Source organism: uncultured Azohydromonas sp. (assembly GCF_937926365.1).
Lineage (GTDB): Bacteria > Pseudomonadota > Gammaproteobacteria > Burkholderiales > Burkholderiaceae_C > Azohydromonas.
The window spans coordinates 1-56,159 of the sequence record NZ_CALAOH010000211.1 but is presented as its reverse complement, the minus strand read 5'-3'; the positions used below and the strand labels follow the sequence as shown (position 1 = coordinate 56,159).

The window sequence follows — 56,159 nt, the reverse complement described above, 5'->3', positions numbered from 1 at the left end:
GACCTCGACGCCCTGGCTGGCGGCCCCGACGCCTCCAAGCTCGACCCGGCGGCCGGCATCCCGCTGGCCAAGACCGGCCACAAGGAAGCGCTGGGCAAGCTCTTCTTCCAGACCCAGCTGCTGGAAACCCGGCTGCCCCAGGGCCTGCCCCAGGGCAAGGCCGACAACCAGATCCTGGGCGTGGTGCAGTCGTTGCGGGAACAACAGCCGCAGCGCGAGGTCGTGCTGGTGTCCAAGGACATCAACATGCGCATCAAGGCCCGCGCGCTGGGCCTGCAGGCCGAGGACTACTTCAACGACAAGACGCTCGACGACGTCGATCTGCTCTACACCGGCGTGCTGCCGCTGCCGGCGGACTTCTGGGAGCGCCACGGCAAGACCATGGAGAGCTGGCAGCAAGGCGGCCACACGTACTACCGCATCAGCGGCCCGCTGGTGCCGGCGCTGCTGGTGAACCAGTTCGTGTATCTGGAGACGCCCGGCGCTGCACCGCTGTACGCGCGAGTGACCGAGATCACCGGCAAGAGCGCGGTGCTCAAGACGCTCAAGGAGTACACCCACCAGAAGAACGCCGTCTGGGGCGTCACGGCGCGCAACCGCGAGCAGAACTTCGCGCTGAACCTGCTCATGGACCCGGAGTGCGACTTCCTCACCCTCACTGGCACGGCGGGCACCGGCAAGACGCTGATGACGCTGGCCGCGGGCCTGTCACAGGTGCTCGATGACCGGCGCTACAGCGAGATCATCGTCACGCGCGTGACCGTGCCCGTGGGCGAAGACATCGGCTTCCTGCCCGGCACCGAGGAGGAAAAGATGGGGCCGTGGATGGGCGCGCTCGACGACAACCTGGAGGTGCTCGCGCGCAGCGACTCCAGCGCCGGCGAGTGGGGCCGTGCCGCCACCAACGAGCTCGTGCGCAGCAAGATCCGCATCAAGAGCCTGAACTTCATGCGCGGGCGCACTTTCCTCAACAAGTACGTGATCATCGATGAGGCCCAGAACCTCACGCCCAAGCAGATGAAGACGCTGATCACGCGCGCGGGCCCGGGCACCAAGATCGTCTGCCTGGGCAACCTGGCGCAGATCGACACGCCCTACCTCACCGAGGGCAGCTCCGGCCTGACCTACGCCGTGGACCGCTTCAAGGGCTGGCCCCACTCGGGCCACGTCATGCTCGCGCGCGGCGAGCGCTCGCGCCTGGCGGACTTCGCCTCCGAAGTGCTGTAGGGGCTGCCGCATTCGACCCGAAGGGCTGCGAAAGCAGCCCTTTTTCGTTGGCGTGCCTTTCCCGCGCCGGGACTACATTCCCGTCCCGATGAAGCTGCGTTTGAAGATCCTGCTGCTGGCCCTGCTGCCACTGGCCGCCGCGCTGTGCGGCGTGGCCTGGGCGGTGGTACACCAGCAGCGCGAGCTGCTGGAGCGAGAGCGCAGCGCCGTGCAGCGCACCTACATGGAGGCGCGCCGCGACGAACTGCGGCACTACGTGGACCTGGCGGTGAGCAACGTGCGGCCGCTGTACGAACGCACCGCCCACCAGGACGCCGCGCAACGCCAGGCCGCCACCGCGCAGGCGCTGGCGCTCATCGAGCAGCTGGACTACGGCACCGACGGCTACTTCTTCGTCTACGACCTGCAGGGCCGCGTGCTGATGCACTCGCGCCAGCCGGAGCTGGTGGGCCAGAACCTCTGGGAGCTGCGCGACCCCAAGGGCAACCCCACCATCCAGCGCCTGATCGCCCAGGCCCAGGCCGGCGGCGGCTACGTCGAGTACCTGTGGCGCCAGCCCTCCAGCGAGCGCATGGCGCCCAAGCTGGGCTACGTGGTCGCGCTGCCGCAGTGGAACTGGATGCTCGGCACGGGGCTGTACCTGGACAGCATCCAGGCCACGCTGGCGCAGCTCGAAGCCGAGGCGCGCGACAACGTCACGGGCACGCTGTGGCTGATCGGCGGCATCGCGCTGGTGGCGCTGCTGCTCATCAGCGCCAGCGGACTGGCCCTGAACCTCAGCGAGCAGCGCGCGGCCGAGCACAAGCTGCGCGCGCTGGCGCACCAGGTGGTGCGGCTGCAGGAGGAGGAGCGCGCGCACCTGGCGCGCGAGCTGCACGACGGGCTGAGCCAGCGTCTGGTGTCGATCAAGCTGCTGGTGGAGTCCGCCCAGCACGACACCCGCCCCGAGCTGCTGCGGCAGGCGGCACAGCGCCTGGGCGACAGCCTCAACGAGGTGCGGCGCATCTCGCACCGGCTGCGCCCCGCCCTGCTGGACACGCTGGGCCTGCCCGCGGCGCTGGCGCACCTGGCGCAGGAGCTGCACGAGAGCGGCGCGATGCAGGCCGGCGCCAGCGTGGAAGGCAAGCCGCGCGCGCTGCCGGAGGTGGTCAACACCGTGCTGTTCCGCGTGGCGCAGGAGGCGCTGACCAACGCCGCCAAGCACGCCGCGGCGCGGCACCTGGCGCTGACGCTGGAGTTCCCAGCCGAGGGCGGCGTGGCCATGCGCGTACTCGACGACGGCCGCGGCTTCGACACCGAGGCGGCACAGGCCGACCCCGGCGCCGGCATCGGCCTGCGCAACATGCGCGAGCGGCTGGCTTCCATCGGCGGCCGGCTGGACGTGCAGAGCCGCCCCGGCCACGGCACGCAGATCGAGGCCGTGATCGACGCACCGCAGCTCGCGCGGCTCGCCCGCGACAATTCCGCGCCATGAACACGCCGCCACCGCTGCGCATCCTCCTCGTTGACGACCACCCGCTCGTGCGAGAGGGCCTGCGCGCGCGGCTGCAGGCGGGGGGTGGCTACGAGATCACGGCCGAGGCCGGCAGCGCCGAGGCGGCGATGCAGGCGCTGCTGCGCGAGCAGCCCGATCTGGTGCTGATGGACGTGGGCCTCAAGGGCAGCGAGGCCAACGGCATCGAGCTGGCGGCGCAGATGATCCGGCGCTGCCCCGAACTGCGCGTGCTGATGTTCAGCATGTACGACAACCCCGAGTACGTGCAGCGCGCGCTGCAGGCCGGCGCGCGCGGCTACGTGCTCAAGGACGCCGCGGCGGATGAGCTGCTGGCCGCTATCGAAGCGGTGCGCTCCGGCGGCACCTTCCTCAGCCCCGGCGTGACGCGGCGCCTGTTCCGCGCCCAGGCTCCCAAACCCCTGCTCACCCCGCGCGAAAGCGAGATCCTCAGCGCCATGGCGCGCGGCGAAAGCAGCAAGCAGATCGCGCGGGGGCTGGACCTGTCGGTGCGCACGGTCGAGACGCATCGGCAGAACATCAAGCGCAAGCTGGAGCTCGACAGCCCGGCCGAGCTCATGCGCTATGCGCTGGAGCACGCGCGCAACCCCTGAGCCCTAGGGGTTGACCCCTAGGTGGCGCCACGCAGGCGCCGCCGGTGCGGGGACGGATGTGCGGGGGTGCCGCGACGCGGACCATGACGCCCCTGTCCATCAACCCGTTGCGCGTGAACGCACTCCCCGTGCCCGACGCGCAGGAGGAGACCGTCCATGTCCTTCATCCGTCGCCACCTCGCCTGGGCGGGCGTGGCCCTCCTGGGCGCGTCCGCGCTGGCCATCGTGGCCCTGTCGCGCGGCGAAGCCGTCAGTGCGCTGTGGGTCGTCGTCGCGGCCGTGTGCGTCTACCTCATCGGCTACCGCTACTACAGCCTGTTTCTCGCGCAACGGGTGCTGGGCCTGGACGCCACGCGCCAGACCCCGGCCTGGAAATACAACGACGGCCTGGACTTCGTGCCCACCAACAAGCACGTGCTCTACGGCCACCACTTCGCGGCCATCGCGGGCGCGGGCCCGCTGGTGGGCCCGGTGCTGGCGGCGCAGATGGGCTACCTGCCCGGGCTGCTGTGGCTCCTGGCCGGCGTGGTCTTCGCCGGCGCGGTGCAGGACTTCATCGTGCTGTTCATCTCCACGCGCCGCGACGGCCGCTCGCTGGGCGATCTGGTCAAGCAGGAGATGGGCACGGTGCCGGGGCTGATCGCGCTCTTCGGCGCCTTCATGATCATGATCATCATCCTGGCGGTGCTGGCGCTGATCGTGGTGAAGGCGCTGGCCGAGTCGCCCTGGGGCACCTTCACGGTGGCCGCCACCATCCCGGTGGCGCTGTTCATGGGCGTGTACCTGCGCTTCATCCGCCCCGGGCGCATCGGCGAGATCTCCGTCATCGGCTTCGTGCTGCTGATGGGCGCGATCCTCGGCGGCCAGTGGGTCCATGAGAGTCCCACCCTCGCGCCGCTGTTCACCTTCGACGGCAAGGCGCTGACGTGGATGCTGATCGGCTACGGCTTCGTGGCCGCCTCGATTCCCGTGTGGCTGCTGCTGGCGCCGCGCGACTACCTCTCCACCTTCCTGAAGATCGGCACCATCGCGGCGCTGGCGGTGGGCATCCTGATCGTGGCGCCCACGCTGCAGATGCCCAAGCTCACGCAGTTCGCCGCCGGCAACGGCCCGGTGTGGGCGGGCGACCTGTTCCCCTTCCTGTTCATCACCATCGCCTGCGGCGCCGTCTCCGGCTTCCACGCGCTGATCTCCTCGGGCACCACGCCCAAGATGCTGGAGAACGAGACCCACGCCCGCTACATCGGCTACGGCGGCATGCTGGCCGAGAGCTTCGTGGCGGTGATGGCGCTGGTGGCGGCCTCGTGCATCGAGCCCGGCGTGTACTTCGCGATGAACAGCCCGGCCGCGATGGTGGGCAAGACGCCCGAGGCCGTGGCGGCCACGCTGTCCACCTGGGGCTTCGTGGTCACGCCCGAGATGCTGGTGCAGACCGCCAAGGACGTGGGCGAGAACACCATCCTGGCACGCGCCGGCGGCGCGCCCACGCTGGCCGTGGGCATGGCGCACATCCTTCACCAGGTCGTGGGCGGCAAGGCGATGATGGCCTTCTGGTACCACTTCGCCATCCTGTTCGAGGCCCTCTTCATCCTCACCGCGGTGGACGCCGGCACGCGCGCCGGGCGCTTCATGCTGCAGGACTTGCTGGGCAGTTTCGTGCCCGCGCTCAAGCGCACCGAGTCGTTGCCCGCGAACCTGCTGGCCACGGGGCTGTGCGTGGCGGCCTGGGGCTACTTCCTGTACCAGGGCGTGGTCGATCCGCTGGGCGGCATCAACACGCTGTGGCCGCTGTTCGGCATCGCCAACCAGATGCTCGCGGCGGTGGCGCTGATGCTGGGCACGGTGGTGCTGTTCAAGATGAAGAAGGACCGCTATGCCTGGGTCACGATCCTGCCGACGCTGTGGCTGCTGCTGTGCACGCTGACGGCGGGCTGGCAAAAAATCTTCTCCGAGGACGTGCGCGTGGGCTTCCTGGCGCATGCGCGCAAGTACGCCGATGCGCTGGCGCAGGGGCAGGTGCTGGCGCCGGCCCGGAGCCTGGAGGCCATGGAGCGCGTGATCTTCAACGACCGGCTCGATGCCGCGCTGTGCGCGCTGTTCATGTTCGTGGTGCTGAGCGTCGGCGTGTACGGCGTGCGCAGCGTGCTGGCCGCGCGCTCCAGCCACGCGCCCACGGCGCGCGAGGTGGACTACGAGCGCCTGCCCGCCGATGCCAAGGCGGCCGCCCATGCCTGAGGCCAAAGCCCCGCAAGCCCTGGCCCGGCTGGGCCAGGCCGGCCGCTACTTCGCGCAGGGCCTGCGGCTGATGGTGGGGCTGCCGGACTACGGCGGCTACCTGGAGCACATGCGGCGCACCCACCCCGACCAGGAGCCCATGAGCTACGAGGCGTTCTTCCGCGAGCGGCAGCAGGCGCGGTATGGGTCGCGGGCGGGGAAGTGCTGCTGAGGTTGCAACTGCAACGACTCAAGAAAAAAGGGCCGCTTTCGCGGCCCTTTCCCCTCCTCCTGACGCCCTCTTGTTACTTCACGGTCACCAGGTCGCTGATCTGGCGAAGCGCGGCCGGGTCTTCCATCGTGGTCAGGTCGCCCGGGTCGCGCTGCTCGCACACGGCCTGGATGGCGCGGCGCAGCAGCTTGCCGGAGCGGGTCTTGGGCAGCACGCTCACGAAGCGCACGCGCGCCGGACGCGCCACGGCGCCGAGCTGCGCGTCCACCGTCTTCATGATCTCGCCCTCGAGCTGCGCCAGCTTGGCCTCGTCGCCCAGCGCCGAGGCGTCGCGCAGCACCGCGAAGGCCATGGCCACCTGGCCCTTGAGCTGGTCGGCCACGCCCACCACCGCCACTTCGGCCACGGCCGGGTGGCTGCAGATGCTCTCCTCGATCTCGCGCGTGCCCAGGCGGTGGCCGGCGACGTTGATCACGTCATCGGTGCGGCCCAGGATGAAGTAGTAGCCGTCCTTGTCGCGGATGCCCCAGTCGAAGGTGCTGTACAGCCAGCGCTCGGGCTTGCCGTCCAGCGCCGGTACCTTCTGCCAGTAGGTCTTGACGAAGCGGTCGTCGTCGCCCCACACCGTCTGCAGGCAGCCCGGGGGCAGCGGGCCCTCGACCACCACCACGCCCTTCTGGTCGGGGCCGGAGAGTTCCTCGCCCGTCAGCTGGTCGATCAGCTTGACGTCGTAGCCGTAGGTCGGCACGCCGGGGCTGCCGAACTTGCTGGGCTGCTTCTCCACGCCGTTGGCGATGGACAGGATTGGCCAGCCGGTCTCGGTCTGCCAGTAGTTGTCGATGATCGGGCAACCCAGCCCGTCGCTGATCCAGCGCGCGGTGGGCTCGTCCAGCGGCTCGCCGGCCAGGAACAGCGCCTTCAGCGTGGACAGGTCGTACTTCTTCAGCAGCGCCGGATCGTGCTTCTTGAGCACGCGGATGGCCGTCGGGGCGCTGAACATCACGGTGGCCTTGTACTTCTCGACCAGGCTCCACCACACGCCGGCGTCGGGCGCCGTCGGCAGGCCTTCGTACAGGATGGTGGTCATGCCACCGATCAGCGGGCCGTACACGATGTAGCTGTGGCCCACCACCCAGCCGATGTCGCTGGTGCACAGGAAGGTCTCGCCCGGCTTGCCCATGAAGATGTGCGGAATGCTCGCCGCCAGCGCCACGGTGTAGCCGCCGGTGTCGCGCTGCACGCCCTTGGGCTTGCCGGTGGTGCCGCTGGTGTAGAGGGTGTAGCTCGGGTGCGTGGCATCGACCCAGGTCACGGGCACCTGCACGTCCAGCACCTGCTCGCGCGCGGCGGCGTAGTCCACGTCACGGCCCTCGGTGCGCTCCATCGGCGCCAGGCCGCGGTCCACCAGCAACACCTTGGCCGGCTTGTGGCTGGACAGGCGCAGCGCCTCGTCCAGCAGCGGCTTGTAGGGAATGACCTTGCCGCCGCGCGAGCCGCCGTCGGCGCTGACCACCACCGTCGGGCTCGAATCCTCGATGCGGCTGGCCAGGCTGTGGCTGGCGAAGCCGCCGAACACCACCGAGTGGATCGCGCCCAGCCGCACCGCGGCCAGCATCGCGAACACCGCCTCCGGAATCATCGGCATGTACAGCAGCACCCGGTCGCCCTTCTTGACGCCCAGCGACTGCAGCACCGCCGCCATGCGCTGCACCTCGGCATGCAGCTCGCGGAAGCTGTACGCCTGCTCCTTGCCCACCTCGGTGGACACCCACACCAGCGCGTTCTGGTCCGGGCGGTCCTTGAGGTGGCGGTCCACCGCGTTGTGGCACAGGTTGGTCTCACCGCCGGGGAACCAGCGCACGAAGGGCGCGCGGCTGTAGTCGCAGACCTGATCGAAGGGCTTGTTCCACTCGATCAGCTTGGCCTGCTCGGCCCAGAAATCCTCGCGCTGCTGGATCGAGCGCTGGTGAAAGTCCGCATAGGTCATGCTCTGGCTCCTCTTTGGATGCGAAATAATGAATTCAAAATTTGGCGTGACGGCAGCGCCGGGCACCGCCTCGCGTCTTCAGTTGTTCAAGCGTTCAACCCTCGATGCGCACCACGATGCGGCCGCGCACCTTGCCCTCCATCAGCGCACGGGCACCATCGGGGGCCTGCGACAGCGGCAGCTCCTCGGTGATGCGGTCCAGCAGCGTGGTATCCAGGGACTCGAACACGCGCTGCCAAGCCGCCTCGCGCAGCGGGCGCGGCGCCCACACGCTGTCGATGCCGGCGAGCGTGACACCACGCAGGATGAAGGGCATCACCGTGCCCGGCAGGTCGCCGCCCTGCGCCAGCCCGCAGGCTGCCACGGTGCCGTGCCGCTTCGTTTGCGCCAGCGCATTGGCGAGCGTGTGGCTGCCCAGGGCGTCCACCACGCCGTCCCACAGTTCCTTCTGCAGCGGCTTGCCTGGCGCGGCCAGCGTGGCGCGGTCCTGCACCTCGGTCGCGCCCAGCTCGCGCAGGTAGTCGGCTTCCGCCGGCTTGCCGGTGAGCGCGGTGACGCGGTGGCCGGCGCGTGCCAGCAGCGCCAGCGCGATGCTGCCCACGCCACCGGTGGCGCCCGTCACCAGCACCTCGCTGCCGGGCTTCAGGCCATGCCGCTCCAGCGCCAGCACCGCCAGCGCCGCCGTGAAGCCGGCCGTACCCACCGCCATGGCGTGGCGGGCGCTGAAGCCCTCGGGCAGCTTGACCATCCCCTCGGGCGGCAGCACCGCCTGCTGCGCCAGGCAACCCCAGCGCACCTCGCCCACGTTGGCGCCGGTGCTCAGCACGCGGTCGCCCACCTTGAAGTCCGGATGCCGGCTCGCCAGCACCGTGCCCGCGCCGTCGATGCCCGGCACCATCGGGAAGCTGCGCACCACGGGCGAACGGTTGGTGATGGCCAGCCCGTCCTTGAAGTTCAGCGTCGAGTACTCGACGCCCACCAGCACTTCGCCGTCACCCGGCTCCAGCGCCGGCAACTCGCGCACCTCGGCGCTGAAACCGCTTTCGTCCTTCTGCAGGTACAGGGCCTTGAACAACATGGGGGCGTCTCCTGATGGCGACCGGTGGCCGGCGGCTCGTGTTCTGAGATGGGGATTGCATGCTGAAGCGCTGACGGCATGCTGACGCACCGCAAGGTGGGAAAAGGAAGCAGGAAACGCGAAAAAATCCATCCCCCACGCGTGGTAATCTCCGCGCCCGTGAAGAAAGCCCTGCCGTCCCTGCTGCTGTCTTGTTGCCTTCTCGCCACAGTCGGTGTGAAGGCGGCCCCGCCGGCCGACAGCCCGGCACCGGTTGCGCCCGCAGACGGCGTCACGCAATTGCTGATCGACCGCGGCCTGTTGCCTGCCAAGGCCATGCCGCTGGTGCAGAACATGCGGGACCGCGCCTCGGACCTGGTGCTTTCCGCCTTTGACTTCCTGGGCGTGCCCTACCGCCGCGGCGGCAACACGGCCGAGACGGGTTTCGACTGCAGCGGCTTCACGCGCCACGTGTTCGAACGGACGCTGGGCCTGGTGCTGCCGCGCCGCGCCGACGAGCAGGCCAAGGCCGACGGCCTGGAAAAGGTGGACCGCGAGGAGCTCAAGCCGGGCGACCTGGTGTTCTTCAACACGCTGCGCCGCACCTTCTCGCACGTGGGCATCTACGTCGGCGACGGCAAGTTCATCCATGCCCCGCGCACCGGCCAAGTGGTGCGCGTGGAAGACATGCGCGAGGCCTACTGGGCGCGCCGCTTCACGGGCGGGCGCCGCGTGCCCGGCGCCGACGGCACTCAGATGCTGCGCGGCGTGAACGCCCAGCCCACCCCCTGAGACGCACTGCGGCGCCGCACCGGTGCCGGGTGACGCAAACCCAACCTGCTTTAAATCCCTCCTTTGGAGGGAGCGGCACAATCAAGGGATGGCCGAACGAGCGATCCCCATAGCCGACCTGCGCTACGCCGCGGCGACGCCGCGCATTCCCGAGCAGCTCACGCCGCCCAGCGGGCTGCTGTCCGACCGCCTCGGCCGGCCGCTGCACGACCTGCGCATCTCCGTCACGGACCGCTGCAACTTCCGCTGCAGCTACTGCATGCCCAAGGAGATCTTCACCAACGACTACGGTTTCCTGCCGCAGTCGTCGCTGCTGAGCTTCGAGGAGATCACGCGGCTGGCGCGGATCTTCACCCTGCACGGCGTGCACAAGATCCGGCTCACCGGCGGCGAGCCGCTGCTGCGCAAGAACGTGGAGACCCTCGTCGGCATGCTGGCCGGACTGCGCACGCCCGATGGGCAACCGCTGGACCTCACGCTCACCACCAACGCCACGCTGCTGGCGCGCAAGGCGCAAGCGCTGAAGGACGCGGGTTTGAAACGCGTGACGGTGAGCCTGGACGCGCTGGACGACGCCGTGTTCCGCCGCATGAACGACGTGGACTTCCCCGTCGCCGAGGTGCTGGCCGGCATCGAGGAGGCGCGCCGGGTGGGACTGGGACCGATCAAGGTCAACATGGTCGTCAAGCGCGGCACCAACGACCACGAGATCGTGCCCATGGCGCGCTGGTTCAGGGAGCACTACGACGGCCAGGTGATCCTGCGCTTCATCGAGTTCATGGACGTCGGCAGCTCCAACGGCTGGCGCATGAACGACGTGCTCCCGTCGGCGCAGGTGCGCGAGCGCATCCACGAGGTGTTCCCGCTGGAACCGCTGGAGCCCAACGCCACGGGCGAGACGGCCGAGCGCTGGCGCTACCGGGACGGCGCGGGCGAGATCGGGCTGATCTCCAGCGTGACGCAGGCCTTCTGCGGCGACTGCAACCGCGCGCGGCTCTCGACCGAGGGCCGCCTCTATTTATGTCTGTTCGCCTCGCAGGGGCAGGACCTGCGCGCGCTGCTGCGCGGCGGCGCCAGCGACGAGGAGATTGCCGGCGCCATCGGGCTGATCTGGCAGAACCGGGACGACCGCTACTCCGAGCTGCGCGGCGCGCAACAGGCCGACGCGGGCAGCGGACGGCGCCGCGTCGAGATGCACTACATCGGCGGGTAATCCGCTCTCCAAACACATGATCGACCCTCAGGACATCACCGGCCTGGTCCTGGCCGGCGGACGCGGCAGCCGCATGGGCGGCGTGGACAAGGGACTGCAGACGCTGCAGGGCGTACCGCTGGCGCTGCACGCGCTGCTGCGGCTGCAGCCGCAGGTGGGCGCGACGCTGCTCAACGCCAACCGCAACCTCGCCGCCTATGAAAGCTTCGGCGTGCCGGTGTGGCCGGACGCCCTGCCCGACTTCCCGGGGCCGCTGGCCGGCTTCCTGGCCGGGCTGGAGCACTGCGAGACCGAGTGGCTGATCACGGTGCCCTGCGACACGCCGCGCTTTCCCGAGGACCTGGTGCGGCGCCTGGCCGACGCGGCCGAGGCGGCCGGTGCCGAGATCGCCATGCCCGTCACCGAGGAGGACGGGCAGCCGCAGGTGCAGCCGGTGTTCTGCCTGATGAAGGCCTCGCTGCTGGAGAGCCTGGTGCGCTTCACCGGCGAGGGCGGCCGCAAGATCGACCGCTGGGCCGCGCAGCACCGCCGCGTGGAGGTGCCCTTCGCCGACGCCGCGGCCTTCTTCAATGCCAACACGCTGGCCGAGCTGCGCCAGCTCGACGCCTGACCCATCCCGCACCGCGTTTCCGTTCGCCCTGCGCCTCGACTTCCCCTGCCCTGACTCCCGGTTCCGTTCGTCCTGATGCTTCGATACCTCAGCACAGGGCGCGCCTTTGGCGCGTCGAAGGATGAACGGCCCAGGCCGAGCGGCAGGCCAGCGCGAACGGTCCAAGAACTCAAAGACTTCGCACGAGGCCCATGCCCATGACCCACACCGCCCTCGCCGACATCGCTTCCTGCCTCAGCGGCTACGACCCCAACGCGCTGCCCGTGGTGCAGGCACAGGAGTTCATCAGCCGCATGGTTCCGCGCGTGCAGGCGGTGGAGAGCCTGGCGATCCGCTCCGCGCTGGGCCGGGTGCTGGCGCGGAACGTGATCTCTCCCATCGACGTACCGGCACACGACAACTCGGCCATGGACGGTTTCGCGCTGCGCAGCGCGGACATGGCCGCCGAGGGCGACACGCTGCTGGCCATCGCCGGGACCGGCCTGGCCGGCGCGCAGTTCGAGGGTGACGTGCCCGCCGGCCATTGCGTGCGCATCATGACCGGCGCCGTGATGCCGGCCGGGCTGGACACGGTGGTACCGCAGGAGTTCACCAAGCTGGTGGACGGCAAGGTGCTGCTGCCGGCCGGCGTGGTGCGCGCCGGCGACAACCGTCGCCTGGCGGGCGAGGACTTAAGACGCGGCGAGCCCGCGCTGCGTGCCGGCCGGGTGCTGCGCCCGGCGGACCTGGGGCTGCTGGCCTCGCTGGGCCAGGCCGAGGTGCCGGTGCGGCGGCGGCTGCGGGTGGCCTTCTTCTCCACCGGCGACGAGTTGCGCTCCATCGGCGAGCCGCTGGACGCCGGCTGCGTGTACGACAGCAACCGCTACACCATCTGGGCGATGCTGCAGCGCCTGGGGGTGGAGGCGATCGACATGGGCGTGGTGCGCGACGACCCGGCCGCGCTCGAGACGGCCTTCCGCGAGGCGGCGGCCTGTGCCGACGCGGTGATCACCTCGGGCGGCGTGAGCGTGGGCGAAGCGGACCACACCAAGGCGGTGATGAAGACGCTGGGCGAGGTGCTGTTCTGGAAGATCGCGATGCGCCCGGGACGGCCGATGGCGATCGGGCGCATCGGCGAGCCGGGGCGCGAGGCGGTGCTGTTCGGGCTGCCGGGCAACCCGGTGGCGGTGATGGTGACCTTCTATGCCTTCGTGCGCGAGGCGCTGCTGGCGATGTCGGGCGCGACGGCGGCGCCGCTGCCGCTGATCCGCGCCGCCAGCGCCACGCCGATCCGCAAGAAGGCCGGGCGCACGGAGTACCAGCGCGGCATCGTGGAACGCGGCGCCGACGGCCAATGGACTGTGCGCATCACCGGCAGCCAGGGCTCGGGCGTGCTGCGCAGCATGAGCGAGGCCAACGGGCTGATCGTGCTGGGGCACGAGCAGGGCAACGTGGCGGCAGGCGATTTGGTCGATGTGCTGCCCTTCGAGGGGCTGATCTGAGCCCTGCCCTGCGGGCCGCTTGATTCCCAACTTCATCCCGACCGTCAGCCAGGCCTGGTGGCTGCTGGCCGCGGCCATCGTGCTGGAGATCGCCGGCACCGTGTGCCTGCGCCTGAGCGAGGGCCTGACGCGCTGGCTACCCTCGGTATTGATCGTCGTCTTCTACGTGATGTCCTTCGGCATCAACAGTTTTGTCGTGCGCACGCTGGGGTTGAGCGTGGTTTATGCCGTGTGGTCCGGCGTGGGCACCGTTGCCATCGCCGCGATCGGTTTCTGGTGGTTCAAGGAGCCGGTGACGGCGTTGAAGCTGGGGAGTATTGGGTTGATCGTGGTAGGGGTCATTGGGCTGCATGCCAGCGTTCGAAGCTGAGTTCCCCAAACTTCGGAAATGCCGGGGTCAGGTCTTGCCTTCTACCCCCTGTAATGTCTTCACCAATAGCGACATAGGAACGGCCGCCATAACAACCGTAGATCCAAAATGACCCATCCGGCCACAAACCCGGAACCGGAATCGTGGAATGGGCAGACTGTTATTCATGCTTCATTCCGCATGAATATCGCGGAATGAAAACAGTGTAGGCAGCAGATTCCATGCATCCACCCTCGGAGGGTGGCGCAATTTGGAGGGGAGCTAGAATCCCGCCAATGACCGCCGGCATTGCGTTGACACGAATACCCCATCGCTCCATGCGGAAATTCAAATATTACCTGCTTCGGGCCTTCCTGGCCCTCGCCGGTCTCATGGCCGGCAGCACGCATGCGCAATACGGCAACCTGGGTTTTACTCAGCTGCCCCAGGTGGACGGCGGAAAAACTACGCTTTTCTATCCCACGCTGGCGGCGGAGTCTCCCGTGCGAAGGGGGTCCTTCGAGTTTTCCTGGGCGGCCGAGGCACCGCCCTCCTTCGGCAACGGCCGGTTGATCGTGATCTCGCACGGCTCCGGTGGATCGCCCTGGGTGCATATGGACCTGAGCCGGGTATTGGTGGGCCGGGGTTTCACCGTGGCCTTTCCCCAGCACCAGGGCGACAACGGCGTGGACGCCTCTAGTCCGGGCCCTGAAAGCTGGACCAAACGGCCGCTGGAAGTCAGCCGCGCCATCGACGCGGTGGCGTCCTACCCGCCGCTGTTCAATCTCGTGTCCACGGACAGGGTCGGCATATTCGGCGGCTCGGCAGGCGGACACACGGCGCTGTCGCTGGCCGGCGGCGCGTGGTCACCGGCCCGCTTTAAAGCCCATTGTGAAAAACACCTCCGGGAAGATTTCTCGTCCTGCGTCGGCTCCACCACCCTGCTTCGCAATGATGGTTTCGACGGCATCAAGCTCTGGCTGGCACGGCGAATCATCGCGTGGCGCTTTTCGGATGAAACTCCGCGGCGCCATACCGATCCGCGCATCCGGGCCGCCGTCGCCATGGTGCCTTTCGCCGCGGATTTCGATCCGGAGTCACTGGTCGAGCCCAAAATCCCGCTGGGGCTGATCCTTGCCAGCAAGGACCTCAGCCAGGTGCCGAAATTCCATGCGGAGGCCGTCGCGAAGCTTTGCGAGCCCCGCTGCGAAATTCTCATGCGGTTGCCCGAAGCAGGGCATGGCGCCATGCTGTCGCCCCTGCCGCCGCTGGCCCCGGGCAGCGTGGCGCATGTCTTATTGAGCGATCCCCCGGGTTTCAACCGCGCCGCGGTGATTCCCGCGGTTCACCAGGGCATCGCGGATTTCTTTGCACACCACCTGCTGCCGGAGCAGTGACCGGCTCGCGGCCGGGGCGCTCCGGAAAGCCGTGCCGCCGCGGCTCAGCGCATCACCTCGGCCGTCCCGCGGTTGGCGAGCTGATCGGCGCGCTCGTTGCCCGGGTCGCCGGAGTGGCCCTTGACCCAGTGCCAGCGCACTTCATGGCGCTGCGCCAGCTCGTCCAGGCGCTGCCACAGCTCCACGTTCTTCACCGGCTTCTTGTCGGCCGTGGTCCAGCCGCGCTTCTTCCAGCCGTGGATCCAGGTGGTGATGCCGTTGCGCACGTACTCGCTGTCGGTGTGCACATCCACACGGCAGCGCTTCTTGAGGATGGCCAGCGCCTCGATCACCGCCGTGAGCTCCATGCGGTTGTTGGTCGTCAGCCGCTCGCCACCCCATAACTCCTTCTCGTGCGTGCCGCTGCGCAGCCACGCGCCCCAGCCGCCGGGGCCCGGGTTGCCCTTGCAGGCGCCGTCCGTGTAGACGACCACGGCGGCGGATGCTGCCGCGGCCTCGTCACGGCTCAGGGCCGCCCCACTCGTTTCACTCAACTTCCAGTCCTTCCTTGTTCGCGACCACGGCAGGTGCCGCGCCGCTCTTGATGCGTTCGCGCCGGGCCAGTCCCACCAGCCGCATGCCGCGCACGCGCTTGACCGCCACCACCAGGTACACGGCGCCGAACACCGGCCACCAGCGGTCGCCGCGGTCTTCCATCCAGGCGAAGCGCCGCAGCCAGCGATGCGTCCACAGCGGCGGCACGAAGCAGCCGAAGCGTCCCGCCTCCACCTCGAAGCTCAACAGCCGCAGCCAATCACGCAGCCGCCAGTAGCCGATGGGCTCGCCCGCCTGCGGCAGGAACAGCGGCGCGCGCGAGCCCAGCCGCCGCCGCAGGCGCCCCACCCGCTGCCGCAACCCCCACAGGCTCAACGGGTTGAAGCCCAAGATCACCACCCGACCTTCCGGCACCAGCACGCGCTCGACCTCGCGCAGCGTGCGGTGCGGGTCGCTGGCGAGCTCCAGCGCGTGCGGGAGCACCACCAGGTCCAGGCTGGCGTTGGCAAACGGCAGGGCGTCGGATTCGCAATGCAGCGCCACCACCGCCGCGCGCGACCCGGCGCTGATGACGCTCGGCGACTCGTCGCTGGCACGCCAGCGGTGCGGCATGCGGTTCATGCGCAGCGCATCAAGCTCCGGCAACCCCAATTGAAGGGCATGGAAACCGAACAGATCCGGCACCGCCTGGTCCATGCATTGCTGCTCCCAGGCCAGCAGGTAGCGCCCGGGGGGCGTCGCCAGCCAGCGCCGCAAGGCTTCATGCTGCGATTGCGCACGCGATGCCAACGGGTTCAAACGTTCGGCATCCATGACGAACGTCTGCGCTGCCACAGGGTTTTCACTTGGGGAGCCTTCCTATAATCCGCCCGCCATGCGCTTGCTTGCCCTGCCCGCCTTCACCGACAACTACATCTGGATGCTGCACGACGGCGTGCGGGCGCTGGTGGTCGATCCGGGCGAGGCGGCGCCGGTGGAAGCCGCGCTGCAATCCCAGGGGCTGCAGCTCGCGGGCATTCTAGTGACCCACCATCACGGCGATCACGTCGGGGGCGTGGACGCGCTGCGGCCGCGGCTCGACGGCCCGGTGTTCGGGCCGGCGCGCGAGCGCATCCCGCAGCCCTTCACGCCGCTGCACGGCGGCGACCAGGCCTCGCTGCTGGGCCTGGAGTTCCAGGTCATCGACGTGCCCGGCCACACCGCCGGCCACATCGCCTACTTTCTCCCCGAGGGCGCACACGGTGCGCCCCTTCTTTTCTGCGGCGACACGCTCTTCTCCGCCGGCTGCGGCCGGCTGTTCGAAGGCAGCCCGGCGCAGATGCAGGCGTCGCTGGCGGCGCTTGCCGCGCTGCCGGGTGATACGCGCGTGTGCTGCGCCCACGAGTACACGCTGTCCAACCTCCGCTTTGCCGCCGCCGTGGAACCGCACAACCCCGCCATCGCGCAGCACCGCGCGTGGTGCGAAACCGAACGTGCACACGGCGGCATCACCCTGCCTTCCACGCTTGCGCTGGAGCGGCAGATCAACCCCTTCCTGCGCCTGTCGCAGCCGGACGTCGTCCGTGCCGCGCAGCAGCGCCGGCCAGGGACCCACGGCGACGTCGAGGTGCTGGCGGCGCTGCGCGAATGGAAGAACGGATTCCAATGAAAAAACTGCCGACTTCGCTGCCGCCGTGCTGGCGCACCCTGCTGTCCCTGGCCGCCGCCGCGGCGCTGAGCGCCTGTGCCACGGCGCCCATGCCCAGCGGGCCCGTGACGCCCGCCGACGTGGACGCCGCCCCGCCGGTGACGCCGGCCATGGCGCCCGATGTGACGGTGATGCCCGCGGTGACGGAAGCGGCCCCGGCGCCGGTGGCCGCACCGGTGGACCCGCTGCGCCCCGAGGAGTCGGTGGACCTCAACGCCGGCAGCGCGCGCATCGATCTGTGGTCGCGCGTGCGCTCGGGCTTCGCGGTGCCGGACCTGGACAACGACCACGTGCGCCGCGCCGAGCAGTGGTACTCCAGCCGGCCGGACTACGTGCAGCGCATGACCGAGCGCGGCGGGCGCTACCTCTATCACATCGTCGAGGAGGTGCAGCGCCGCGGCCTGCCCACCGAGCTGGCCCTGCTGCCCTTCATCGAGAGCGCCTTCAACCCGCAGGCGCTGTCCACGGCCAAGGCCTCGGGCATGTGGCAGTTCATGCCCGCCACGGGCCGCGACTTCGAGCTGCGCCAGAACATCTTCCGCGACGACCGCCGGGACGTGCTGGCCTCCACCCGCGCCGCGCTGGACTACCTCACGCGGCTGTACGGCATGTTCAACGACTGGCACCTGGCACTGGCGGCCTACAACTGGGGCGAGGGCAACGTGCAGCGTGCCGTGGCGCGCAACGCCAGGGCCGGGCTGCCGACGGACTACGAAAGCCTGCGCATGCCTGATGAGACGCGCTACTACGTCCCGAAGCTGCAGGCGGTGAAGAACATCGTGCTGCGCCCGGACGCCTTCGCGCTGTCGCTGCCGCCGCTGGAGAACCACCCGTATTTCCTGGGCGTGCCCATCCAGCGCGACATCGACGTGGCGCTGGCCGCGCGCCTGGCCGGGCTGACGCTGGAGGAGTTCAAGGCGCTCAACCCGCAGATGAACCAGCCCGTGATCCTGGCCGCGGGCACGCCGCAGGTGCTGCTGCCTTATGACAACGCCAGCATCTTCGTGGACAACCTTTCGCGCCACCGCGGCCAGCTCGCAAGCTGGACCGCCTGGGTCGTGCCGCGCAACATGCGCCCGGCCGACGCGGCCAAGGAGCTCGACATCTCCGAGGCGGAGCTGCGCGAGGCCAACCGCATCCCGCTGCGCATGCTGGTGAAGGCCGGCTCCACGCTGATCGTGCCGCGCACCGAGGAGCGCTCCCACGACGTGGCCGGCCACATCGCGCAGAACGCCTCCATCGCGCTGGCGCCGGACGTGCCGCCGCTGCAGCGCGTGGTGGTCAAAGCCGGCCGCAAGGGTGAGACCGTGGCTGCCATGGCGCGCCGCACGCGCACCTCCGTGGCGCAGCTCGCCGCCTGGAACAAGGTATCCGCCAAGGGCCGCTTCGCACCCGGCGCCAGCGTCGTGATGTACCTACCGGAGCGCGCGGCGCAGGTGGCGATGGCCTCGGTGGCGTCCGAGCCCGAAGCGTCGTCCAAACCCGCCGCCAGCGTCCGCGCCGCCAAGGCGAGGCCCACGCGCAGCGCCGCCCGTCCCGCTACCCGCCGCACCACCGTGGCAGCTCGCCGGGCTCCGACACGCAGCGTCGCGCGCGCGGCCGCGCCGGCCCCGCGCGCCGTCGTGGCCAGCCGCAACAACGGCAGCCTGAAGGTGGCGGAAGCCCGCGACAGCGTGCGCCGCTGAGCTACCGCCCCGTCCCGCCCGGACAGCCCGGGCCGGAGACCTCTACCACCAAAAAGCCGCCGCGGGGCACCCGTCCCGCGGCGGCTTTTTCCTGGGCGATTCCCTGGCGTGGGTCCGATCAATAGACGGTGGTGTGCTGCGGCAGCACGCCCAGCAGGCCGAGCAGGTCGTCCGTCGTGGCAGCGGCCGTGACAGCCAGCTGATCCAGCAGGAACTGGTCGTCCGCCTTGCCGCCCTTCACGCTGGCCGCGATGACCAGCACGTTGCCCTCGCGCCCGGCGGCGTTGAGATCGGCCCAGCGTGGCGCTGTGGCCGGTGACGATGGCGGTGCCGGCGATCTGGGTGCCGGCCACCACGGTTTCGCGGGCGGTGTAGGTCCAGGTCTCACCGACGTCCAGACGGCCGCCGCGGTTGGCGTCGCCGCCGACGAAGGTGAGCGCGGACAGGTGATCGTCCGAGACGCTGACCTTGTCCAGCGCCACGCTGCCGGTGTTCTTGAGCACGTAGGTGTAGACGGCCTGGCTGCCGGCCGGGATCAGTTGCGCCGCGAACAGGTTCTTGGTGGCCTCGTAGCTGCCGCTGGCGAAGGCCTGTTTCACCATCGCCAGCACCTGCGCGGGTGAGCAAGGAAGAAGAGGCGCTGCCCATGGCGGGCGGGGCGCATGCCGGCACCTCAGCGCCGGTCCACCAGGGCGTGGGCGATCGTGGAGAGGTCCACGTATTCGAGTTCGCTGCCCGCGGGGACGCCGCGCGCGAGCCGGGTGACCTGCAGCCCGCGCGCCTTGAGCGCCTGGGCCAGCACGTGCGCGGTGGCTTCGCCCTCGGCGGTGAAGCTGGTGGCCAGGATGACCTCCTGCACCTGCCCGTCGCCCGCGCGCTCCAGCAATTCGGCCGCGCCGATGTCGCGCGCGCCCACGCCGTCGAGCGGGCTCAACCGGCCCTTGAGCACGAAGTACAGGCCGCGGTAGCTGCGAGTGCGCTCCAGCGCCGCGAGGTCGGCCGGCCCCTCCACCACGCAGAGCTGGCGCGTGTCGCGCTCGGGATCCGCGCAGATGGCGCAGAGCTCGGTTTCGCTCAGGCCGTGGCAGCGGCGGCAGTGCCGCACGTGTTCGGCCGCGGCCCGCAATGCGTCGGCCAGGCGCAGCGCACTGGCGCGGTCATGCTGCAGCAGGTGGTAGGCCATGCGCTGGGCCGATTTCACGCCCACGCCGGGCAGGCGGCGCAGGGCGTCGATCAGCGCATCGAGGTGGCTGGGGGCCGGAGTGTCCAAGCCGGGTCGGCGAGCGGCCTCAGAACGGGAACTTCATTCCCGGCGGTAGCGGCATGCCGGCGGTGAGCTTGGACATCTTTTCCTGGCTCACGGTCTCAGCGCGGCGGATGGCGTCGTTGAAGGCCGCAGCGACCAGGTCTTCGAGCATGTCCTTGTCATCGGCCAGCAGGCTGGGGTCGATGGTCACGCGCTTGACGTCGTGCTTGCAGGTCATGGTGACCTTGACCAGGCCGGCGCCGGATTGGCCTTCGACCTCGATGTTGCCCAACTCGTCCTGGGCCTTCTTGAGGTTGTCCTGCATCGCCTGCGCCTGCTTCATCAGACCGGCCAGTTGTCCCTTCAACATCGTGATTTCCTTCGTGTGTCAGTTCGGTTTGATCGACCCCGGCACGATGCGTGCCGTGGGATAGCGCTGGAGCATCTGCTGCACCAGCGGGTCGTCGCGGATGATGCGCTCGGCCTGGCGCTGGCGGCGGTCGCGCTCGGCGTTCTCGCGCAGCGCGGGCGAATCCTGCGCCTTGCCGGCTTCCACCTCCAGGCGCAGGGCCGGATGCACCACCTCACGCAGCGCCGCCTGCAGCTTCTCGCACAGCGCGGGGTTGCGCAGCGACTCACGCTCCACGCGCAGCCGCCACAGCGGGGCATCGGCTTCGTCCGCCGCGACGAGCTCGGCTTGCATCGCCAGTTCGCGCACCAGCGCCACCAGGCGCACCTGCTGCACGACGGCGTACCAGCGCTCGCCCAGCGCGGTGGGCGCCAGCTCCGCCACCTCCTCGGCAGCGGCCGGCTGCGCCCTGGAAGCCGGGGCCGGCACCGGTTCACGCAGCATCGGCTCGGCCGGCTCCTCGGCCATGGGCGCGGCATCCGGCTGCCAGGACGAGGGCTCGTCCTCCCAAGGCGGCGCCTCGTCGTGCCAAGCCGGCGGTTCCTTCTGCATGTCCGGGGCGGCGGCAGGACGCGCGGCCGCGGCAGGCGGCTGAAGACGCGCCTCGACGGCAGCCCGTGGTTGCGGACGCACCGGCGGAGTGGTGGCCGGCGCCTCCCCCCGGACAGCGGCCGGCGGCAACATGCGCTCCGGACGCGCCGCGGCGGATACGGGCGCAGGCGCCGCCACCGGGGCACGCACCGGCGCAGCAGCCATGCTGGAAGGCCCAGGTGCCGCGGCCGGCGGTTGCGCAATGTCCGGCCGAGGCGCCGCGACGGAAACGGGTGTCGGCGGCCGGGCCGCCACCGGCGCCGCGGTCGTGGTGGATGTGGCGCTCGCGCCGCGTGTCCCTTCGGGCCTGGAAAGGGTTTGCGGCACGCCACCCGCCGACGGGAAGGCCAGCAGGCGCAGCAGCACCATCGTCAGCCCGGCGTACTCGTCGGGCGCCAGGCTCAGCTCGGCGCGGCCATGCAGCGCGATGCTGTAGAGCAGTTGCGTTTCGTCCGGCGGCATCAGGCCGGCGAGCTCGACGGCGCCGGCGATGTCGGGATCAGTCTCGTCCAGCGCGCCGGGCACCATCTGCGCCACGGCCATCTGCTGCAGCAGTGTGGCCATCTCTTCCAGCGTCGCCGCGGCCGAGAGCCCGCGCTCGCGCAGCGCCTGCACGCCCGAGAGCACCGCGGCGCCGTCGCGCAGCGCCAGCGCGCGCACGAGGGTGGCGGCATGGCCGCGGTCCACACTGCCGAGCATGGCGCGCACGGTTTCCTCGGCCAGCGCGCCGCCACCGTAGGCGATGGCCTGGTCGGTGAGCGAGAGCGCGTCGCGCATGGAGCCGCGCGCCGCGCGCGACAGCAGCCGCAGCGAGGGCGCGTCGAACGACACACCCTCGTTCTGCAGCACGTTGAGCAGGTGCTCGTGCACGGTCTCCGGCGCCATGGGCCGCAGGTTGAACTGCAGGCAGCGGCTGAGCACCGTGGGCAGCATCTTGTCCGGGTCGGTGGTGGCCAGGACGAACTTCAGGTACTCCGGCGGTTCCTCCAGCGTCTTGAGCAGCGCATTGAACGCGTCGCGCGTGAGCTGGTGCGCCTCGTCGATCATGAAAACCTTGAAGCGGCCGACGCTGGGCTTGTAGGCGGCACGCTCGATCAGGTCGCGGATCTCGTCGATGCTGCGGTTGCTGGCGGCATCGAGCTCGACGTAATCGATGTAGCGGTCAGCATCGATCTCGGTGCAGGCAGTGCACACGCCGCAGGGGTGCGAGGTGATGCCGCCCGTGCCATCGGGACCGGTGCAGTTGAGGCTCTTGGCGAGGATGCGCGAGACGGTGGTCTTGCCCACGCCGCGCGTGCCGGTGAAGAGATAGGCGTGATGCAGGCGCTGCTGCTGCAGCGCGTTGGTCAACGCCTGCACCACATGCGCCTGGCCGACCATTTGGTCGAAACTGCGCGGGCGGTATTTGCGGGCAAGGACCACGTAGGACATCCGGCGATTCTACGGGGCGCGCCAACCCCGCCCCGCGGCCCTGCCGGCAGCGCGCGCAACGAGGAGCGGCCGGGGCACTGGCCGATAATCCGCGCCCATGAATGCCCAAACGCCCCCTTCTTCCGACAACAGCGCCGCACCCCTGAGCTACGAACAGGCGGGCGTGAACTACGACCTCATCGACCCGCTGAAGGTCAGCGCCCAGCGCGCCGCCGCCGCCACGGCACAACACGTGGCCGCGCACGGCTTTGCCGAAGTGGCCGCCTCGCGCGGCGAATCGGCCTACGTGGTCGATGTCGGCCCGTTCTACATCGCCAGCATCGTCGAGTGCCTGGGCTCCAAGGCGCTGGTGGCCGACGAGATGGCCCAGCTCACCGGGCACAGCTTCTATCAGGGCATCGCGCAGGACACCATCGCCATGGCGGTGAACGACCTCATCACCGTCGGCGCCACGCCGCTGGTGGTACAGGCCTATTGGGCCGCCGGCGGCAGCGAGTGGTTCAGCGACGCGCAGCGCGCGCAGGCGCTGGTGGCGGGCTGGAAGGCTGCGTGCGATACCTGCGGCGTGGCCTGGGGCGGCGGCGAGACACCGGCGCTGGCGGGCATTGTGGAAGCCGGCCGCATCGACCTGGCGGCCTCCTGCACGGGCTTGATCAATCCCAAGGAACGACTGTCAGTGGGCGACAAGCTCGCCGCGGGCGACGCCATCGTGCTGCTGGCCTCCAGCGGCATCCACGCTAACGGCCTGAGCCTGGCGCGCAAGCTCACCGAGCGACTGCCGCACGGCTACCTCACGCCGCTGGCCAACGGCCAGACCTACGGCGAAGCGCTGCTGGCGCCCACCACGCTGTACTCGCCGGTAACGGAGGCGCTGTACAAAGCCGGCATCACCCCGCACTACTGCGCCAACATCACCGGCCACGGCTGGCGCAAGCTGCTGCGCCATCCGGCGCGCTTCACGTACCGCATCCACGCCGTGCCGGAAGTGCCGGAGGTGCTGAAGTTCATCGCCCAGCACGCCGGGCATGACGACCGTGAGGCCTACAGCACGCTCAACATGGGCGCGGGCTTCGCGCTGTTCGTGCGCGCCGAGGATGCGCAGCGCACGGTGGAGGTCGCGCAGGCGCAGGGCATTCCCGCGCTGGTGGCCGGCCGGGTCGAGGAAGGCGACAAGCAGCTGCTGATCGAGCCGCTGTCGATTCGTTTCGGAGACGACGACCTGCAGCTGCGCTGAGCGGCTTTGCGAGGCGCATGCCGGGCCCGTATCGGCATGCGTTCGGCAGCTCCACCGGGGGTGGCGCATCGTGTGAGCTACAATGCGCGTTGACGGGCCTCCCCGCATGGGAGCGCGGCCAACCGGGTCAGGTCGGGAACGAAGCAGCCCCAACCGTTGTGACCAGTGCCGGGGGTAAGGCTCGTCATCCCCCACTTGGCGTGTTCTGCGCCGGGTTCTTCGATTCCCATCGCACCACACCGCCGAACGAGCACCACGTGCGTCGCCCGGCGGCCGGCCGGCGTGCAGGCTCAGCTCACCACGGGATCTTCCGATTCGCGCAGCATGGCTCGCAGCTTGGCCGAATCCAGCCGCAGCAGGTGGCCGTAGCGCTGTGCGACCCGGTCCACCGCGGCGGCGTACAGGCGTGATGGTTGCGCATGCGCATGCACGGCTTCGCAAGCCGCACTGGCCACGGCGCGCAGGAGCTCATCGCTGTCGGTGACACGCACGGGCTGGTCCAGCGGCAGGCGGCCCATCAGCTGCAGCATTGAGTCGTCCAAGCCCCATTGCCGCACCACGTGCGTGGAGAGCACGCTCGGCTCCAGCCCCAGCACCGTTTGCGCCGCGCTGAACTCGTCCATGCCGAAGACCTCAGGCTCCTCCTCTGACGTGGTCGGCGGCGGCGCCATGAGCATGCGGATCTGCAGCGCCAGGTCAGGGAAGTGGTAATGCAGCAGCAGGTTACCCATCTGCTGCAGCATCGTCACGATGTAGACGACCTCGGGGTCGTGCTGTCCCGGGTTGAGCAGTTGCGCCAGTCGGGCCGAATGCTGCGTGTACGTGATCTGCTGCATCAGCCGCTGGGCGGCCGCCTCATCCAGCGCCCCGGGCCAGGAACGCTGCAACTGCACCGCGCGCTGCACGCCTTCCAGGCCAATCAGCGTGATCGCCCGGCGTACGGTCACCACGGCGCCAGCGCCTGGGCGCTGCGTATTGCGCACGTAGGAAGCATTTGCTTGCCGCAGCAGCTCGAAGCACAGCGCCGGATCCTGCAACACCTCCCGGGCCAGTGCACCCACGTGCCGACGCTCCATGCTCATCAGCCGTGTCGCCATGGCCGCACCATCGGGCAAGGCCGGCAAGACGCCATGGCGGCGCGTACGATCCATCAGTTGCGTGGGCAACTCACTGCGCGATGACGAATGTTGCGACGGCACCCAGGCTTCCAGCGCACGCACCATCGTTCGCGCATGACGGTAGCGCTGATGCGGGTAAGGGTCGAGGCAGCGGCTGACGATGGCGCGAAACTCCTCGGGCACGGGCAACGGCAGCTCACGGGGCAGCCGCACTGTGGCATTGCCGAAAGGCGTGAGGCGCTCGACTGCCCGGCCCAGGTCTGGCTCATCCAACGCCGGCCGGGCCGCAAGCAGGTGGTACATCTGCAAGCCTACCGCCAGCAGGTCGCGCTCGGCCATGGCGTGCCGAGCCTGGAGTGGACCAATGTGCTCGGGCAGCTTCGGCTCGGGTGCCACACCAAGCCCCAGGAGTTGCACGTCGCTGCGGTCATCGAGTTGCACCATATGCAGTTGCAGGACTCGGTGCGCCTGACCGGCGTCATGGGCGAAGGCCAAGCCTTCGAGCACCTGTCCGGCCCAGCGGGCGACGTCCATCGTCACTTGGCCGCGCGGATCCAGCCGCTCCGCCAGCGTCGGGCCACTGCTGCGCGCATACGCAACAAAAGGCAGGCGCTGGAAAACGCCGATTTCCACCACCGGCGCCAGCCGCGGATGACCCAGCCGCGCCGCCGCGCGCACGTCCTCCATCCAGCGCTCCATCGCCAGAGCGCCATGGGGTGGCACGCGCGGCATGCACAGCGCCAACAGGCGGTCGTGCTCCGCATCATGGGCTTCCCACAACATGCTGCGCTCGCTCTTGCCCAGCAACCGGCGGACTTCGAAACGCTCAAAGCGTTGTGGAGAGCGATCGATAGGCTGGGAGGGAGGGTAAGACATGACGGCGGTCACTGTGCCACCGTGCTTGGTTCACATCAGCCGCAACGACGTGAATTGCTGCCGGTTTTCAGAAATTCACGGTTACAGGCCGATGAAAATACCTTGCCAAGTACCCGGCTTGCATGCCTGCAGCAAGCTGGCCGCCGGGACATCTGTCAGCGCCTCCTCTGCCCGGGCAGGGTGGAGGCTTTGTGTCAGAATCTTCAGACCACCGCTATTACGCATTGCGCCGCAGTTCATCCCTGCGGACGCGGGCAAATCCAACATGAGCAGCGAACTGATCAAGCATGTGTCCGACGCCTCGTTCGAGGCTGATGTACTGAAGGCTTCCCAGCCGGTACTGGTTGACTACTGGGCCGAATGGTGCGGCCCCTGCAAGATGATTGCGCCCATCCTGGACGATTTGGCCGAGACCTACAAAGGCCGGCTACAGATCGTTAAGCTCAACGTTGACGAAAACCGTGACACGCCGGCCAAGTACGGCATCCGCGGCATCCCGACGCTGATGCTGTTTCGTGACGGAAATGTCGCAGCGACCAAGGTAGGAGCCTTATCGAAGGCACAGTTGGCGGCTTTCCTGGACGCTAATCTATAATTCCGTAACCGCTGCGGTTTTCGCCGCCTGAGATTTCGCCAAGGTCCGTTGCTCTCTATGGTCCTGGGCGGTGTCCGCAGCCCAAGCTTTGCCATCACACGCTCTACCGCCACGGCGGTTTGCAGCGTGTGAGTCCGGCTCCCAACCCCCCGTGCATTTCCAGTTTCTTGGCTGCGACCAGCGGGTTGGTCCCGCCCGACATCGGGCCTTTCGAGCCGTAACGATCCGGTGCGCTTCCGTGGCAAGGATGCGCACCCTCCCCTCCCAGGGTTTGCCTTCCATGCATCTGTCCGAACTGAAAGCGCTGCACGTGTCCGAGCTCATCAAGATGGGCGAGGCGCTGGAGATTGACAACGTCGCTCGCATGCGCAAGCAAGAGCTGATGTTTGCGATCATGAAGAAGCGCGCCAAGGCCGGTGAGCAGGTCTTCGGCGACGGCGTTCTGGAGGTGCTGCCCGACGGCTTCGGCTTCCTGCGCTCGATCGACACCAGCTACATGGCGTCGACTGACGACATCTATCTCAGCCCCAGCCAGATCCGCCGCTTCAATCTCCACACCGGCGACATGATCGAGGGCGAGGTGCGCGTGCCCAAGGATGGCGAGCGCTATTTCGCGCTGGTGAAAGTTGACCGCGTCAACGGCCTCACCCCCGAGGAGAACAAGCACAAGATCATGTTTGAGAACCTGACACCGCTGTTCCCCAAGGAACAGTTCAGGCTCGAACGCGACATCAAGAACAACGAGGAGAACATCACCAGCCGCATCATCGATCTCATTGCGCCCATCGGCAAAGGCCAGCGCGCGCTGCTGGTGGCACCGCCCAAGAGCGGCAAGACGGTCATGATGCAGCACTTGGCGCACGCCATCGTCGCCAACCACCCCGACGTGCACCTCATCGTGCTGCTGGTGGACGAGCGTCCCGAGGAAGTCACGGAGATGCAGCGCACGGTGCGCGGAGAGGTCATCAGTTCCACCTTCGACGAGCCCGCAGCGCGCCACGTGCAGGTGGCCGAGATGGTGATTGAGCGTGCCAAGCGCCTGGTCGAGCTCAAGAAGGACGTGGTGATCTTGCTGGACTCCATCACCCGCCTGGCCCGCGCCTACAACAACGTGCTGCCCTCCTCCGGCAAGGTGCTCACCGGCGGCGTGGACGCCAATGCGCTGCAGCGCCCTAAGCGCTTCTTCGGCGCCGCGCGCAACGTCGAGGAAGGCGGCTCACTCACCATCATCGGCACCGCGCTCATCGACACCGGTAGCCGCATGGACGAGGTGATCTACGAAGAGTTCAAGGGCACGGGTAACTGCGAGATCCACCTGGACCGCCGCATGGCCGAGAAGCGCGTATACCCCTCGATCCTACTCAACAAGAGTGGCACGCGGCGCGAAGAGCTGTTGCTCAAGCCCGAGATCCTGCAAAAGAGCTGGATCCTGCGAAAACTGCTCTACCCCATGGACGAGATCGAGGCGATGGAGTTCATCCTCGACAAGATGAAGTCCACCAAGAACAACCTGGACTTCTTCGATCTGATGCGCCGCGGCGGCTGACCGGCCGTTCGCGCGGGCCGTCTCCGCACCGGCCCACTGCCGCAGCCCCACGGCAGTCGTGTATCAGTGGCGCTGCTTTTTGGCGGCGTCAATCCCCGGTCGGCATGCCGGCTTGGGCTACAATCGCGGGTTTTCCGCTTTCGCCAAGTGCGCCGCATGGGGTGGCGTGGCTGGCGGCAACGCAGCGAGGTTTCCGATGAAAGAAGGCATCCACCCGAACTACCGCGAAGTCTGCTTCGTGGACCTGTCCAACGGTTTCAAGTTCGTCACGCGCTCGTGCGTGCAGAGCAAGGAAACCATCAAGCTCGACGACGGCCGCGAGCTGCCGCTGGTGAAGCTGGAAACCACCAGCGAGACGCACCCCTTCTACACCGGCACGCAAAAGAGCGTGGACAGCCTCGGCGGCCGGGTCGAGAAGTTCCGCAACAAGTTCGCGCGCGTCGGCCTCATCAAGAAGTGAGGTCGCGCTCCGGCGACACCAAAGGCAGCCTCGGCTGCCTTTTTTTCTGTCTGCGCCAACGCAGCGGCATGCTGGCCGGTTGCCCGATGTCCAGCGAGCAGCCGTGACCCCGCACGGGGTCGTTCTCACATTGACGGCATGATTTCGGCGTGAACATCCCATCTCCCGCCCTGGTGACGCAACGCGCGGTGCAGCGGCTGCCACGCATACCGCTGCTGCTGCTGTGCGCCGCATACCTGCTGCCCGGCCTCTTCGGGCGCGACCCCTGGAAAGGCGCCGACATCACGGCCTTCGGCTACATGGCGGCCATCGGCGAAGGACGCGGCTCCTGGCTGACGCCCCTGGTGGGACTGCTGCCGCCGGACGGCCCGCTGCTGCCGCATTGGCTGGGCGCCTCGTTCATCGTCCTGCTCTCGCCGCTGGTCGAACCACCCCTTGCCGCCCGCATTCCTTTCGCACTGCTGCTGGCAGCGACGCTGGCGCTGACCTGGTACAGCGCTTTCCACCTCGCACGTACCGAAGCGGCCCAGCCCGTGGCCCTGGCCTTCGGCGGTGAAGCCAATACCGTGGATTACGCCCGCGCCGTGGCCGACGGCGCACTGCTGGCCCTGATGGCCACGCTGGGCCTGCTGCAGCTCGGCCACGAGACCACGCCCGAGTTGGCCCAGCTCTTCGCCATGGCGCTGCTGTTGTGGGGCTTGGCCGCAGCGGCCTGGCGCACCGCCCTGGCCCGCGCGGCGGTGCTGTGCGCCCTGCCCTTGCTGTCGGCCTGTGACGCGCCCAACGTGGCACTGGCCGCGGGACTGATCGGCACGGCCATCTGTGCCCGCTCGGCCGACACGCCGATGCGGCGCTTCGCGCCCTGGATCGGCGCCTCGACGCTGGCCTCCCTGCTTTTGACGCTGGCCCTGGAGCATGCGCGCTGGCGCTGGGAGTTCGAGCCCAACGCCGCGCAGCTGTTTCAGCTGGGCCGCCTACTGTCGTGGTTCCTGTGGCCGGTGTGGCTGCTGGTGCCCTGGACGCTGTGGCATTGGCGCCGCCAGCTGTTCAAGCGCCACATCGTGCTGCCGCTGTGCCTGGCGTTGGTTGGACTGAGCACCTGCGTCGCGCTCGGCGGCTCGGACCGTGCGCTACTGCTGGCGCTACCCCCGCTGGCGGTGCTGGCCGCGTTCGCGCTGCCCACGCTGCGGCGCAGCGCCAGCGCCGCGATCGACTGGTTCTCGGTCTTCTTCTTCAGTGCTGGCGCGATAGTGATCTGGGTGGTGTACGCCGCCATGCAGACCGGCGTCCCCGCGCGCACGGCCGCCAACATCGCCCGCCTGGCGCCGGGCTTCAAGGCTGACTTCTCCCTCGTGAGGCTAGTGGCAGCGGTGGCCGGCACGCTGGCCTGGCTAGCGCTGGTGCGTTGGCGCACGGCGCGTCATCCGCAGGCGCTGTGGAAGAGCCTGGTGTTGCCCGCCGGCGGCGTGGCGCTGGCCTGGCTGCTGGTGATGACGCTGTGGCTGCCGGCGCTGGACTATGGGCGCAGCTACCGCCCGTGGGTACAGCGCATCGCACGACATGTGGGACAGAACCCCACGTGCCTGGCCGCACCGGACCTGCCGCGTGCCGCGATCGCCGGGCTGGAGTACTTCGGCGGCTGGCGCGTGGACGCCCGTCCTGAGGCCAGCGAGTGCCCGGTGCTGCTGCGGCCCGATGCCGACCAAAAGGCCGCGCCGCCATCGCTTCCCGGCTGGCGCTTCGTCGCCCGGGAGCGTCGTCCCACCGACCGCAATGAAAGCGTGTTGATCTACCGGCGGACCGCGACGTCGACGCGCTGATCCAGCGGCTGTGCCTGCCGCCGCGCCCGCACCGGCGGCAACAGCAGGCTGAAGGTGGAGCCCTGGCCCGGCGCGCTGTCGATGAGCAGTTCGCCGCTATGGCGCTGCGCCACGTGCTTCACGATCGACAGTCCCAACCCGGTGCCGCCCGTCTCACGCGAGCGGCTGCCGTCCACCCGGTAGAAGCGCTCGGCCAGCCGCGACAGGTGCTCGCGCGCAATGCCGATGCCGTTGTCGCTCACGGCGATCTCCAGCCACCCGTCCTCACGCCAGCGCAGAGCCAAGCCGATACGTCCGCCCACGGGCGTATAGCGCACGGCATTGCTCAGCAGATTGGTCAGCGCGCTGTCGATCTCGCCCTCGCTGCCGGCCACCTCGATGCCCTCCAGTACCGCGAAACGCAGCTCGTGCGCACCGCTGGACAGCGCCTGCGTGCGTGCCCGCACTTGTTGCAGCAACGGATCCAGTGCAAACCAGCGGTCCGGCGCCGGACGCGGGCTGCCCTCCAGGCGCGCCAGCGTCAGCAGGTCGTCCACCAGCGTGCGCATGCGCGCCGTCTGCTGGGCCATCAGTGCCAGCACCCGGTGCCGCTCGGCCTCGGCCAGCGGCAGCGTCTGCATGGTCTCCACGAAACCAGACAGGGCCATGAGCGGCGTGCGGATCTCGTGTGACACGTTGGCCACGAAATCGCGCCGCATGGCCTCGTGACGCTCGCGCTCGGTCACGTCCTGCGACAGCACCAGCTTCAGCCCAGCCCCGTAGGGACGCAGCAGCACCAGCAGCGTGCCGGCGCGGCGCAGGCCCGACAGCAGCTGGGGCTGCATCGGCGTTGGGGCCGCCTGCAGCAACGCCACGAAGTCGGGAGCGCGCACCAGGTTCGTCACGCGTTGCAGCCGGTCCCGCTCGGGATCGAGCCCGAAGTGGTCCGCCGCCGCCGCGTTGCACCACAGGATGGCGTCACCCGCGTCCAGCAGCAGCACGCCGTTGGGCGAGGCCTCGATGGCATTGAGGAACTGCGCATGCTGCGACCGCTCCCGCACTAGCTGCCGCTCACGCAGCCGCAACGCCCGCTCGATGCGGTAGCCCAGTTCGCCCCAGAAACCCGTGTCGCGCGGCGCCGCCGCGTCCTGGCCCCCGCGCAGCCAGCGCATCAGCCGCTGTCCGTGCAGCGCATCCGCCGAAGCGTGCAGCAGCACGCCGAGGCCGCCGCCGGCCAGCACCCCGGGCCACAACTCGCCCATCGGTGCCCCCACGAGTGCGCCCAGGCCTGAGCCCGCAGCCCAGGTCGCCACCGCGCCCAACGGACGCCCCAAGAGGTAGCGCACGGCCCGTCAGTCCTTCTGGCCCGGATGGAGGTCTTGCGCCAGGCGGTAACCGGCGCCGCGCACAGTCTCCACCAGCGCCGCGCAGTCCACCGGTGCCAGCGCCTCGCGCAAGCGTTTCACGTGTACGTCCACCGTGCGTTCCTCGATGAACACGTGGTCGCCCCAGACACGGTCCAGCAATTGCGAGCGCGAGTGCACGCGCAGTGGGTGTGCCATCAGGAAGTGCAGCAGCCGGAATTCGGTGGGCCCGATCTTCACTTCCTGCACTGCCCCACCGAGCTCCCGAGTGACGCGCCGCGCCGCCGGGTCCAGCCGCAGCCCGGCGATTTCCAGCGGCGCCTGTAGCGCCTCGGGCGCGCGTCGGCGCAGCACGGCGCGCATGCGCGCCTGCAGCTCCTGCATGGAGAACGGCTTGACCAGGTAGTCGTCCGCGCCGGCATCCAGGCCGCCAACGCGGTCGGCCTCCTCGGAGCGAGCGGTGAGCATGATGATGGGCAGCTCCCGCGTGCGTGGCTGGCTGCGCCACTGGCGCGCCAACGCGACGCCGGAGCGCCCGGGCAGCATCCAGTCCAGCAGCACCAGATCGGGCAGCACGCGGTCCACGGCGGCAATAGCGGCCTCGGCATCGCTCACGCTGGTCACGCCATGGCCGGCATGGCGCAGGTTCATCGCGATGAGCTCGGCAATCGCGGGCTCATCCTCCACCACCAGCACCTCGCTCACGCGCGGGACTCCTTGGTAGGCCGGTGAAGCTCAGCGCACCGCATTCTCGACCGCCTCCATCGAGGCATGGCGCACGTCGGTGCCCTTGACGACGTAGATGATCACCTCGGCCAGGTTCTTGGCATGGTCGCCCACGCGCTCGATGGCCTTGGCCACGAACACCAGGTCGATGCTGGCAGAGATGGTGCGCGGATCTTCCATCATGTAGGTGATGAGCTTGCGCAGCAGGCCGTCGAACTCCTGGTCGATCTGGTCGTCCTGCTTGAGCACTTCCAGCGCGCGCACCGTGTCTAGCCGCGCAAAGGCGTCCAGCGCCTTGCGCAGGCTCGCAGTAGCGAGCTCGGCCTCGTACTTGAGATCGCCCACCGGCTGGCGCAGTCGCGTGGACACGCCGGCGTTGATGAGCTTGTCGACCGTGCGCGCGATGCGCGCAGCCTCGTCGCCCACGCGCTCCAGATTGGCAATGGCCTTGCTCACGGCGATGAGCAGGCGCAGGTCGCGCGCCGTGGGCTGGCGCCGGGCGATAACGCCGGAAAGCTCACGGTCGATCTCCAGCTCCATGCGGTTGACCAGCGCCTCGCGTGTGATCACCTGTGCCGCGGTTTCGGTGCTGAAGTCCGACAGCGCGGCCATGGCCTGGGAAAGCTGCGATTCGACCAACCCGCCCATCTCCAGCACGCGGTTGGAAATGCTGCTGAGCTCGGCGTCGAACTGGGTGGAGAGGTGCTTGTCGGGCATGGCGAATCCTCCTTGCGTGGAACCCTGGCGCGTCAGCCGAAGCGCCCGGTGATGTAGTCCTCGGTGTCCTTCTTGCGCGGCTTCATGAACAGCTCCGAAGTCGGCCCGAACTCCACCAGGTCGCCCAGGTACATGTAGGCCGTGTAGTCCGAGCAGCGCGCGGCCTGCTGCATGTTGTGCGTGACGATCACGACCGTGTAGTCGCTCTTGAGCTCGTGGATGAGCTCCTCGATCTTGCCGGTGGAGATCGGGTCCAGCGCCGAGCAGGGCTCGTCGAGCAGCAACACCTCCGGGCGGATGGCGATGCCGCGCGCGATGCACAGCCGCTGCTGCTGGCCACCGGAGAGGCCCGCGCCGCTCTGGCCGAGCTTGTCCTTGACCTCGTTCCAGAGGGCTGCCTTGCGCAGCGCCCACTCCACGCGCTCGTCCATCTCCACGCGCGGCAGCGACTCGAAGAGGCGCACGCCGAAGGCGATGTTGTCGTAGATGGACATCGGAAACGGCGTGGGCTTCTGGAACACCATGCCGACCTTGGCGCGGATGAGGCTCACGTCCAGGCCGGACTTCAGGATGTCGTGGCCGTCCAGCAGGATCTGCCCTTGCGCGCGCTGCTCGGGGTAGAGCTCGAACATGCGGTTGAAGGTGCGCAGCAGCGTGCTCTTGCCGCAGCCCGAAGGGCCGATGAAGGCCGTGACCTTGTTCTGCGGAATGTCCAGGTTGATCTGCTTGAGCGCGAGGAACTTGCCGTAATAGAAGCGCAGGTCGCGCACGGTGATCTTGGCCTTCTCGTGGGCGGGTAGCTCGAAGTCGAGCACGGGCTTTTCGGCGACGGCGGCGTTCATGTCGGTGAATCTCAATGCTTGTGCCGCAGCAGCACGCGCGCGGCGATGTTGAGCGCGAGCACGCCCAGCGTGATGAGGAAGACGCCGGCCCAGGCCAGCTGCTGCCAGTTCTCATAGGGGCTCATGGCGAACTTGAAGATCGTCACGGGCAGGCTCGCCAGTGGCTGTGAGAGATCAGCGCTCCAGAACTGGTTCGACAGCGCGGTGAAGAGCAGCGGCGCGGTCTCGCCCGAGACGCGGGCCAGCGCCAGCAGCACACCGGTGGCCACGCCCGAGCGCGCGGCCTTGAGCGTGATGGCGCCGATGACCTTCCACTTCGGTGTGCCCAGCGCGTAGGCCGCTTCGCGCAGCGCGTTAGACACCAGCGAAAGCATGTTCTCGGTGGTACGCACGACGATGGGGATGACGATGAGCGTCAGCGCCAGCACCCCGGCCCAGCCGGAGAAGCCTTTCATCTGAGTGACAACCACCGAGTAGACGAACAGGCCGATGACGATGGAAGGCGCGGACAGCAGGATGTCGTTGATGAAGCGGGTGGCCGCACCCAGCCAGCCCTTGCGCCCGTACTCGGCCAGGTAGATGCCGGCCATCACGCCCACGGGCGTGCCGATAAGCGTGGCCAGACCAACCATCAGCAACGAGCCGAAGATGGCGTTGACCAGGCCACCGCCCTCGGACTGCGGCGCCGGCGTCATCTGCGTCAACACCTGCAGCGACAGCGCGGGCAGCCCCAGGCGCAGCGTCTCCCACAGAATCCAGATCAGCCAGAACACGCCGAAGGCCATGGCAGCCAGCGCCAGCGTCAGCGCGATGGCGTTGGTGCGCTTGCGCGCGCGGTGTCTGGCCAGCCGGCGGGCATCCAGGCCCGGATCGGCTTTCGCGGCAGCGGTATTCATGCGCGCGCTCCTTCACCCTTCTTCAGCCGCGTCAGCAGCAACCGCGACAACACCAGCACCACGAAGGTGATGAAGAACAGCACCAGCCCCAAGTAGATGAGGGATGCTTGGTGGAGCCCCTCACCCGCTTCGGCGAACTCGTTGGCCAGCGCCGAGGTAATGCTGTTGCCCGGCTCGAACAGCGACAGCGAGCGGAGCTGGTTCATGTTGCCGATGACGAAGGTAACGGCCATGGTTTCACCAATGGCGCGGCCCAGGCCGAGCATGATCCCGCCCACCACGCCGGTCTTGGTGTAGGGCAGCACCACCTTGGAGACGACTTCCCAGGTCGTGGCGCCCAGCCCATAGGCGGACTCCTTGAGCATCGGCGGCGTGACCTCGAACACGTCGCGCATCACCGAGGCGATGAAGGGAATGATCATGATGGCCAGGATGATTCCGGCCGACAGCAGCCCCAGGCCCACCGGCGGGCCCTGGAACAGCTGGCCCAGTCCCGGCACGTCGCCGAAGGCGGATTGCAGCGGCTGCTGCACGTAGGTCGCCAGCAGCGGGCCGAAGACAAGCAGGCCCCACATGCCGTAGACGATGGAGGGCACGGCCGCCAGCAGTTCCACCGCGATGCCCAGGGGCCGCTTGAGCCACGAGGGCGCCAGCTCGGTCAGGAACAGCGCGATGCCGAAGCTCACGGGCACGGCAATGAGCAGCGCGATGGCGGAGCTGGCCAGCGTCCCCCAGATCATCACCAGGCCGCCAAAGCGTTCCTGCACCGGGTCCCACTCACTGCTCCAGAGAAAGCCCAGGCCGAAGGCTTCGATGGCCGGCCGGGCGCCGATGAGCAGCGAAACGATGATGCCTAGCAGCAGCGTCAGCACCATCACCGCGGCGGCGTGTGCAGCGGCAGAGAAAAGGCGGTCGGGCCAGGGGGAGAAGCGTCGCACCACGGGTGATCTGGGCACCACGTCGAAGGCGTCCATCGCATCGACGGCTTCCTGGCGCAACGTGGCCGGCAGTCTTGCGGTCATGTCTTTGAGAAGGCGGGCGCTGCGGCGGCCTGAGACGGCGCCATCAGCAAACTGGAAGAGGAACTTGCGTCACACAGGGTCGTGCGAGGAACGATGGGCGTACACCGGCACGGGCGGGACATCACTTGAAGGCCAACGCCTTGCCGTCCTTGCCCTGGATGCCAGCCCAGCGCTCGCGCACCAGCGTCTTGAGCGTTTCCGGAAGGACCACGTACTTCAGCTCGGTGGCCACGGCATCGCCGCTGGTGTAGGCCCAGTCGAAAAACTTCAGCGCGGCCGCCACCACCTCGGGCTTATCCGGCGACTTGGGCATGAGGATGTAGGTGGCGCCCGTGAGCGGCCAGGCATCCTTGCCGGGCTGGTTGGTAAGTACTTGGTAGAAACTCTTGCCCCAGTCGGCGCCCGCAGCGGCGGCCTTGAAGTTGGCGTCCTCCGGCGCCACGAAATGGCCTGCCTGGTTCTGGAGCAGCGTGTACGTCATCTTGTTGTGCTTGACATAGGCGTACTCGACGTAGCCGATGGCGCCGGGCAGCTTCTGCACATAGCTGGCCACGCCTTCGTTGCCCTTGCCGCCGAAGCCGACCGGCCACTTCACCGAGGTGCTCGCCCCCACCTGCGCCTGCCACTGCGCGTTGGTCTTGGAAAGGTAGTGGGTGAACAGGAAGCCGGTGCCCGAACCGTCGGAACGCTGCACCACGGCGATGGCCTGCTCCGGCAGCATGAGGCCCGGATTGAGCGCGGTGAGCGCCGGGTCGTTCCACTTCTTGATCTTGCCCAGGTAGATGTCGCCGAGCACCTGGCCGGTGAGTTTCAACTGGCCGGGCTGGATGCCCTTGACATTGACCACCGGGACCACACCGCCGATGACGGTGGGGAACTGCAGCAGGCCCCCTTTGTCCAGTTCCTCGTCCTTGAGCGGCATGTCGGTAGCGCCGAAATGCACAGTCCGGGCCTTGACCTGCTTGATGCCGGCGCCGGAACCGACGGACTGGTAGTTCACGCGCACGCCGGTGGCCTTGTTGTAGATGTCAGCCCACTTGGCATAGACCGGCGCGGGAAATGTGGCGCCAGCGCCTGTTACGTCCTGGGCGGCAGCCGTGCCGGCAGCGGCGATGAGCAGGGAACCGATCAGCACCGGCAGATGGGGGCGCGACATCGCGGATCCTCAAGGCAGTTGAGCGATGGGCGCGACTCTAGTGCGCATGTGTGACACCCGTGTGACAGCATCCCTGCGCATCAGCGCGGCTGTCTCGCTCTTGTCTTGTAGTCACAACGCGATGACATGGGTGAGACGGATCGCCGACATCACACGGACGTCATGCTGCGGGATAGCGGGCGGGCACCGAAACAGCCGACGGAAAAACAAAGAGGCGGCTGCCGCCGCCTCTTCTGCCCAGGACAAAAACCCGACGCGCGCCTCAGCCTCGCGCCGCCTCGGCCAGCAGTTCCGCGCAGGAGCGACCCTGCTGCGCGTCACGGGCCTCGACCATCACACGCAGCACCGGTTCGGTGCCGGAGGCGCGGATCAGCACGCGGCCGGCATCGCCGAGGGCGCGCTCAACTTCCATCTGGGTCTGCGCCAGCTTGGCGTTTTTCTTCCAGTCGCTGCCTTCGGCCAGACGCACGTTGAGCAGCGTCTGCGGAAAGAGGCTCACGCCTTCGAGCAGGGACGCCAGCGAACGGCCCTGGCGGCGCACGGCCTGCAGGATCTGCAGTGCGCTCACGATGCCGTCGCCCGTGGTGTGGCAGTCCAGCGCCAGCAGGTGGCCCGAGCCCTCGCCGCCGAACTGCCAGCCGCGAGCCGCGAGCTCTTCCAGGACGTAGCGGTCGCCCACCTTCGCGCGCACCAGCGGCACGTCTAAGCGGCGCAGTGCCATTTCCACGCCCATGTTGGTCATCAGCGTGCCAACTGCACCGGGCACGCTGTTGCCCTGGGCCAAGCGGTCCGCCACCATGACGTAGAGAAGCTCGTCGCCGTTGTAGAGGCGGCCGGTGGTATCGACCATCTGCAGCCGGTCCGCATCGCCATCGAGCGCGATGCCGTAGTCGGCACCGTGCTCACGCACGGCCTGCACCAGCGCCTGCGGTGCCGTGGCGCCCACGCCGGCATTGATGTTGAGTCCATCCGGGCTAGCGCCAATGGTCACGACCTCTGCGCCCAACTCGTGGAACACCGCCGGGGCCACGTGGTAGGCCGCGCCATGGGCAGCATCCACAACCAGCTTCATGCCCTTGAGCGAGAGCTCGTTGCTGACGCAACTCTTGCAGAACTCGATGTAGCGCCCGCCCGCATCCTCCAGGCGGCGCGCCTTGCCCAGGCCCGTGGAATCCACCCAGTGCGCCGGCTCCAGCAGCGCCGCTTCCACCGCCAGCTCCCAGGCATCGGGCAGCTTTTGGCCTTGGGCCGAGAAGAACTTGACGCCGTTGTCGTTGAAAGGGTTGTGCGAGGCGCTGATGACCACGCCCAGGTCCAGCCGCAGCGCCCGCGTGAGATAGGCCACGCCGGGGGTGGGCAGCGGCCCGCTGAGCACCACGTCCACACCGGCCGAGGCGAAGCCGGCCTCCAAGGCGGACTCGATCATGTAGCCCGAGATGCGCGTGTCCTTGCCGATCAGCACCGTCGGGCGCTTCGTGCCGGCGCGCAGCACCCGTCCCACGGCATGCCCCAACCGCAGCATGAAATCCGGGGTGATGGGCGATTGGCCGACAGTCCCTCGGATGCCGTCCGTGCCGAAGTAGTTCCTGCTCATCCTCTTTCCTTGTGCTTGTAAGCCAGCGTCATCGCGACCCTCAGGGCGACCCGGCATTGTCGTCCAGAGGCTGGCTCTTGCAGCCTTACCGCACCAGCCCGGCAGCTTGCCAAACCTTGAGAGCGTCCACGGTGGCAGCGACATCGTGAACTCGTACCACCTGCGCACCCTGGGCCACTGCGGCCAGCGCCGCGGCCACGCTGGGAACCAAGCGCTGGTTCACAGGGCGGCCGGTGACGGTTCCCAGACAGGACTTGCGCGACAGGCCCACCAGCAGCGGCCTCCCCAGGGCCAGCAGCTCTCGTTGACGGCGCAGCAGGTCCAAGTTGTGCGCCACCGTCTTGCCGAAGCCGTAGCCGGGGTCCAGCACGATGCGCTCGTCAGCCACGCCATGCTCACGCAGGGCAGTCAGGCGCTCTTGCAGGAACGCACCGACCTCGGCTGCCACGTCTTCATACGTGGGCGCGGCCTGCATCGTGGCGGGCTCGCCCTGCATGTGCATCAGGCACACGCCGGCGGCGATGCCGGATTGCAGCAGCGCTTCTTGTGCTCCCGGGCGCTGCAAGGCGCGCACGTCGTTGATGATGTCCACGCCGAGATCCAGCGCGTTGCGGATCACCAGCGGGCTGCTGGTATCGACCGACACCGGCACGCCCAGCGTCATGGCATGGCGCAGCGCGGGTTCGACGCGGGCCCACTCTTCCGCCTCGCTGGGCGTGGATGAGCCCGGACGGGTGGATTCGCCGCCGATGTCCAGAATGTCGGCACCCTCAGCCAGGAGTTGGTCGCAGTGCGCCTGCGCCGAAACCGCGTCGGCATGCTGGCCGCCGTCCGAGAAGGAATCAGGCGTGACGTTGACGATGCCCATCACTTGCGGGCGAGAGAGGGCGATGCGAAAGCGCGTGGTGGTCCAGAACATGGGCAGATGAATAAAAACGGGGCCCGAAGGCCCCGTATGTACAGCGTGTTAGTCAGGGAACGCCAGATCAGGACGATGCCGTGGCGGGCGTGCCGTCCGGGTTGACCGGCGGCGTGACGTTGCCACCCGAGCGGGGCGGCGTGGACGTCCAGTCCTTGGGTGGACGGGGCGGCTTGCCGGCCATGATGTCGTCGATCTGGTCGCTGTCGATGGTTTCCCATTCGATCAGCGCGCGCGCCATAGCATGCATCTTGTCCTTGTTCTCCTCGATGAGCCGGCGCGCGATGGCGTACTGCTCGTCGATGATCTTGCGGATCTGCTTGTCCACCTTCTGCATCGTCTCCTCGGAGACGTTGACCTGCTTGGTGACGGAGCGGCCCAGGAACACCTCGCCTTCGTTCTCCGCGTAGACCATGGGGCCCAGTTCATCGGTCATGCCGTAACGGGTGACCATGTCACGGGCGATCTGCGTAGCACGCTCAAAGTCGTTGGAAGCACCGGTGGTCATTTGGTTCATGAACACCTCTTCCGCGATGCGTCCACCGAATAGCACGGAGATGGTGGAGAGCATGCGCTCCTTGTCCATGCTGTAGCGATCGCCTTCGGGCAGCTGCATCGTCACGCCCAGGGCACGACCGCGCGGGATCACCGTGACCTTGTGCACCGGGTCGGTCTTGGGCATCAAGCGCGCCACCAATGCATGGCCGGCCTCATGGTACGCCGTGTTCTTGCGCTCTTCCTCGGGCATGACCATGGACTTGCGCTCGGGGCCCATCATGATCTTGTCCTTGGCCTTCTCGAAGTCGACCATCTCGACCACACGCGCATTGCGCCGTGCGGCGAACAGCGCCGCCTCGTTGACGAGGTTGGCCAGATCAGCACCAGAGAAGCCCGGGGTGCCGCGCGCCAGGATGTCGGCGCGGATGTCCTGGCCCACCGGTACTTTGCGCATGTGCACGTTGAGGATCTGCTCGCGGCCACGCACGTCGGGCAGCGTCACGTAGACCTGGCGGTCGAAGCGGCCAGGACGCAACAGCGCGGGATCGAGGATGTCGGGCCGGTTGGTGGCCGCCATCACGATCACACCCAAGTTGGTTTCGAACCCGTCCATCTCAACGAGCATCTGGTTCAGCGTCTGCTCGCGCTCATCGTTGCCGCCGCCCAGGCCAGCACCGCGGTGGCGACCCACGGCGTCGATCTCGTCCACGAAGATGATGCAGGGAGCGCTCTTCTTGGCCTGCTCAAACATGTCGCGCACACGCGCCGCGCCCACGCCAACAAACATTTCAACGAAATCGGAACCGGAGATGCTGAAGAAAGGCACCTTCGCTTCACCCGCAATGGCCTTAGCCAGCAACGTCTTACCGGTACCCGGAGGGCCCACCAGCAACACGCCGCGCGGGATGCGGCCGCCGAGCTTCTGGAAGCGCTGAGGATCCTTCAGGAAGTCCACGAGTTCCTTGACCTCTTCCTTGGCCTCGTCGCAGCCGGCAACGTCGGCAAAGGTGGTGGAGTTGTTAGCCTCGTCCAGCATGCGCGCCTTGGACTTGCCAAAGCTGAAGGCGCCGCCCTTGCCCCCACCTTGCATCTGGCGCATGAAGTAGATCCACACGCCGATGAGCAGCAGCATCGGACCCCAGCTCACGAGAATGCTCATCAGCACTGAGGGCTCTTCGCGCGGCTTAACGTCGAACTTGACCCCGTTGTTGATCAGATCACCCACCAAGCCCCGATCGAGGTAGGTAGCGGTACTGCGCAGCCGTTTGTCGTCGGTAGTGGTGGCAATGATGTCCGTACCGCCGTTGCCTTCCTGCAGCGTCACGGACTTGATGCGCTTAGCACGCACCTCTTCCAAAAAGTCCGAATAACCGATCTGGTTACCGGCCGTCACTCCGCGGTCGAACTGCTTGAAGACGGTGAACAGCACCAAGGCGATCACCATCCAGACAGCGACTTTAGAGAACCATTGATTGTTCACCGCGGCTCCTTTTCAAACCAGGCCCCGTCACGCGCGCGGGGCGTGACGGAGCGGAATTGGGGGCAATTTTAGTTCAGTCAAGGGTTCGACAAATCTTGCTTTGTCCCGGGAGGAGGCAGGTGTTTTCAACGCCCTGGGCAACACGGATGGACAAAGCCCCTCAAGCCTTTTTCAGACCCAGGCCTACCAGGAAAGTTTCCGCCGACCGGTCACGCGAAGCCTTGGGCTTGATCGGCTTGACGACACGAAAGTGCCGCTTGAAGAGTTCCACCAACTGGCTGTAGCCACTGCCGTGGAAAACTTTACACACTAGCGCACCGGAGGGCTTGAGGTGTCCGTCACAGAACTCCACCGCCAGTTCGACCAAATGGGCAATGCGCGCAGAGTCTGCACTCTCGATACCGGACAAGTTGGGCGCCATATCTGAGACCACGAGATCGGCCTGCCGCCCGGCCAGCGCTTCCTGCAGTTGCACCAGCACCGCGTCCTCCCGGAAGTCACCCTGGATGAACTGCACGCCTTCCACCGGCTCGAACGGCAGGATGTCCAACGCGATGATCGTGCCCTGCAGCTCACCCACTGCCGCACCGCCCGTACCGGCGGCCTTGGGCGCGAAGCGCCGCCGCAGATACTGGCTCCAGGCCCCAGGAGCGGCACCCAGGTCCACCACTACCTGCCCCGGCCGGACCAGGCCCAGCGCTTCGTCGATCTCCTTGAGCTTGTAAGCGGCACGGGCACGATAGCCCTCCCGCTGCGCCAGCTTCACGTAGGGATCGTTGATGTGATCCGCAAGCCACGCCTTGTTGACCTTCTTGCTCTTGGTCTTGATCTTCATGCTGCGTCGATAATGTAAGGATGTCTGCGATCAATCTGACCCCGGCCCAGCGTAAGGAACACCGCGCCGCCGCTCACCACCTCGACCCCGTTGTGCAAATTGGGGCCGAGGGCCTCACCCCCGGCGTGCTCAAGGAACTCGATGCCGCGCTCAAGGCCCATGGCCTGATCAAGGTGCGCGTCTTTTCCGATGACCGCGCCGCGCGCGAGGCCCTGCTCGGCCAGTTGGCCGACCAACTCGACGCCGCACCCATCCAGCACATTGGCAAGCTGCTGGTGCTGTGGCGCCCCATCCCACCCAAGGAAGCTGAGGAGCGCGAAGACCGCCGCCCTGGCCCGAAGGTGGTGAAGATCGTGAAGTTCAGCAAAAGCGGCAACCACCGCCCCCAGGTTAAGAAAGTACGCGTTCTAGGCAACGAGCGCGTGACACCCGGTGGCAGCATCAAACGCGCCAAGCGCCGCACCACCAGCGTCAAAAAGCGCGTGGCCGAGTAAATCGAGAAACTCGCGTCAGGAAGGTGGCGCCTTGGCCGGCGCCGTCACCCGCCACGACAGCGCCAGAACACACAGGATCTTCATGCCGAAAAGCACCAGGCTGACGGCGTGCAGTTGCCCGAAGCCCAGCGTGCCCTGCTCAGCACGCGCCAAGGCCATCATCGGCTGCAGGCCAAAATAGCCGATCACCGTGAAGAACAGCGCACCCAGCGCCAGTGCCATTTCGGTACTGAACTGGGGCCCCAGCCCGGCGCGCGCGCGGCGCCGCTCGATCAGCACGAAGGCCAGCGCCGCTGCCAGCGTTAGGAACGCCTCTCGCTTGAAGATGAAAGCCACTACCAGCCCGGCCTGCGTACGCTCCAGCGTCGCAAAAGGCGCCGGCGTGGCCACCAAGGCGACGCACAGCAGCAGCCCAGCCCACAGCGGGGGCAGCAGCCGGCGTGCGCGCAGCAGGCCGCCACCGCCCGTTGTCGCGGCAGAGCTCACCGGTAGTGCACTTCCATAATCTCGTAGGTCTTGATGCCGCCGGGCGCCTGTACCTCGGCCACATCGCCGGCTTCCTTGCCAATGAGCGCGCGCGCAATGGGCGAGCTGATGGAGATCAGACCCTGCTTGAGGTCGGCCTCATCGTCCCCGACGATCTGATAGGTCACGCTCATGCCCGTGGCCTCGTCCTCCAGGTCCACCGTGGCGCCGAAGACCACGCGCCCACCGGCATCAAGCTCTGATGGGTCAATCACCTGTGCTGCAGCCAGCTTGCCCTCAATCTCCAGGATCCGGCCCTCGATAAAGCCCTGCTTGTCCTTGGCAGCGTCGTACTCGGCGTTCTCCGACAAGTCGCCCTGCGCTCGCGCCTCCTGAATTGCCACGACCACCGCAGGCCGCTCGACGTACTTCAGGCGCTGCAGCTCCTCCTTGAGCTTCTCGGCGCCGCGTTTGGTAATGGGAATGGTGGCCATGGTTCGGATTGATGGATCAAAAGCAAAACGCGCCCGGGGCGCGTTTAAGTTGGAAGAAGACACCGCCCCGACGGCAGGCCCGGGCGGTGGCGACGCGGCTGCAGTTTAGTGCAGCTGGGCGTGCATCTCCTGCAGCGAGATGACGCCGAGGTCATCCTGGTGCTTGAGCGCCTCGGTGGCGGCCTCGCAGCCGGCCATGGTCGTGTAATAGGTCACGCGGTTGGCCAACGCGGCGGTACGGATGTAGCGCGAGTCGGCGATGGCCGTGCGCGTCTCGTCCACCGTGGTGAGCACCAACTGGATCTCGCCCGCCTTCACCATGTCAGCGATGTGAGGGCGACCGTCCTTCACCTTGTTCACCGTTTTCACCGGGATGTTGGCAGCCGCGATGGCCGTGGCCGTGCCCTTGGTGGCCAGCAGCTTGAAGCCCAGCTTGTGCAGCTCGGCGGCCACCTGGACCGCGCGCTGCTTGTCGTTGTTCTTCACGCTGATCACCACCGTACCTGACGACGGAAGCCGCGAGCCTGCGCCGAGCTGGCTCTTGAGCATGGCCTCGCCGAAGCTCTTGCCCACGCCCATGACCTCGCCCGTGGAGCGCATCTCAGGGCCCAGGATCGGATCCACGCCGGGGAACTTGTTGAACGGGAACACTGCTTCCTTGACGCTGAAGTACGGCGGCACCACTTCGCGCGGCGCACGGCCGTCCAGCCCCTTCTGCTCGGTGAGCTTCTGGCCCGCCATGCAGCGCGCAGCGATCTTGGCCAGCGGCTGGCCCGTCGCCTTGGAGACGTAGGGCACCGTGCGCGAGGCGCGCGGGTTGACCTCCAGCACATAAACGACGGCTTGGTCGCCCTCGCCCTGGATGGCGAACTGCACGTTCATCAGGCCTACGACCTTGAGCGCCTTAGCCATCAGCGTGGTCTGGCGGCGCAGCTCGTCCTGCAGCGAGGCCGGCAGCGAGTACGGCGGCAACGAGCAGGCGGAGTCGCCCGAGTGAACGCCGGCCTGCTCGATGTGCTCCATGATCCCGCCAATCATGACGGCCTCGCCGTCGCTGATGCAGTCCACGTCCACTTCGATGGCGTCGTCCAGGAAGCGGTCCAGCAGCACCGGCGACTTCTCCGACACGCGCACGGCCTCGCGCATGTAGCGCTCCAGATCCTTGTCGCCGTGCACGATCTCCATCGCGCGGCCGCCCAGCACGTAGCTCGGGCGCACCACCAGCGGGTAGCCGATTTCGTGCGCCAGCTGCAGCGCGGCTTCTTCGGTGCGCGCCGTGCGGTTGGGTGGCTGCTTCAGACCCAGCTCGTGCAACAGCTTCTGGAAGCGTTCACGGTCCTCGGCGATGTCGATGGAGTCAGGCGTGGTGCCGATGATAGGGACACCGTTGGCCTCGAGATCCAGCGCCAGCTTCAGCGGCGTCTGGCCGCCGTACTGCACGATCACGCCGACGGGCTTTTCCTTGTCGACGATCTCCAGCACGTCCTCCAGGGTCACCGGCTCGAAGTACAGGCGGTCGGAGGTGTCGTAGTCGGTGGAGACGGTTTCCGGGTTGCAGTTGACCATGATGGTCTCGTACCCGTCCTCGCGCATCGCCAGCGCCGCGTGCACGCAGCAGTAGTCGAATTCGATGCCTTGCCCGATGCGGTTCGGACCACCGCCCAGCACCATGATCTTCTTCTTGTCGCTGGGCGCGGCCTCGCACTCCTCGTCATACGTGGAGTACATGTAGGCCGTTTGCGTCTCGAACTCGGCGGCGCAGGTGTCAACGCGCTTGTACACCGGGCGCACCCCCAGCGCTTGGCGCGCGCGGCGCACGTCATGCTGATTGCTGCCCAGCAGCTTGGCCAGGCGCTTGTCGGAGAAGCCCTTGCGCTTGAGGAAGAACAGCTCCTCCTTCGATAGGCTCTGTAGCGTGCGGCCCTTGAGCGTCTGCTCGATCTGTACGAGTTGCTCGATCTGCGCCAGGAACCACGGGTCGATCGCGGTTTCCTCGAAGATCTCGTCCAGGCTCATGCCGATGCGGAAGGCGTCGGCCACGAACAGGACTCGCTCGGGACCGGGATTGCCGATCTCCTCGACGATCTCGTCGCGGTCGGTCGACCGTTCGGAAAGGCCATCGATACCGGTTTCCAGGCCGCGCAACGCCTTCTGGAAGCTCTCCTGGAAAGTGCGACCCATGGCCATCACTTCGCCCACTGACTTCATCTGTGTGGTCAGGTGTGGATCGGCCTCGCGGAACTTCTCGAACGCGAAGCGCGGGATCTTGGTGACCACGTAGTCGATGCTGGGCTCGAACGAGGCCGGCGTGGCGCCGCCGGTGATGTCGTTCTTGAGCTCGTCGAGCGTGTAGCCCACGGCCAGCTTGGCGGCGATCTTGGCGATCGGGAAACCCGTGGCCTTGGAGGCCAGCGCCGAGCTGCGGCTCACGCGCGGGTTCATCTCGATCACGATCATGCGGCCGTTGTTCGGGTTGATCGAGAACTGCACGTTGGAGCCGCCGGTGTCCACGCCAATCTCGCGCAGGATCGCGATGGAAGCGTTGCGCAGCAGCTGGTATTCCTTGTCGGTGAGCGTCTGCGCCGGCGCGACCGTGATCGAGTCGCCGGTGTGGATGCCCATCGGGTCCAGGTTTTCGATCGAGCACACGATGATGCAGTTGTCCGCCTTGTCGCGGACGACCTCCATCTCGTACTCCTTCCAACCGATGAGGCTCTCCTCGATCAGGAGTTCCTTGGTCGGCGAGAGGTCGAGACCGCGCTTACAGATCTCCTCGAACTCCTCGGGGTTGTAGGCGATACCGCCGCCGGTGCCGCCCAGCGTGAAGCTAGGGCGGATCACCATCGGGAAGCCCGAGCCGCCGATCTCGGACTGGATGCGCTTCTGCACGCCCCAGGCCTCTTCCATACTGTGGGCGATGCCGCTTTTGGCCGAGTCCAGGCCGATTTTGGTCATCGCCTCCTTGAATTTCTGGCGATCCTCGGCCTTCTCGATGGCGTGCTCGTTGGCGCCGATCATCTCCACGCCGTACTTTTCCAGCACGCCGTGGCGGTGCAGGTCAAGGGCGCAGTTGAGCGCCGTCTGCCCGCCCATGGTGGGCAGGATCACGTCCGGGCGCTCCTTGGCGATGATGCGCTCCACCACCTGCCAGGTGATGGGCTCGATGTACGTGACGTCGGCCGTGGCCGGGTCCGTCATGATGGTCGCCGGGTTCGAGTTGACCAGGATGACCTTGTAGCCTTCCTCGCGCAGCGCCTTGCAAGCCTGGGCGCCGGAATAGTCGAACTCGCAGGCCTGGCCGATGATGATCGGGCCGGCGCCGATGATGAGGACGCTCTTGATGTCGGTGCGCTTGGGCATCTCAGTTCTTCTCCGTCTGGCGCGCCGCCATCAGCTCAATGAAGCGGTCGAACAGGTATGCAATGTCGTGCGGGCCGGGGGAGGCCTCGGGGTGCCCCTGGAAGCAGAAGGCGGGTTTGTCGGTCCAGGCCAGGCCCTGCAGCGAGCCATCGAACAGGCTCACGTGCGTGGCGCGCAGGTTGGCCGGCAGCGCGTCGGCCTTCACGGCGAAACCGTGGTTCTGGCTGGTGATGCTCACGCGGCCGCTGTCCAGGTCCTTGACCGGATGGTTGGCGCCGTGGTGACCGAATTTCATCTTGTAGGTCGGCGCGCCGGCGGCCAGGGCCATGATCTGGTGGCCTAGGCAGATACCGAAGGTCGGCAGCCCGCTGTTGATGAGCTCGCGCACGGCCTCGATGGCGTAGTCGCAGGGCTGCGGGTCGCCGGGGCCGTTGGACAGGAAGATGCCGTCGGGATTGAGCGCCAGCGCCTGGCGCGCCGATGCCTGCGCCGGCAGCACCGTGATGCGGCAGCCGCGGCTGGCAAGCATGCGCAGGATGTTGAGCTTCACGCCGTAGTCGTAGGCCACGACGTGGAAACGCGGGGCCTCCTGGACGCCGTAGCCGCTGCCGAGCTTCCACTCGGTCTGCGTCCACTCGTAGGCATCGCGCGTGGAGACCACCTTGGCCAGGTCCTGCCCCGCCATGCTGGGCGCGGCCTTGGCGCGCTCCACGGCCTCGGCCTTGTGCGCCTCGGTGATCACGGTGCCGGCCGGGAAGGCGACGATGCAACCGTTTTGCGCGCCGGTGGTGCGCAGCACGCGCGTCAGGCGCCGCGTGTCGATATCGGCGATGGCGACCGTGCCCTGGGACTGCAGGTACTCGGTGAGCGACTGGCCGGCGCGGAAGTTGGACACGCGCACGGGCAGGTCCTTGATCACCAGGCCAGCGGCATGGACCTTCGAGGCCTCGACATCCTCGCCGTTGACCCCGTAGTTGCCGATGTGCGGATACGTCAGCGTGACGATCTGGCGGCAGTAGCTCGGGTCGGTGAGGATTTCCTGGTAGCCGGTGAGCGCGGTGTTGAACACCACTTCGCCGACGGTATGACCGGCTGCGCCGATCGAGGTGCCCTGAAAGACCGTGCCGTCTGCAAGTGCGAGAAGTGCGGGAGGCTGTACAGGCAGCAAGGAAGACTCCGGTGTGTGTGCACGCCCGGCGCTGCTGTGACGCTCGATGTTGGTGCGTAACCGGGTAGACCGGCGGCAGCGATGGCGATATTCGCCGGGCGGGATGGTGGCGGGTAAACCTTGGAATTATAGCGGACCCCGGGTTTCCCCCAGAGCCGCCCCCGTGCTGCGTGAGGAGTTGTCCGCCTTTACCGCGCACTTCTAACGGCATCGCATGCGCTGGCATGGTGCATGCCAGCGCGGCCCCGGCAGCCCGGAGCCAAGGTGCCTTATCAGGCCGTCTTGAGTGCCGCGATGCCCGCGCGCGCGATCTGGGCATCCTCGGTGGACTTCACGCCGCTGACGCCCACGGCACCGATGCAGTGGCCTTCCACCACCACCGGCACGCCGCCTTCGAGCAGGCCCTCGATGCCCGGCGCGCTCAGGAACGAGGTGCGGCCCTGGTTGATCATCTCCTCGTACACCTTGCTCTCGCGCCGGCCTAGCGCTGCGGTGCGGGCCTTGGCCGGGGCGATCTGCGCCGACACCGGCGCCGCGCCGTCCAGGCGCTGCAGCCACAGCAGGTGGCCGCCGTCGTCCACGATGGCGATGGTCACGGCCCAGCCGTTGGCCTGCGCCTCGGCGCGGGCGGCCTCGCCCATCGCCTGCACGTCGTCCTGGGTCAGCATCGGTCGGTTCTTCATCTTGGGAACTGCTCTTTGTGGGGTGAAAAAGGGCCGCCAATGTAGCGGGCAGCCGGTCGCTGCTTCATGCGGCACCGATTAAAACTGCTTCACGCGCCGCGCAGGAGTGGCCACGCCGGCCAAGCCGGGGCAATCCCCCAAAGGGCGGAACTAGAATTGCCGCAGCGGATCGAAACCCGCGTCCTGATCATTTTTGGAGGCTTCTTTCATGGACCAACGCCTGCAGACCGTCTACTCCGGCCAGGGAGCGGCGGGTTCGCTGAGCGCACAGCAACGCAATCGCGTGCTGCGCAACACCTACTGGCTGCTGGCCCTGTCGCTGGTGCCTACGGTTCTGGGTGCCTGGGTTGGTGTAAGCACCGGCATCATGGCCGCGATGGGTACGGGCATGAGCCTGATCGTGTTCCTGGTCGGCGCCTTTGGCTTGATGTTCGCCATCGAGAAGACCAAGGACACCGCAGCCGGCGTTGGCGTTCTGCTGGCCTTCACCTTCTTCATGGGCTTGATGCTCTCGCGCCTGCTGGCTGTGGTGCTGGGTTTCTCCAACGGCGCTCAGCTTGTGATGCTGGCTTTTGGCGGCACTGCGGGCGTGTTCCTGGCCGTGGCTTCGCTGGCCACTGTCATCAAGCGCGACCTCACGAACATGGGCAAGTTCCTGTTCGTGGGCCTGATTCTGCTGTTCGTGGCGATGCTGGTGAACATCTTCGTGCAGTCCAGCGCGCTGATGATGACGCTGTCGGTGATCGCCATCGGTCTGTTCTCCGCCTTCATGCTCTATGACATCAAGCGTGTGATCGACGGCGGCGAGACGAACTACATCACCGCCACGCTGGCCATCTATCTGGACCTGTACAACATCTTCCAGAACCTGCTGGCCCTGCTGGGTATCTTCGGCGGCGACCGCGAATAACCCGAACACGCCGCACCAAGCAAAAAGGCCCCTCGCGGGGCCTTTTTCATGGGCGCGCGGCGGGCGCGTCAGGCCGAAGCCTCGGGCTCGGGCTCGGGCAGCGCAACCGCCTCGCCCGCATCAGCCTGGGGCGCCTTCGGCACGGCATGCGGGTCGTACTCGAACACCGCCATGCTTTCCACGTGCGCCGTGTGCGGGAACATGTTCACCGCGCCGGCCGCCGTGCAGCGGTAGCCCGCCTGGTGCACCAGCAGCCCCGCGTCGCGCGCCAGCGTGGCCGGGTTGCAGCTCACGTAGACGATGCGCCGCGGCGGCTCCCAGCCCGGCGGCGCCAGCTCGGGCGCCTGGCGCAGGTCCGCCAGCGCCTTGGCCAGCGCGAAGGCACCCTCGCGCGGCGGGTCCACCAGCCAGCGCTGCGCCGGCTCGTAGGCCACGACATCCGCCGGCGTGAGCTCGAACAGGTTGCGCGCCGCGAAGCCGGCCTTGTGCGCCAGGCCGTTGCGCTGCGCGTTCTCGCGCGAGCGCTGCACCAACGTCTCGCTGCCCTCGATGCCCAGCACCTCGCGCGCCTGGGTCGCCAGCGGCAGCGTGAAGTTGCCCAGCCCGCAGAACCAGTCGATGACGCGCTCGCCGGGCTGCACGTCCAGCAGCCGCAGCGCGCGGCCCACCAGCACCGTGTTGATGTGGTGGTTCACCTGCGTGAAGTCGGTGGGCTTGAAGGGCATGACCACGCCGAACTCCGGCAGCGCGTACGCCAGCTCCGGACCGCCCTCGTCGAGCAGGTGCACCGTGTCCGGACCCTTGGGCTGCAGCCACCACTGCACGCCATGCTCGGCGGCGAAGTCGCGCAGCCGCGTCACGTCGGCACCGCTGAGCGGCTCCAGGTGGCGCAGCACCAGGGCCGTCACCATTCCTTGCGGGCCCTCGCCGATGGCGAGCTCGATCTGCGGCAGCCGGTCGCGCGCCTCCATGGAAGCAACCAGCGCGCGCAGCGGCATCAGCAGCGCGCTCACGTGGGCGGGGAGCACCTCGCAGCGCTGCATGTCGGCCACGTAGCGCGACTTGCGCTCGTGGAAGCCCACCAGCACCGTTCCCTTCTTGGCCACGTGCCGCACCGACAGCCGCGCGCGGTAGCGGTAGCCCCAGGTCGGCCCCTCCACCGGGCGCAGCAGGCGCTCGGGCCTGACCTTGCCCAGGTGCCAGAGGTTGTCCTCCAGCACGCGCTGCTTGATGGCGATCTGCGCGCCGGCATGCAGGTGCTGCATCTTGCAGCCGCCGCAGGCACCCGCATGCAGCCCGAAGTGCACGCAGCCTGGCGTCACGCGCTGCGCGCTCTCGCGCCGCAGCGCCTGCAAGGTGCCCTGCTCCCAGTTGTTCTTGCGCCGCGAGACCTGGACCTGCACTTCCTCACCCGGCAGCGCTCCTTCGATGAAGACGACTTTCCCCTCGGCGTTGTGGGCCACGCCTTGCGCGTCGAGGTCCAGCGACTCGACGCGCAGCCATTCCTTGTCAACCGTCATAGGGCGCGGATTATCCCGCCCGGGCAAAGGGGAGCCGGCGCGCGCGGCCATGCGCGGTGCCGCGGCCGGGACAAATCCGCGCTTGCGCGGCCTCTGGCGCCTAGAAGATGGAGTCGCGGTCGATGCCCTGGCGCACCATGCGCCGCTTGAGCTTGACCAGCGCTTCCTGCTGGATCTGGCGGATGCGCTCGCGCGTGAGCCCCATGCGCTCGGCCAGCACCTCCAGGGTCTCGGGCTCGCGGTCGTGCAGCCCGTAGCGGCCGGTGAGCACCTCGCGCTCGCGCTCGTTGAGCTCGGAAATGCCCGTGCGCAGCAACTGCTCCACCTCGCGCACCAGCGTGTGGCCCAGCGGATCGAGTGCCTGGTCGTCGGCCACGGTGTCCAGCATGGACTCACCCTGGTCGCGCTCCAGCGGCGCGTCCAGCGAGGTGGGCTGCTCGGCAAAGCGCAGCAGCGCCGCCACGTCCTGCACCGAGCGTCCCAGCGCCGCGGCCACCTGCTCCACGCTCACCGTGCGCTCGCTGCTCTCGCCAGGCCGGGCGTTCTCGCTTTCCAGCGCACGGCGCATCTTGAGCACCTGGTTGAGTTCGCGCACCACGTGCACTGGCAGCCGCACCAAACGGGCCTGGTGCATGATCGCCCGCTCGATGTTCTGGCGGATCCACCACGAGGCATAGGTGGAGAAGCGAAAGCCCCGCTCCGGCTCGAACTTGCCGATGGCATGCATGAGGCCGAGGTTGCCTTCCTCGATCAGGTCGGTCATGGGTAGGCCGCGGCCCATGTAGTTCTTGGCGATGCTCACGACCAAGCGCAGGTTGCGCTCGATCATCGCCTGGCGCGCCTCGAAGTCCCCGGCGCGCGCGCGCACCGCCGTGTCGTACTCCTGCTCGGGCGTGAGCAGCGGCGCGCGGCGGATCTCGCGCAGGTACAGCTGCAGCGTGTTGCCGACGTCGGATTCGCCCGCCGGCAGCGCGACGGCGGGGCCGTCCACCACGGGCTCGTCGGCGGGAGCCGCCTCTTCCGGCACGGGCACCGGCAGCGGCCGGCCCTCCAGGTCATCCAGCGCCGCCACCAGCGGCACGATGTTCACAGGATTCACCGGATTCACCGCTGAGCCCTCGCGTACGTCCCATCGCCTGCTCATTGGTCACCTCCGGTGATATCAAGTCATGCCATCAACGTGGCGGTAGCAGCCTGGTCGGATCGATCGGCTTGCCCTGCTTGCGAATCTCGAAGTGCAGCTGCACGCGGCTGGCGTCGCTGGAACCCATTTCGGCGATGCGCTGGCCGCGGCGCACTACCTGATCTTCCTTGACCAGCAGCGTCTGGTTGTGTGCGTAGGCCGTGAGGTACGTGTTGTTGTGTTTGACGATCACGAGGTTGCCGTAGCCACGCAGCCCCGAGCCGGCATACACCACGCGGCCGTCGGCGGCCGCCAGCACCGGGTCGCCCGCGCGGCCGGTGATGGTGATGCCCTTGTTGCGCGTGTCGTCGAAGGCGCTGGCGACGCTGCCGCCAGCGGGCCAGATCCAGGTGATGTTGTCGTCCGGGTCGCGTGCGGCACTGCTGGTCTCGCGCGCGGGCGCGGGCACGGGCGCCGGTGTCGCAGCGGAGGCGCTGTCGCTGGCCGATGCCGTGACCGCTGCCGATGCGGCGGCAGCCGTGGCCGGCACGGGCTTGGCATCGAGCGGGCGGCTTTCGACGCGGGACGACACCACCGGGCGCGAGGCCACCACACTCGGATCCACGCTTGGCGGCACCACGCGCACCACCTCGCCGACCTCGATCTGATTGGGATTGTCGATCCCGCTCCAGCGCGCGATGTCCTTCCAGCTCTGGCCGTTCTCCAGCCCGATACGGATGAGCGTGTCGCCGGGACGTATGGTGTAGTAGCCGGGCTTGCCGGCGTTCTCGATGCCGCGCAGCGGCTTCACGATCTCAACCGGTGCGGGCGCAGGAGCCGGGCGCACCGCGGTGCGGGGGCGATCCTCGACGGGCGCCTGCTGCTGGGGCGAAGCACAGCCGACGATCAGCACCGTCGACACGCCCGCAGCCATGGCCAAGGCAGCACGCCAGGAATTCGAACTCATCGACAAAACGTCCCTCCGTTCAAGCAACGCCGGATTTTAGGGGTACGAAGTGCACCGCCTCGTGCACCTGCCGGACCCAGGCGGACTCCGTGCGGTCCACCACCATCAGCACCTGCCCGCCGCCGGCGCTCGCGTGCAGCGGCGCCACCAGACGGGCGCCCGGGGCCATCTGGTCCAGCCAGGACTGCGGCAACGCCTCGCCGCCGGCCGCTGCGATCACGGTGTCGTAAGGGGCATTGGGCGAATGGCCCAGGCGGCCGTCGGCCCACACCAGGCGAAGGTTCGGGCGGCGCAGCGGCTGCAGCAGCGTGCGGGCCCGGTCGTGCAGCGGGCGCACCCGCTCCACCGAGATCACCTGCGAGCCCAGCAGGCCCAGCAGCGCGGCCTGGTAGCCGCTGCCCGTGCCGATCTCCAGCACGCGCCCCAGCGTGCCGCGCTGCCGCGCCGTGCGCCCTTCGAACAGCAGCGCCAGCATGCGCGCCACCACCGACGGCTTGGAGATGGTCTGGCCGTGGCCGATGGGCAGCGCGGTGTCCTCGTAGGCCTGGGCCACCAGCGCCGCGTCCACGAAGTGGTGGCGCGGCACCTGCTCCAGCGCCTGCAGCACCGGCTCGCACAGCAGCCCCTGCGCGCGCAGCCGCTGCACCATGCGCGCGCGCACGGCCCCGGAGTCCAGTCCCAGCCCGCTGGGCGCGCTGCGCCGCCGGGCATCGGCGGCGGCCTCATGCACCGGGCGCTGCGGACGCTGCGTGACGCCCGGGGCCTGCGCGCCGGGTGCCACGCGGTCCAGACCGATCGGAAAGCGCGGCCCGCGCGGCTTCATGACTGGCGCTGCAGCACCGCACGCCACGCCGGCAGCGTGGCATGCGCGGTGAGGTCCACCTGCAGCGGCGTGATGGACACACAGCCGCTGGCCGTGGCGTGGAAATCGGTGCCCGCGCCCGCTTCGCGCGCGTCGCCCGCAGGGCCGATCCAGTAGATGGGCTCGCCACGCGGGTTGGTCTGCCGGATCACGGGCTCGCTGGCGTGGCGCCGGCCCAGCCGCGTCACCAGTCGCGGCAGCCGCTCGGCTTGCGGATGGTTGGGAATGTTGACGTTGAGCAGCCAAGGCACGGGCGCCGGGGGCTGGCGCAGCACTTCGTCCACGATGGCACGCGCCACGCGCGCGGCGCTCTCCAGGTGGTGCCAGCCGCGCTCGGTCTGCGAGAACGCGATGGCCGGCACGCCGAACAGGTAGCCCTCCATGGCCGCGGCCACGGTGCCGGAGTACAGCGTGTCGTCGCCCATGTTGGCGCCGTTGTTGATGCCCGAGAGCACCAGGTCGGGCCGCTGCGGCAGCAGCCCCGTGAGCGCCACGTGCACGCAGTCCGAAGGCGTGCCGTTGACGACGTTGAAGCCGTTGCCCGCCTTGAACACCGACAAGGGCCGGTGCAGGCTCAACGAATTGGAGGTGCCGCTGGCGTTCTGCTCGGGCGCGATCACATCGATCTCGCCGAGGTCCTGCACGGCGGCCACCAGGGCCGCCAGTCCAGGCGCAAGATAGCCATCGTCGTTGGCGATCAGGATTCGCATCGGGTATTGCTTGGGTTGGGCCCGCGAAGCGCGCCGGAGTTGGCAGCCCGGGGCCGGACGTGGCGCCGGTCGGGCCGGCGCAAGGTTAGCGGGTGTTAGGATAATTTCAACAACATAACGGCCGCATTTCTTCACGCCGCGATCCTTGTCAAGGCGAGCGGCTTCTCATAGGGCGGGAGCCGTCTCCATGGCCGTCAAGGTCCTGATCCTGGAAAACAACCCGGTCGCGCGCAGCTTCCTGTGCCGCGTGGTACGCGAGAGCTTCAGCGAAACAATGAGCATCACCGAGGCCGGCAACCTGGAGTCGGCGCGCGCTTACCTGCGCAACGACGGCGGCGAGCCGTTCCGCCTCGTGCTCGTCGATCTGGAGTTGGCCGACAACCAGGGGCTGGCCTTCCTGGCCGAGCTGGCCGACTACCCCGCCACCCGCATCGTCACCACGCTGTACGTGGACGACGAGCACCTGTTCCCCGCGCTGCAGTGCGGCGCCGAGGGGTACCTGCTCAAGGAAGACCGCTTCGAGCTGCTGGTGGAGGAGCTGCAGCGCATCGTGCGCGGGCAGCCACCGCTGTCGCCGGCCATCGCGCGGCGGATGCTGTCGCATTTCCGCGTCGGCGCGCCGGCCACCGCGCTCGCCGCGCCCGGCCGCATCGCGCTGGAGCCGCACCAGGCGCAGGAGCAGCTCACGCCGCGCGAGAACGAAGTACTCACCTTCCTGAGCAAGGGCTTCACGCTCAAGGAGATCGCTGGGCTGCTGGGCCTGCGCACCCCCGGGCTCAACGAGCACATCCGCGCCATCTACCGCAAGCTCAACCTCAGCAGCCGCGCCGAGGCGGCCGTGCTCGCCAGCCAGCGCGGGCAGGCCTGACGCTGCGCCTTACTCCTCCCACGCCTCCAGCACCAGCGACACCCGCTGTACGCCCTGCACCACCGTGGTGGCCAGCAGCCGCAGCGGGCGCCCGGCGGGCAGCCGCACGCTGAAGCGGTAGTCCAGCGAGTCGCTGCCCTCGGCGCTGTCCACGCGGCGCGACCAGCGCAGCGCGCCGTCCACCGACACCCGCAGCTCGAGCCACGCCTCGTCCGCATCGGCGCGGCGGCGCACCACGAAACGGCTGTCGATCTCGAAATGGCGCTCGCGCTGCGCGTCGGCCGGGATGTCCAGCCGCGCAACGTCGCCGCTGCCCGCGTCCAGGCTCCAGCGCTCGCGCGGACCCTGGGCACCTTGACGAATGCTGTGTTGCTTGCCCATGCGCGCGAGCTTAGCCAAGCGCGCCACGGCGCCCGGCCGCCAGCCCCAGGCGCCGCGCCAGCCGGTGGAAATTGCTGCGATCCATGCCCGCCTCCCGCGCCGCCGCGGCCATCGAGGCGCCGTGGCGCGCCAACGCAGCTTCGATCCAGGCGCGCTGGAAGGCGTCGGTGGCCTCGCGCAGCGTCTGTCCCGGCAGCGCCACCGGGCCGCCCGGCGCGCCGCCCGCGGC

General features: G+C 68.2%; 53 protein-coding genes, 1 other RNA gene and 1 pseudogene (1 of these 55 running past the window's edge). 23 read left to right on the top strand and 32 right to left on the bottom strand.

Features of this window, described 5'->3' with window-relative positions:
• The 5 genes from Q0741_RS23020 to Q0741_RS23000 all read left to right on the top strand — a co-directional run.
• Positions 1 to 1,227, top strand: partial view of a PhoH family protein gene (locus Q0741_RS23020; protein WP_298235527.1) — the 3' portion only. The gene continues 441 nt to the left of window position 1, outside the view; 1,227 of the gene's 1,668 nt are visible here — the last part of the coding sequence; its start codon lies off the left edge, out of view; it ends in the stop codon at positions 1,225 to 1,227.
• Between the two features lie 88 nt (positions 1,228 to 1,315).
• On the top strand, positions 1,316 to 2,701 hold the full coding sequence (locus Q0741_RS23015) for a cache domain-containing protein (protein ID WP_298235526.1): 1,386 nt from the start codon (positions 1,316 to 1,318) through the stop codon (positions 2,699 to 2,701).
• Positions 2,698 to 3,333, top strand: coding sequence for a response regulator transcription factor (locus Q0741_RS23010; protein ID WP_298235525.1), 636 nt, complete (start codon positions 2,698 to 2,700; stop codon positions 3,331 to 3,333). The genes Q0741_RS23015 and Q0741_RS23010 overlap by 4 nt, the downstream gene beginning before the upstream one ends.
• A 156-nt stretch (positions 3,334 to 3,489) precedes the next feature.
• A complete protein-coding gene (locus tag Q0741_RS23005; protein ID WP_298235524.1) occupies positions 3,490 to 5,568 on the top strand; it encodes a carbon starvation CstA family protein in 2,079 nt (692 codons plus the stop codon).
• Positions 5,561 to 5,779, top strand: a complete 219-nt coding sequence (locus tag Q0741_RS23000) for a YbdD/YjiX family protein (protein ID WP_298235523.1) — start codon at positions 5,561 to 5,563, stop codon at positions 5,777 to 5,779. Before Q0741_RS23005 ends, Q0741_RS23000 begins: the two co-directional genes overlap by 8 nt.
• Before the next feature lie 73 nt (positions 5,780 to 5,852).
• Here the strand turns inward: Q0741_RS23000 and Q0741_RS22995 are convergent, their stop codons facing one another.
• Positions 5,853 to 7,766, bottom strand: a complete 1,914-nt coding sequence (locus Q0741_RS22995; RefSeq protein ID WP_298235522.1) for a propionate--CoA ligase — start codon at positions 7,764 to 7,766, stop codon at positions 5,853 to 5,855.
• Positions 7,767 to 7,860: 94 nt separating this feature from the next.
• Positions 7,861 to 8,841 (bottom strand): MDR family oxidoreductase, encoded by a 981-nt coding sequence (locus Q0741_RS22990; RefSeq protein ID WP_298235535.1) that lies wholly within the window; start codon positions 8,839 to 8,841, stop codon positions 7,861 to 7,863.
• A gap of 219 nt (positions 8,842 to 9,060) precedes the next feature.
• On the opposite strand from Q0741_RS22990, the gene Q0741_RS22985 reads away from it, so the two are divergent.
• The 6 genes from Q0741_RS22985 to Q0741_RS22960 all read left to right on the top strand — a co-directional run bounded on the left by Q0741_RS22985 (position 9,061) and on the right by Q0741_RS22960 (position 14,665).
• On the top strand, positions 9,061 to 9,615 hold the full coding sequence (locus Q0741_RS22985; protein ID WP_298235521.1) for a C40 family peptidase: 555 nt from the start codon (positions 9,061 to 9,063) through the stop codon (positions 9,613 to 9,615).
• An 88-nt stretch (positions 9,616 to 9,703) separates the two neighbouring features.
• Positions 9,704 to 10,828 (top strand): GTP 3',8-cyclase MoaA, encoded by a 1,125-nt coding sequence (moaA, locus tag Q0741_RS22980; RefSeq protein ID WP_298235520.1) that lies wholly within the window; start codon positions 9,704 to 9,706, stop codon positions 10,826 to 10,828.
• Positions 10,829 to 10,844: 16 nt separating this feature from the next.
• Positions 10,845 to 11,438, top strand: a complete 594-nt coding sequence (gene mobA, locus Q0741_RS22975; protein ID WP_298235519.1) for a molybdenum cofactor guanylyltransferase MobA — start codon at positions 10,845 to 10,847, stop codon at positions 11,436 to 11,438.
• 197 nt (positions 11,439 to 11,635) lie between these two features.
• Positions 11,636 to 12,919, top strand: coding sequence for a gephyrin-like molybdotransferase Glp (glp, locus tag Q0741_RS22970; protein ID WP_298235518.1), 1,284 nt, complete (start codon positions 11,636 to 11,638; stop codon positions 12,917 to 12,919).
• A gap of 19 nt (positions 12,920 to 12,938) precedes the next feature.
• Positions 12,939 to 13,289, top strand: coding sequence for a multidrug efflux SMR transporter (locus Q0741_RS22965; protein WP_298235517.1), 351 nt, complete (start codon positions 12,939 to 12,941; stop codon positions 13,287 to 13,289).
• Positions 13,290 to 13,564: 275 nt separating this feature from the next.
• A complete protein-coding gene (locus Q0741_RS22960) occupies positions 13,565 to 14,665 on the top strand; it encodes an alpha/beta fold hydrolase (protein ID WP_298235516.1) in 1,101 nt (366 codons plus the stop codon).
• A gap of 44 nt (positions 14,666 to 14,709) precedes the next feature.
• On the opposite strand, the gene rnhA is transcribed toward Q0741_RS22960, so the two are convergent.
• Positions 14,710 to 15,198 (bottom strand): ribonuclease HI, encoded by a 489-nt coding sequence (gene rnhA / locus Q0741_RS22955; RefSeq protein ID WP_298235515.1) that lies wholly within the window; start codon positions 15,196 to 15,198, stop codon positions 14,710 to 14,712.
• Positions 15,191 to 16,012 (bottom strand): methyltransferase domain-containing protein, encoded by an 822-nt coding sequence (locus Q0741_RS22950; protein ID WP_298235514.1) that lies wholly within the window; start codon positions 16,010 to 16,012, stop codon positions 15,191 to 15,193. The genes rnhA and Q0741_RS22950 overlap by 8 nt, the downstream gene beginning before the upstream one ends.
• 61 nt (positions 16,013 to 16,073) lie before the next feature.
• Between Q0741_RS22950 and gloB the strand changes: the two genes are divergently transcribed.
• Positions 16,074 to 16,847, top strand: a complete 774-nt coding sequence (gene gloB, locus Q0741_RS22945) for a hydroxyacylglutathione hydrolase (protein WP_298235513.1) — start codon at positions 16,074 to 16,076, stop codon at positions 16,845 to 16,847.
• A complete protein-coding gene (locus tag Q0741_RS22940; RefSeq protein ID WP_298235512.1) occupies positions 16,844 to 18,571 on the top strand; it encodes a transglycosylase SLT domain-containing protein in 1,728 nt (575 codons plus the stop codon). The genes gloB and Q0741_RS22940 overlap by 4 nt, the downstream gene beginning before the upstream one ends.
• Before the next feature lie 118 nt (positions 18,572 to 18,689).
• Here Q0741_RS22940 and Q0741_RS22935 read toward each other — a convergent pair whose 3' ends face one another.
• Complete coding sequence (locus tag Q0741_RS22935; protein WP_298235511.1) at positions 18,690 to 18,833, bottom strand: hypothetical protein; 144 nt, start codon at positions 18,831 to 18,833, stop codon at positions 18,690 to 18,692.
• Here Q0741_RS22935 and Q0741_RS22930 point away from each other — a divergent pair.
• Positions 18,823 to 19,194 (top strand): hypothetical protein, encoded by a 372-nt coding sequence (locus Q0741_RS22930; RefSeq protein WP_298235510.1) that lies wholly within the window; start codon positions 18,823 to 18,825, stop codon positions 19,192 to 19,194. The genes Q0741_RS22935 and Q0741_RS22930 overlap by 11 nt on opposite strands.
• Before the next feature lie 50 nt (positions 19,195 to 19,244).
• Here the strand turns inward: Q0741_RS22930 and recR are convergent, their stop codons facing one another.
• The 3 genes from recR to dnaX are packed head-to-tail and all read right to left on the bottom strand — an operon-like array spanning position 19,245 to position 22,248.
• Positions 19,245 to 19,841, bottom strand: coding sequence for a recombination mediator RecR (gene recR / locus Q0741_RS22925; RefSeq protein WP_298235509.1), 597 nt, complete (start codon positions 19,839 to 19,841; stop codon positions 19,245 to 19,247).
• A gap of 19 nt (positions 19,842 to 19,860) precedes the next feature.
• On the bottom strand, positions 19,861 to 20,187 hold the full coding sequence (locus tag Q0741_RS22920; protein ID WP_029000426.1) for a YbaB/EbfC family nucleoid-associated protein: 327 nt from the start codon (positions 20,185 to 20,187) through the stop codon (positions 19,861 to 19,863).
• 18 nt (positions 20,188 to 20,205) lie between these two features.
• Positions 20,206 to 22,248 carry a DNA polymerase III subunit gamma/tau gene (dnaX, locus tag Q0741_RS22915; protein ID WP_298235508.1) on the bottom strand — a complete coding sequence of 681 codons (2,043 nt, stop codon included), beginning with the start codon at positions 22,246 to 22,248 and terminating at the stop codon, positions 20,206 to 20,208.
• A gap of 97 nt (positions 22,249 to 22,345) precedes the next feature.
• On the opposite strand from dnaX, the gene Q0741_RS22910 reads away from it, so the two are divergent.
• Positions 22,346 to 23,482, top strand: coding sequence for an AIR synthase-related protein (locus tag Q0741_RS22910; protein ID WP_298235507.1), 1,137 nt, complete (start codon positions 22,346 to 22,348; stop codon positions 23,480 to 23,482).
• A 91-nt stretch (positions 23,483 to 23,573) separates the two neighbouring features.
• An RNA gene (gene ffs, locus Q0741_RS22905) (signal recognition particle sRNA small type) lies at positions 23,574 to 23,671 on the top strand.
• Between the two features lie 101 nt (positions 23,672 to 23,772).
• Here ffs and Q0741_RS22900 read toward each other — a convergent pair.
• Complete coding sequence (locus Q0741_RS22900; protein ID WP_298235506.1) at positions 23,773 to 25,407, bottom strand: HDOD domain-containing protein; 1,635 nt, start codon at positions 25,405 to 25,407, stop codon at positions 23,773 to 23,775.
• A gap of 334 nt (positions 25,408 to 25,741) precedes the next feature.
• On the opposite strand from Q0741_RS22900, the gene trxA reads away from it, so the two are divergent.
• From trxA to Q0741_RS22880, 4 genes are all read left to right on the top strand, one after another.
• Entirely contained in the window at positions 25,742 to 26,071 is a 330-nt protein-coding gene (gene trxA, locus Q0741_RS22895; protein ID WP_298235505.1) for a thioredoxin TrxA, read from the top strand.
• Between the two features lie 280 nt (positions 26,072 to 26,351).
• Complete coding sequence (gene rho, locus Q0741_RS22890; protein WP_298235504.1) at positions 26,352 to 27,617, top strand: transcription termination factor Rho; 1,266 nt, start codon at positions 26,352 to 26,354, stop codon at positions 27,615 to 27,617.
• Positions 27,618 to 27,813: 196 nt separating this feature from the next.
• A complete protein-coding gene (locus Q0741_RS22885; protein WP_298235503.1) occupies positions 27,814 to 28,077 on the top strand; it encodes a type B 50S ribosomal protein L31 in 264 nt (87 codons plus the stop codon).
• A 149-nt stretch (positions 28,078 to 28,226) separates the two neighbouring features.
• Positions 28,227 to 29,897 (top strand): hypothetical protein, encoded by a 1,671-nt coding sequence (locus Q0741_RS22880; RefSeq protein ID WP_298235502.1) that lies wholly within the window; start codon positions 28,227 to 28,229, stop codon positions 29,895 to 29,897.
• On the opposite strand, the gene phoR is transcribed toward Q0741_RS22880, so the two are convergent.
• The 11 genes from phoR to Q0741_RS22825 form a co-directional block, all read right to left on the bottom strand.
• The gene (gene phoR, locus Q0741_RS22875) at positions 29,867 to 31,222 is read right to left on the bottom strand and encodes a phosphate regulon sensor histidine kinase PhoR (RefSeq protein ID WP_298235501.1); all 1,356 of its coding nucleotides are present in this window, start codon (positions 31,220 to 31,222) and stop codon (positions 29,867 to 29,869) included. The genes Q0741_RS22880 and phoR overlap by 31 nt on opposite strands.
• Positions 31,223 to 31,228: 6 nt before the next feature.
• Positions 31,229 to 31,945: a phosphate regulon transcriptional regulator PhoB gene (gene phoB, locus Q0741_RS22870; protein ID WP_298235500.1), complete on the bottom strand. Its 717-nt coding sequence runs from the start codon at positions 31,943 to 31,945 to the stop codon at positions 31,229 to 31,231.
• 30 nt (positions 31,946 to 31,975) lie between these two features.
• Entirely contained in the window at positions 31,976 to 32,683 is a 708-nt protein-coding gene (phoU, locus tag Q0741_RS22865) for a phosphate signaling complex protein PhoU (RefSeq protein WP_298235499.1), read from the bottom strand.
• Between the two features lie 32 nt (positions 32,684 to 32,715).
• Complete coding sequence (gene pstB / locus Q0741_RS22860) at positions 32,716 to 33,525, bottom strand: phosphate ABC transporter ATP-binding protein PstB (protein WP_298235498.1); 810 nt, start codon at positions 33,523 to 33,525, stop codon at positions 32,716 to 32,718.
• A gap of 11 nt (positions 33,526 to 33,536) precedes the next feature.
• Entirely contained in the window at positions 33,537 to 34,421 is an 885-nt protein-coding gene (pstA, locus tag Q0741_RS22855) for a phosphate ABC transporter permease PstA (RefSeq protein WP_298235497.1), read from the bottom strand.
• Entirely contained in the window at positions 34,418 to 35,395 is a 978-nt protein-coding gene (gene pstC / locus Q0741_RS22850) for a phosphate ABC transporter permease subunit PstC (protein ID WP_298235534.1), read from the bottom strand. The genes pstA and pstC overlap by 4 nt, the downstream gene beginning before the upstream one ends.
• Positions 35,396 to 35,564: 169 nt before the next feature.
• Complete coding sequence (pstS, locus tag Q0741_RS22845; protein ID WP_298235496.1) at positions 35,565 to 36,599, bottom strand: phosphate ABC transporter substrate-binding protein PstS; 1,035 nt, start codon at positions 36,597 to 36,599, stop codon at positions 35,565 to 35,567.
• A 262-nt stretch (positions 36,600 to 36,861) separates the two neighbouring features.
• Positions 36,862 to 38,193, bottom strand: a complete 1,332-nt coding sequence (gene glmM, locus Q0741_RS22840; RefSeq protein WP_298235495.1) for a phosphoglucosamine mutase — start codon at positions 38,191 to 38,193, stop codon at positions 36,862 to 36,864.
• An 85-nt stretch (positions 38,194 to 38,278) separates the two neighbouring features.
• Positions 38,279 to 39,112: a dihydropteroate synthase gene (gene folP, locus Q0741_RS22835; protein WP_298235494.1), complete on the bottom strand. Its 834-nt coding sequence runs from the start codon at positions 39,110 to 39,112 to the stop codon at positions 38,279 to 38,281.
• A gap of 67 nt (positions 39,113 to 39,179) precedes the next feature.
• Positions 39,180 to 41,090 carry an ATP-dependent zinc metalloprotease FtsH gene (gene ftsH, locus Q0741_RS22830; protein ID WP_298235493.1) on the bottom strand — a complete coding sequence of 637 codons (1,911 nt, stop codon included), beginning with the start codon at positions 41,088 to 41,090 and terminating at the stop codon, positions 39,180 to 39,182.
• A 160-nt stretch (positions 41,091 to 41,250) separates the two neighbouring features.
• Positions 41,251 to 41,925, bottom strand: a complete 675-nt coding sequence (locus Q0741_RS22825; protein WP_298235492.1) for an RlmE family RNA methyltransferase — start codon at positions 41,923 to 41,925, stop codon at positions 41,251 to 41,253.
• Positions 41,926 to 41,945: 20 nt separating this feature from the next.
• On the opposite strand from Q0741_RS22825, the gene Q0741_RS22820 reads away from it, so the two are divergent.
• Positions 41,946 to 42,419 (top strand): YhbY family RNA-binding protein, encoded by a 474-nt coding sequence (locus Q0741_RS22820; RefSeq protein ID WP_298235491.1) that lies wholly within the window; start codon positions 41,946 to 41,948, stop codon positions 42,417 to 42,419.
• A 15-nt stretch (positions 42,420 to 42,434) separates the two neighbouring features.
• Here Q0741_RS22820 and Q0741_RS22815 read toward each other — a convergent pair whose 3' ends face one another.
• From Q0741_RS22815 to Q0741_RS22795, 5 genes are all read right to left on the bottom strand, one after another.
• Positions 42,435 to 42,905 (bottom strand): DUF4149 domain-containing protein, encoded by a 471-nt coding sequence (locus tag Q0741_RS22815; RefSeq protein ID WP_298235490.1) that lies wholly within the window; start codon positions 42,903 to 42,905, stop codon positions 42,435 to 42,437.
• Positions 42,902 to 43,378, bottom strand: coding sequence for a transcription elongation factor GreA (gene greA, locus Q0741_RS22810; protein ID WP_298235489.1), 477 nt, complete (start codon positions 43,376 to 43,378; stop codon positions 42,902 to 42,904). The genes Q0741_RS22815 and greA overlap by 4 nt, the downstream gene beginning before the upstream one ends.
• A gap of 105 nt (positions 43,379 to 43,483) precedes the next feature.
• On the bottom strand, positions 43,484 to 46,738 hold the full coding sequence (gene carB / locus Q0741_RS22805) for a carbamoyl-phosphate synthase large subunit (RefSeq protein ID WP_298235488.1): 3,255 nt from the start codon (positions 46,736 to 46,738) through the stop codon (positions 43,484 to 43,486).
• A gap of 1 nt (position 46,739) precedes the next feature.
• A complete protein-coding gene (gene carA, locus Q0741_RS22800) occupies positions 46,740 to 47,906 on the bottom strand; it encodes a glutamine-hydrolyzing carbamoyl-phosphate synthase small subunit (RefSeq protein ID WP_298235487.1) in 1,167 nt (388 codons plus the stop codon).
• A gap of 272 nt (positions 47,907 to 48,178) precedes the next feature.
• Positions 48,179 to 48,589: a heme-binding protein gene (locus Q0741_RS22795; RefSeq protein ID WP_298235486.1), complete on the bottom strand. Its 411-nt coding sequence runs from the start codon at positions 48,587 to 48,589 to the stop codon at positions 48,179 to 48,181.
• Positions 48,590 to 48,797: 208 nt separating this feature from the next.
• Here Q0741_RS22795 and Q0741_RS22790 point away from each other — a divergent pair, with 208 nt between their 5' ends.
• Positions 48,798 to 49,499, top strand: coding sequence for a Bax inhibitor-1/YccA family protein (locus tag Q0741_RS22790; RefSeq protein ID WP_298235485.1), 702 nt, complete (start codon positions 48,798 to 48,800; stop codon positions 49,497 to 49,499).
• A gap of 68 nt (positions 49,500 to 49,567) precedes the next feature.
• Here the strand turns inward: Q0741_RS22790 and rlmD are convergent, their stop codons facing one another.
• The 5 genes from rlmD to surE form a co-directional block, all read right to left on the bottom strand.
• The gene (rlmD, locus tag Q0741_RS22785; protein WP_298235484.1) at positions 49,568 to 51,019 is read right to left on the bottom strand and encodes a 23S rRNA (uracil(1939)-C(5))-methyltransferase RlmD; all 1,452 of its coding nucleotides are present in this window, start codon (positions 51,017 to 51,019) and stop codon (positions 49,568 to 49,570) included.
• 100 nt (positions 51,020 to 51,119) lie between these two features.
• Positions 51,120 to 52,013 carry an RNA polymerase sigma factor RpoS gene (gene rpoS, locus Q0741_RS22780; protein WP_298235533.1) on the bottom strand — a complete coding sequence of 298 codons (894 nt, stop codon included), beginning with the start codon at positions 52,011 to 52,013 and terminating at the stop codon, positions 51,120 to 51,122.
• Between the two features lie 181 nt (positions 52,014 to 52,194).
• Entirely contained in the window at positions 52,195 to 53,076 is an 882-nt protein-coding gene (locus Q0741_RS22775; RefSeq protein ID WP_298235483.1) for a peptidoglycan DD-metalloendopeptidase family protein, read from the bottom strand.
• A 52-nt stretch (positions 53,077 to 53,128) separates the two neighbouring features.
• Entirely contained in the window at positions 53,129 to 53,932 is an 804-nt protein-coding gene (locus Q0741_RS22770; RefSeq protein ID WP_298235482.1) for a protein-L-isoaspartate(D-aspartate) O-methyltransferase, read from the bottom strand.
• Positions 53,929 to 54,681 carry a 5'/3'-nucleotidase SurE gene (gene surE / locus Q0741_RS22765; RefSeq protein WP_298235481.1) on the bottom strand — a complete coding sequence of 251 codons (753 nt, stop codon included), beginning with the start codon at positions 54,679 to 54,681 and terminating at the stop codon, positions 53,929 to 53,931. Before surE ends, Q0741_RS22770 begins: the two co-directional genes overlap by 4 nt.
• Positions 54,682 to 54,868: 187 nt before the next feature.
• Between surE and Q0741_RS22760 the strand changes: the two genes are divergently transcribed.
• On the top strand, positions 54,869 to 55,549 hold the full coding sequence (locus Q0741_RS22760; RefSeq protein WP_298235480.1) for a response regulator transcription factor: 681 nt from the start codon (positions 54,869 to 54,871) through the stop codon (positions 55,547 to 55,549).
• A 9-nt stretch (positions 55,550 to 55,558) separates the two neighbouring features.
• Here the strand turns inward: Q0741_RS22760 and Q0741_RS22755 are convergent, their stop codons facing one another.
• Both Q0741_RS22755 and Q0741_RS22750 read right to left on the bottom strand, forming a co-directional pair.
• The gene (locus Q0741_RS22755) at positions 55,559 to 55,930 is read right to left on the bottom strand and encodes a hypothetical protein (RefSeq protein WP_298235479.1); all 372 of its coding nucleotides are present in this window, start codon (positions 55,928 to 55,930) and stop codon (positions 55,559 to 55,561) included.
• Positions 55,931 to 55,940: 10 nt separating this feature from the next.
• A pseudogene (locus tag Q0741_RS22750) lies at positions 55,941 to 56,159 on the bottom strand (hypothetical protein); the annotation flags it as partial.

Bases quoted from the DNA above. Each gene is read 5' to 3' on its own strand.
- Q0741_RS23015 (WP_298235526.1), top strand. From the start codon at position 1,316: ATGAAGCTGCGTTTGAAGATCCTGCTGCTGGCCCTGCTGCCACTGGCC.
- Q0741_RS23010 (WP_298235525.1), top strand. From the start codon at position 2,698: ATGAACACGCCGCCACCGCTGCGCATCCTCCTCGTTGACGACCACCCG.
- Q0741_RS23005 (WP_298235524.1), top strand. From the start codon at position 3,490: ATGTCCTTCATCCGTCGCCACCTCGCCTGGGCGGGCGTGGCCCTCCTG.
- Q0741_RS23000 (WP_298235523.1), top strand. From the start codon at position 5,561: ATGCCTGAGGCCAAAGCCCCGCAAGCCCTGGCCCGGCTGGGCCAGGCC.
- Q0741_RS22995 (WP_298235522.1), bottom strand. From the start codon at position 7,766: ATGACCTATGCGGACTTTCACCAGCGCTCGATCCAGCAGCGCGAGGAT.
- moaA (WP_298235520.1), top strand. From the start codon at position 9,704: ATGGCCGAACGAGCGATCCCCATAGCCGACCTGCGCTACGCCGCGGCG.
- mobA (WP_298235519.1), top strand. From the start codon at position 10,845: ATGATCGACCCTCAGGACATCACCGGCCTGGTCCTGGCCGGCGGACGC.
- glp (WP_298235518.1), top strand. From the start codon at position 11,636: ATGACCCACACCGCCCTCGCCGACATCGCTTCCTGCCTCAGCGGCTAC.
- Q0741_RS22960 (WP_298235516.1), top strand. From the start codon at position 13,565: ATGACCGCCGGCATTGCGTTGACACGAATACCCCATCGCTCCATGCGG.
- Q0741_RS22950 (WP_298235514.1), bottom strand. From the start codon at position 16,012: ATGGATGCCGAACGTTTGAACCCGTTGGCATCGCGTGCGCAATCGCAG.
- gloB (WP_298235513.1), top strand. From the start codon at position 16,074: ATGCGCTTGCTTGCCCTGCCCGCCTTCACCGACAACTACATCTGGATG.
- Q0741_RS22940 (WP_298235512.1), top strand. From the start codon at position 16,844: ATGAAAAAACTGCCGACTTCGCTGCCGCCGTGCTGGCGCACCCTGCTG.
- Q0741_RS22930 (WP_298235510.1), top strand. From the start codon at position 18,823: ATGACCAGCACGTTGCCCTCGCGCCCGGCGGCGTTGAGATCGGCCCAG.
- Q0741_RS22920 (WP_029000426.1), bottom strand. From the start codon at position 20,187: ATGTTGAAGGGACAACTGGCCGGTCTGATGAAGCAGGCGCAGGCGATG.
- dnaX (WP_298235508.1), bottom strand. From the start codon at position 22,248: ATGTCCTACGTGGTCCTTGCCCGCAAATACCGCCCGCGCAGTTTCGAC.
- Q0741_RS22910 (WP_298235507.1), top strand. From the start codon at position 22,346: ATGAATGCCCAAACGCCCCCTTCTTCCGACAACAGCGCCGCACCCCTG.
- trxA (WP_298235505.1), top strand. From the start codon at position 25,742: ATGAGCAGCGAACTGATCAAGCATGTGTCCGACGCCTCGTTCGAGGCT.
- rho (WP_298235504.1), top strand. From the start codon at position 26,352: ATGCATCTGTCCGAACTGAAAGCGCTGCACGTGTCCGAGCTCATCAAG.
- Q0741_RS22885 (WP_298235503.1), top strand. From the start codon at position 27,814: ATGAAAGAAGGCATCCACCCGAACTACCGCGAAGTCTGCTTCGTGGAC.
- phoU (WP_298235499.1), bottom strand. From the start codon at position 32,683: ATGCCCGACAAGCACCTCTCCACCCAGTTCGACGCCGAGCTCAGCAGC.
- pstB (WP_298235498.1), bottom strand. From the start codon at position 33,525: ATGAACGCCGCCGTCGCCGAAAAGCCCGTGCTCGACTTCGAGCTACCC.
- pstA (WP_298235497.1), bottom strand. From the start codon at position 34,421: ATGAATACCGCTGCCGCGAAAGCCGATCCGGGCCTGGATGCCCGCCGG.
- pstC (WP_298235534.1), bottom strand. From the start codon at position 35,395: ATGGACGCCTTCGACGTGGTGCCCAGATCACCCGTGGTGCGACGCTTC.
- pstS (WP_298235496.1), bottom strand. From the start codon at position 36,599: ATGTCGCGCCCCCATCTGCCGGTGCTGATCGGTTCCCTGCTCATCGCC.
- glmM (WP_298235495.1), bottom strand. From the start codon at position 38,193: ATGAGCAGGAACTACTTCGGCACGGACGGCATCCGAGGGACTGTCGGC.
- folP (WP_298235494.1), bottom strand. From the start codon at position 39,112: ATGTTCTGGACCACCACGCGCTTTCGCATCGCCCTCTCTCGCCCGCAA.
- Q0741_RS22825 (WP_298235492.1), bottom strand. From the start codon at position 41,925: ATGAAGATCAAGACCAAGAGCAAGAAGGTCAACAAGGCGTGGCTTGCG.
- Q0741_RS22820 (WP_298235491.1), top strand. From the start codon at position 41,946: ATGTCTGCGATCAATCTGACCCCGGCCCAGCGTAAGGAACACCGCGCC.
- greA (WP_298235489.1), bottom strand. From the start codon at position 43,378: ATGGCCACCATTCCCATTACCAAACGCGGCGCCGAGAAGCTCAAGGAG.
- carB (WP_298235488.1), bottom strand. From the start codon at position 46,738: ATGCCCAAGCGCACCGACATCAAGAGCGTCCTCATCATCGGCGCCGGC.
- Q0741_RS22795 (WP_298235486.1), bottom strand. From the start codon at position 48,589: ATGAAGAACCGACCGATGCTGACCCAGGACGACGTGCAGGCGATGGGC.
- Q0741_RS22790 (WP_298235485.1), top strand. From the start codon at position 48,798: ATGGACCAACGCCTGCAGACCGTCTACTCCGGCCAGGGAGCGGCGGGT.
- rlmD (WP_298235484.1), bottom strand. From the start codon at position 51,019: ATGACGGTTGACAAGGAATGGCTGCGCGTCGAGTCGCTGGACCTCGAC.
- Q0741_RS22775 (WP_298235483.1), bottom strand. From the start codon at position 53,076: ATGGCTGCGGGCGTGTCGACGGTGCTGATCGTCGGCTGTGCTTCGCCC.
- Q0741_RS22770 (WP_298235482.1), bottom strand. From the start codon at position 53,932: ATGAAGCCGCGCGGGCCGCGCTTTCCGATCGGTCTGGACCGCGTGGCA.
- surE (WP_298235481.1), bottom strand. From the start codon at position 54,681: ATGCGAATCCTGATCGCCAACGACGATGGCTATCTTGCGCCTGGACTG.
- Q0741_RS22760 (WP_298235480.1), top strand. From the start codon at position 54,869: ATGGCCGTCAAGGTCCTGATCCTGGAAAACAACCCGGTCGCGCGCAGC.
- Q0741_RS22755 (WP_298235479.1), bottom strand. From the start codon at position 55,930: ATGGGCAAGCAACACAGCATTCGTCAAGGTGCCCAGGGTCCGCGCGAG.